Annotated in this window: 29 protein-coding genes (1 of these 29 cut by a window edge); 11 read left to right on the forward strand and 18 right to left on the reverse strand. The window is 70.5% G+C overall.

Annotation, left to right across the window (positions count from 1 at the left end):
* Positions 1 to 168: 168 nt before the first annotated feature.
* The 4 genes from ACIHAA_RS04160 to ACIHAA_RS04175 form a co-directional block, all read right to left on the reverse strand.
* Positions 169 to 1,620, reverse strand: a complete 1,452-nt coding sequence (locus tag ACIHAA_RS04160) for an amidase (protein ID WP_399812776.1) — start codon at positions 1,618 to 1,620, stop codon at positions 169 to 171.
* A gap of 160 nt (positions 1,621 to 1,780) precedes the next feature.
* Positions 1,781 to 3,421: a nitrous oxide reductase family maturation protein NosD gene (locus ACIHAA_RS04165; RefSeq protein WP_399812778.1), complete on the reverse strand. Its 1,641-nt coding sequence runs from the start codon at positions 3,419 to 3,421 to the stop codon at positions 1,781 to 1,783.
* Positions 3,422 to 3,562: 141 nt separating this feature from the next.
* Positions 3,563 to 4,120, reverse strand: coding sequence for a cysteine hydrolase family protein (locus tag ACIHAA_RS04170; protein ID WP_399812781.1), 558 nt, complete (start codon positions 4,118 to 4,120; stop codon positions 3,563 to 3,565).
* Positions 4,121 to 4,211: 91 nt separating this feature from the next.
* Positions 4,212 to 5,102, reverse strand: coding sequence for an LLM class F420-dependent oxidoreductase (locus tag ACIHAA_RS04175; protein ID WP_399813717.1), 891 nt, complete (start codon positions 5,100 to 5,102; stop codon positions 4,212 to 4,214).
* 354 nt (positions 5,103 to 5,456) lie between these two features.
* On the opposite strand from ACIHAA_RS04175, the gene kstD reads away from it, so the two are divergent.
* On the forward strand, positions 5,457 to 7,262 hold the full coding sequence (gene kstD / locus ACIHAA_RS04180; protein ID WP_399812786.1) for a 3-oxosteroid 1-dehydrogenase: 1,806 nt from the start codon (positions 5,457 to 5,459) through the stop codon (positions 7,260 to 7,262).
* Between the two features lie 237 nt (positions 7,263 to 7,499).
* Positions 7,500 to 8,762, forward strand: coding sequence for a hypothetical protein (locus tag ACIHAA_RS04185; RefSeq protein ID WP_399812789.1), 1,263 nt, complete (start codon positions 7,500 to 7,502; stop codon positions 8,760 to 8,762).
* Positions 8,763 to 8,795: 33 nt separating this feature from the next.
* Here ACIHAA_RS04185 and ACIHAA_RS04190 read toward each other — a convergent pair whose 3' ends face one another.
* Positions 8,796 to 13,214, reverse strand: coding sequence for an HAD-IC family P-type ATPase (locus tag ACIHAA_RS04190; protein ID WP_399812792.1), 4,419 nt, complete (start codon positions 13,212 to 13,214; stop codon positions 8,796 to 8,798).
* A gap of 152 nt (positions 13,215 to 13,366) precedes the next feature.
* Between ACIHAA_RS04190 and ACIHAA_RS04195 the strand changes: the two genes are divergently transcribed.
* Complete coding sequence (locus ACIHAA_RS04195; RefSeq protein ID WP_399812795.1) at positions 13,367 to 13,744, forward strand: hypothetical protein; 378 nt, start codon at positions 13,367 to 13,369, stop codon at positions 13,742 to 13,744.
* A 78-nt stretch (positions 13,745 to 13,822) separates the two neighbouring features.
* On the opposite strand, the gene ACIHAA_RS04200 is transcribed toward ACIHAA_RS04195, so the two are convergent.
* Complete coding sequence (locus ACIHAA_RS04200) at positions 13,823 to 14,797, reverse strand: aldo/keto reductase (RefSeq protein ID WP_399812798.1); 975 nt, start codon at positions 14,795 to 14,797, stop codon at positions 13,823 to 13,825.
* A gap of 386 nt (positions 14,798 to 15,183) precedes the next feature.
* Here ACIHAA_RS04200 and ACIHAA_RS04205 point away from each other — a divergent pair, with 386 nt between their 5' ends.
* The 4 genes from ACIHAA_RS04205 to ACIHAA_RS04220 all read left to right on the forward strand — a co-directional run bounded on the left by ACIHAA_RS04205 (position 15,184) and on the right by ACIHAA_RS04220 (position 23,183).
* Positions 15,184 to 15,879 carry a hypothetical protein gene (locus tag ACIHAA_RS04205; RefSeq protein ID WP_399812801.1) on the forward strand — a complete coding sequence of 232 codons (696 nt, stop codon included), beginning with the start codon at positions 15,184 to 15,186 and terminating at the stop codon, positions 15,877 to 15,879.
* Positions 15,880 to 16,299: 420 nt separating this feature from the next.
* Entirely contained in the window at positions 16,300 to 17,826 is a 1,527-nt protein-coding gene (locus ACIHAA_RS04210; protein WP_399812803.1) for a hypothetical protein, read from the forward strand.
* Positions 17,827 to 17,874: 48 nt separating this feature from the next.
* Entirely contained in the window at positions 17,875 to 20,382 is a 2,508-nt protein-coding gene (locus tag ACIHAA_RS04215; protein WP_399812806.1) for a glycosyltransferase, read from the forward strand.
* Positions 20,379 to 23,183, forward strand: coding sequence for a hypothetical protein (locus tag ACIHAA_RS04220; RefSeq protein ID WP_399812809.1), 2,805 nt, complete (start codon positions 20,379 to 20,381; stop codon positions 23,181 to 23,183). The genes ACIHAA_RS04215 and ACIHAA_RS04220 overlap by 4 nt, the downstream gene beginning before the upstream one ends.
* On the opposite strand, the gene ACIHAA_RS04225 is transcribed toward ACIHAA_RS04220, so the two are convergent.
* Both ACIHAA_RS04225 and ACIHAA_RS04230 read right to left on the reverse strand, forming a co-directional pair.
* Entirely contained in the window at positions 23,173 to 23,358 is a 186-nt protein-coding gene (locus ACIHAA_RS04225; RefSeq protein ID WP_399812812.1) for a hypothetical protein, read from the reverse strand. The genes ACIHAA_RS04220 and ACIHAA_RS04225 overlap by 11 nt on opposite strands.
* Positions 23,359 to 23,530: 172 nt before the next feature.
* Positions 23,531 to 23,725 carry a hypothetical protein gene (locus ACIHAA_RS04230; RefSeq protein WP_399812814.1) on the reverse strand — a complete coding sequence of 65 codons (195 nt, stop codon included), beginning with the start codon at positions 23,723 to 23,725 and terminating at the stop codon, positions 23,531 to 23,533.
* A 472-nt stretch (positions 23,726 to 24,197) separates the two neighbouring features.
* Here ACIHAA_RS04230 and ACIHAA_RS04235 point away from each other — a divergent pair, with 472 nt between their 5' ends.
* Positions 24,198 to 28,766: an HAD-IC family P-type ATPase gene (locus ACIHAA_RS04235; RefSeq protein ID WP_399812816.1), complete on the forward strand. Its 4,569-nt coding sequence runs from the start codon at positions 24,198 to 24,200 to the stop codon at positions 28,764 to 28,766.
* A gap of 7 nt (positions 28,767 to 28,773) precedes the next feature.
* On the opposite strand, the gene ACIHAA_RS04240 is transcribed toward ACIHAA_RS04235, so the two are convergent.
* Positions 28,774 to 29,364, reverse strand: coding sequence for a universal stress protein (locus ACIHAA_RS04240; RefSeq protein ID WP_399812818.1), 591 nt, complete (start codon positions 29,362 to 29,364; stop codon positions 28,774 to 28,776).
* 432 nt (positions 29,365 to 29,796) lie between these two features.
* On the opposite strand from ACIHAA_RS04240, the gene ACIHAA_RS04245 reads away from it, so the two are divergent.
* The gene (locus ACIHAA_RS04245) at positions 29,797 to 30,261 is read left to right on the forward strand and encodes an SAV_915 family protein (RefSeq protein ID WP_399812820.1); all 465 of its coding nucleotides are present in this window, start codon (positions 29,797 to 29,799) and stop codon (positions 30,259 to 30,261) included.
* Positions 30,245 to 31,582 carry a diaminopimelate decarboxylase gene (gene lysA, locus ACIHAA_RS04250; protein WP_399812823.1) on the forward strand — a complete coding sequence of 446 codons (1,338 nt, stop codon included), beginning with the start codon at positions 30,245 to 30,247 and terminating at the stop codon, positions 31,580 to 31,582. Before ACIHAA_RS04245 ends, lysA begins: the two co-directional genes overlap by 17 nt.
* A 15-nt stretch (positions 31,583 to 31,597) precedes the next feature.
* Here the strand turns inward: lysA and meaB are convergent, their stop codons facing one another.
* From meaB to ACIHAA_RS04290, 8 genes are all read right to left on the reverse strand, one after another.
* On the reverse strand, positions 31,598 to 32,584 hold the full coding sequence (meaB, locus tag ACIHAA_RS04255; RefSeq protein WP_399812826.1) for a methylmalonyl Co-A mutase-associated GTPase MeaB: 987 nt from the start codon (positions 32,582 to 32,584) through the stop codon (positions 31,598 to 31,600).
* Between the two features lie 12 nt (positions 32,585 to 32,596).
* Entirely contained in the window at positions 32,597 to 34,774 is a 2,178-nt protein-coding gene (gene scpA / locus ACIHAA_RS04260; RefSeq protein WP_399812829.1) for a methylmalonyl-CoA mutase, read from the reverse strand.
* Positions 34,774 to 36,582 (reverse strand): methylmalonyl-CoA mutase family protein, encoded by a 1,809-nt coding sequence (locus tag ACIHAA_RS04265; protein ID WP_399812831.1) that lies wholly within the window; start codon positions 36,580 to 36,582, stop codon positions 34,774 to 34,776. The genes scpA and ACIHAA_RS04265 overlap by 1 nt, the downstream gene beginning before the upstream one ends.
* A gap of 152 nt (positions 36,583 to 36,734) precedes the next feature.
* The gene (locus ACIHAA_RS04270) at positions 36,735 to 39,239 is read right to left on the reverse strand and encodes an acyl-CoA reductase (RefSeq protein ID WP_399812833.1); all 2,505 of its coding nucleotides are present in this window, start codon (positions 39,237 to 39,239) and stop codon (positions 36,735 to 36,737) included.
* A complete protein-coding gene (locus ACIHAA_RS04275) occupies positions 39,236 to 40,402 on the reverse strand; it encodes an acyl-protein synthase (protein WP_399812835.1) in 1,167 nt (388 codons plus the stop codon). Before ACIHAA_RS04275 ends, ACIHAA_RS04270 begins: the two co-directional genes overlap by 4 nt.
* Complete coding sequence (locus tag ACIHAA_RS04280; RefSeq protein ID WP_399812838.1) at positions 40,399 to 41,535, reverse strand: GNAT family N-acetyltransferase; 1,137 nt, start codon at positions 41,533 to 41,535, stop codon at positions 40,399 to 40,401. Before ACIHAA_RS04280 ends, ACIHAA_RS04275 begins: the two co-directional genes overlap by 4 nt.
* Positions 41,532 to 42,821 (reverse strand): MFS transporter, encoded by a 1,290-nt coding sequence (locus tag ACIHAA_RS04285; protein ID WP_399812842.1) that lies wholly within the window; start codon positions 42,819 to 42,821, stop codon positions 41,532 to 41,534. The genes ACIHAA_RS04280 and ACIHAA_RS04285 overlap by 4 nt, the downstream gene beginning before the upstream one ends.
* The gene (locus ACIHAA_RS04290; RefSeq protein ID WP_399812845.1) at positions 42,818 to 44,080 is read right to left on the reverse strand and encodes a phenylacetate--CoA ligase family protein; all 1,263 of its coding nucleotides are present in this window, start codon (positions 44,078 to 44,080) and stop codon (positions 42,818 to 42,820) included. The genes ACIHAA_RS04285 and ACIHAA_RS04290 overlap by 4 nt, the downstream gene beginning before the upstream one ends.
* Here ACIHAA_RS04290 and ACIHAA_RS04295 point away from each other — a divergent pair.
* On the forward strand, positions 43,982 to 44,197 hold the full coding sequence (locus ACIHAA_RS04295; protein ID WP_399813749.1) for a hypothetical protein: 216 nt from the start codon (positions 43,982 to 43,984) through the stop codon (positions 44,195 to 44,197). The two genes, ACIHAA_RS04290 and ACIHAA_RS04295, sit on opposite strands and share 99 nt — an antisense overlap.
* Positions 44,198 to 44,536: 339 nt before the next feature.
* On the opposite strand, the gene ACIHAA_RS04300 is transcribed toward ACIHAA_RS04295, so the two are convergent.
* On the reverse strand, positions 44,537 to 57,671 hold the 3' portion of the coding sequence (locus ACIHAA_RS04300; protein ID WP_399812848.1) for a hypothetical protein. The gene runs 5,813 nt beyond the window's last position; 13,135 of the gene's 18,948 nt are visible here — the last part of the coding sequence; its start codon lies off the right edge, out of view — the gene reads right to left on this strand; its stop codon occupies positions 44,537 to 44,539.

Below are 57,671 nucleotides of genomic sequence, written 5' to 3' on the forward strand. Positions count from 1 at the left end.
CCGCCGCGCCCCCCCCGCGCGGCGGGGGCCGGGGGGGGCCCGCCCCCCCCCCCCCCGGCGGCGCCCCGGGGGGGGGGGGGGGCCCCCCCCCCCGGGGGCCCCCCACCCCCCCCCCCCCCCCCCACGGGGGTGTTCACGGAGACCGGTCAGAGCGCCGGGTGGTACGCCCTACGCCGGTGGCTGGAAGCCGCCGATTTCCTGTTCGAGCAGCTCCGCCAGCCGCAGCGGGGTGCGGTCCTCGAACGCCGGGCCGATGAGCTGTACGCCCACCGGTAGGCCCTCGGGGGAACGGCCCGTCGGTACGGCGGTGGCGGGCAGGCCGGGCAGGGTGGCCAGACCGGCCCAGACGAGCGCGTCGAAGTACGGGTGTCCGACGCCGTCGATGTCGAGCCTGCGGTGCAGCGGATCGGGATGATGGTCGTGCGGGAACGCGGGAGTGGGTGTGATGGGACAGACCACCGCGTCGAATTCGGCGAAGAGCTGCCGCCATGCGTGGGTGTGGAGCGCGCGACGTTGGCTCGCCTCCATCCAGTCGCTGTGGCGGAACACCATGGCGCGCAGCCGCGCCGCATCGAGACTCCGGTCGTCCGCGCTCAGTTCGGCGGCGCGGGCCTGCAACTGCTCGTACGCTTCGACGGGGAAACGCGCGACGGAGCCCGAGAACAGGAACTGCGTGTAGAGCAGCCCGGCTTCGGTCAGATCGGGAAGCAGCGGACTGTTCCGCTCGACGCGGGCGCCGCTGCCGATGAGCGCGTCGGCCACCCGGTTCACACCCGCCCGTACGGCGGACCCGGTCGGAATGAGCGGATGTTCGTCGAGGACCAGGACCCGGAAGTCGCCGAGCCGTTCATGGCGCGCGGGCGGCAGCGCCAGGCGGTATGCCACACCGAGTGTCAGCGGGTCCGGTCCGGCCATGACGTCGAGCAGGAGCGCGAGGTCGCGAGCGGTGCGCGCCATCGGACCGACGACGGCGAGGTCGTGCTCGACCGGCAGGGCCGGACCGGGCGGCGGGACCATGCCGCGGCTCGCCGTCAGCCCGAGGGTCGGCTTGTGCGCGTAAATGCCGCAGAAATGTGCGGGGGTGCGCAAGGAACCGGCGAGGTCGGAGCCGATGGACAGCGCGCCGAACCCGGAGGCCAGAGCGGCCGCCGAGCCGCCGGAGGAGCCGCCCGGGGTACGCCGGTGGTCCCACGGGTTGTTGGTGGTGCCGTAGATCTCGTTGAAGGTCTGCACGTCTTGCAGCCCCACGGGAACATTGGTCTTGCCGAGGACCACCGCGCCCGCGGCCTTGAGCCGCGACACCTGCACCGCGTCCTCGGCCGGCATGTAGTCCCGGTGCGGCGGCAGGCCCCAGGTCGTCGGCATTCCCACGACGTCGAAGGACTCTTTGACCGTCACCGGAATGCCCAGCAGCGGCCGGTCCTCACCGCGGGCGCGGGCCCGGTCGGCCTCGTGTGCGGCGGTCCGCGCACGGTCGAAGTCCGGTACGCAGATCGCGTTGACCGCCTTGTCGTCCCGCTCGATACGGGCTATCGCCTCTTCGGTCAGTTCCGCCGAGGTGACTTCACCGGCGCGCAAAGCAGCCGCGATATTTTCGGCTGTCTGAAAGTTCCATTCCATGAATGCGAACGTACCGGCCCCTGGAACAAGCCATAGAATCCCGTTGCGCGCAAGGGGAAAGAAGTCCGAGAGCGTGTCGTGGATCCGGGGTGCGGTTCCAGCCCTTATCCGGAACCGCACTCCGGTCATGGGTGGGGAATGGCCGGGTGGTCGGTTTTGCTCACCAGCCGTGGCTGTGGGGGACGCAGGTGCACACGCCGGGCTTGATGGTGGTGGGGTCCAGTGCCGTGTGGGAGGTGGGGTCGCCTCCGCCGCTGGTGGTCGCCGAGTTGACGACGTGGCGGGGGGCCTTGCGGGCGACCTTGACGGTGAGGTGGATGGGGGGGTAGGCGGTTCCGGCGGCCAGGGCATCGCTGCGGGTGCAGGTGAGTGTGGAGAGGGTGCAGGTCCAGCCGGATCCGGAGATGGCCCTGGCGGTCAGGCCGCGGGGGAGGGTGTCCGTGACGGTGACTGCCGTGCCGTTGGTGGATCCCGCGCCGGTGGTGTTGGCCACCGTGAGGGTGTAGCGGGCCTTGGGGTCTCCCTGGTGGAAGTCCGCACGGTGGGTCTTGGTGATCGTCAGGGCGGGGGCCGCCGCGCAGATGCCCATGGGCTGATTCGTGGCGCCGATATTGCCCGTCCAGGTGTTCGCCGTGCCTGCCGTTCCCGACCCGGTGCTCTGGTCCTGGCAGTCGAACACGGCGCTGCCGCTCACTGTGTTGCGGGTGACCTGGAGGCCGCTGTTCCCCGCGGCGATCAGAATTCCGTCATGGCTGCTGCCGGTGACCGAGTTGGTGTCGATGGTGCCGGAGGTCTCGCCGCCGCTGATGCGTACGCCGTTGAGACGCGAGGCAATGGTGTTTCCGGTAATGCTCAGATGGGTGCTCGGTGCGCCGAACAGGCTGGTCACCCGGACACCGCTCGCGGCACCGCCGGTGATGGTGTTCCCGTCGATGTGCAGACCGTCGGTGTTGCCGCCGACGAAAATGCCGCTTCCGGCGGTCGGATCGACGAGGTTCGTGTGGATGGCGGTATTTCCCTCGACCCGGGAGGAATTCGCATTGACCAGCACCGCGAACGAGGCGTCATCGGTGCTCGTATTGTCGGTGATGGCCAGGTTCTGGGAGAAGTTCGCCGAATCCCCGGTGGTGTTGACCGCGGCGCTGGTGTGGCCGGAGAAGCTGTTCTCGGTGATGGTGGTGTTGTTGGCGGGCCCGTTCGAGACGAAGACGCCTGCGCCGCCGGCGGCACCCGTCTGGTTGTTGCTCACGAAGCGGTTGTGCTCCACCAGCGTCGGAAGCGTTCCATTGGACTGGAAGTTGATGCCGTAGGTGTTGTTGGTGATGATGTTGTCGAGGAACGAGAAGCCGCTGCCACCCCCCAGGAGGGCATCGATTCCATCGGCGTTCTGGGTGGCCGTCCCGGCGTCCTGGATGGTGAAGCCGTCGATGGTCACACTGCCGACCCCGCCCTGGACGAGGAAACCGCCGGTGCTGGAATCGACGATGGATTCGTCGCTCGCCACCGTACGGCCGGTGCGGGCGTCGACCCCCGCCTGCGCTCCGAGGAACGTCAGCGGCTTGTCCACGATGACGGTCTCCGCGTAGACACCGGCGCAGACGCGGATGGTCGCGCCTGATGCGGCGGCGGCCACGGCGGCCTGGATCGTCGCGTACTGCGGATTTGTACACGTCGGACTCGCGGTGCCCACCACAAGGTCGCCCTGTGCGGCGGCGGGGGCGGGAACAGCGGCTGCGGAAACCCAGAGGGCGGCCGCCATGGCGATGCCAAAGGCCGATCTGGCGCAAGAATTCACGGTCATTTTCCTCCCTTTGGGAGCGATCAGACCATGGATCCTTTTCTTGTCGGCCGAGGGAGCATCCAGGTCGCCCAGATCCGCTCCTTCGGAGCAGAGCGGCGGGAGAACGGGAAGTCCCGGTGCGGCCGCCGGTCCCTCGTCCGCTCAGACCGCGGCGAAGCTCAGGTCCGCTGCGGTCGCCGTGCCGCCGCGGCGGCCGGGGGCGTGCTGGTGCTCCCAGTACAGATTGGTGTGCGTGATCACCTGTTCCGGGGCCGGGGCACCGTAGGCGGTGTGGTCCTCCGTGGTGTGCGCGTCGGACACCAGTGTCGTGTCGTAGCCGCGGACCAGGGCGCCGTGCAGGGTGGAACGGATGCAGGCGTCGGTCTGGGCGCCCGTGACCACCACACGGCCGACCCCGCGCTCGGCGAGCAGCGCCTCCAGCTCCGTGTCCTCGAAGGAGTCGCCGTACTGCTTGTGGACGAGCGGCTCCCCGTCCCGGCGCTCCAGCTCCGGTACATAACCCCAGCTCTCGCTGCCCCGCACCAGGTCCTCGTCATGGTGCTGCACCCAGATCACGGGCACGTCCTCCGCGCGGGCCCTGTCGAGCACGGTGTTGATGTTGGCGATCACGCTGTCGCGGTTGTGGGAGCCGTCCACCACCCCGTTCTGGACGTCGATGACGAGCAGCGCGGTGTGCGGCCGGCCGGGCAGGGTTGTCATGGGGGCTCCTCTGTCGTTGTTGGGGCCGGTTCCAGGGCCCGTTCGGCACCCAACATAGAGGCCCCCACCGACAACCGGGCCGGGACAGGCCTCAGCGCAGGAGCGCGGCCAGGCGGCGCCAGCCGGGGCGGGGGAGGGCGTCACGCGGTCCGGCATCGATCACCTGGAGGGCCAGATGGTCCGCGCCCGCCGCGTGGAAGGCGTCGAGGCGTGCCCGTACCCGGTCGTCGTCGCCCCAGGCGAACAGCGCGTCCACCAGCCGGTCGCTGCCCCCACCCGCGAAGTCGTCCTCGGTGAAGCCCAGTTGCCCCAGGGCTTTGGTGTAGTTCGGCAGGGCGAGATAGGTGGCCAGGGTGGCGCGGGCCGTCGCGCGGGCGCGGTCCGGGTCCGTGTCCAGCACCACCTTCGCCTCCGGGGCGAGCAGCGGGGCGTCCCCGAGGATCTCCCGGGCCCGGGCGGTGTGTTCGGGTGTCACCAGGTACGGGTGCGTGCCGGCCGCGCGGTCGCGGGACAGCTCCAGCATCTTCGGACCGAGCGCGGCGAGGACCCTGCGCCCGACGAGGACGCCCGCCTCGTCGAGGGCGTCCAGATAGGACACCATGGCCGAGTAGGGGCGGCGGTATCCCTCCGTCAGTCTGGCGTGGCTCACGCCGAGTCCGAGCAGGAAGCGCCCCGGACGGGCCTTCTCCAGAGCGGCGAGGTCCACCGCGGTCTCGGCCGCCCCGTACTGCCAGATGCTCTGGATCCCGGTCGCCACGACGATCCGCGAGGTCGCCTCGATCAGCGGCACCGCATGGCGCACCGCGCTGCTGCCGCCCAGCCACAGGGCTCCAAAGCCCAGCTGCTCCAACTCGGCTGCCGAATCGGCGACTTCGCCGCTCATCGCCGGGTCCTCGGAACGCAGTCCGACACTCCAGATGCCGTAGCGGCCGACCGCCTGCTTCAGGGAGCCTGCGGCGCTGCCGTCCGTGATCTCGCCCATGGAATCCGATCCCTCCGTGCCCGGCACCCGGTGCCGTGTGCCGTTGTCGACCACCCGGTTCTTGATCACCCGGACTACAGGAGAGATCACCCGGACTACAGGAGAGCCCAACGGCCCGCTTCTCCCGTGTATTCCACGCCGGGGAGGAGTCCGCGGGCCGGGCCGTGGGCGGGTGCGAAGACCCGTCCACGGGGCGGCCCATGGCGTGCGTCGGCGGCCCGCCAGTGGTGCGCCCCTTGACTTCGGCAGGCACCGGCGTCACATTTCCTGACGGTACGTCAGTCAGCCCGTACGGTGTGCACCACGGCGCCGCGGAGACGTGCCCCCACCGTCCTACGCCCCTGGAGCGCCCCCATGCCCACCAGCGCGGACCCCCCGAGATCCACCGCATCCCCCGTGGCGGACGGACCCTCGCGCCGCCAACTGCTCGGCACGGCCGCCGTCACCGGGCTCGCCCTCGCGGCCGGGCTGCCGGGGGCCGTGGGTGCCGCCCGGGCGGCCGACCTGCCCTCCCTCGGCACCTATGACGTCGTGGTGGTCGGATCCGGCGCCGCGGGCATGACCGCTGCGCTGACCGCCGTACACCAGGGTCTGAGCTGCGTGGTCGTGGAGAAGGCGGCCACCTTCGGCGGCTCGGCCGCGCGCTCCGGTGCCGGTGTCTGGATCCCCAACAACCCCGTGCTGCTGGCGGCGGGTGTCCCCGACACCCCGGCCAAGGCGGCCGCCTATCTCGCGGCAGTCGTCGGCCCGGACGTCCCCGTCGAGCGGCAGCGGGCCTTCCTGGCACACGGCCCGGCGATGATCTCCTTCGTCATGGCCCACAGTCCCCTGCGCTTCCGCTGGATGGAGGGGTACAGCGACTACTACCCCGAGTTGCCCGGCGGGCTGCCGAACGGCCGCTCCATCGAACCCGACCAGCTCGACGGGAACGTCCTCGGCGCCGAACTGGCCCGTCTCAACCCGCCGTACATGGCGACACCGGCCGGCATGGTCGTCTTCAGCGCCGACTACAAGTGGCTCACGCTCGCCGCCGTCAGCGTCAAGGGGGCCGCCGTCGCCGCCGAATGCCTCGCCCGGGGCACCGCGGCGGCACTGCTCGGGCAGAAGCCCCTCACCATGGGCCAGTCCCTGGCCGCGGGACTCCGGGCGGGCCTGCTCGCCGCGGAAGTGCCGCTGTGGCTGAACACCCCGCTCACCGATCTCCTGGTCGAGGACGGCACGGTCACGGGCGCCCTGGTCGCACAGGACGGCACACCGGGGCTGATCCGGGCCCGGCGCGGGGTGATCGTCGGCTCCGGCGGCTTCGAGCACAACGCAGCCATGCGTGCCCAGTACCAGCGCGGGCCCATCGGCACCGACTGGACCGTGGGCGCCCGGGAGAACACCGGTGACGGCATCCGCGCCGGGGAGCGGGCCGGGGCCGCGCTGGACCTGATGGACGACGCCTGGTGGGGCCCGGCGATACCGCTCCCCGGCGACCCCTACTTCTGCCTCGCCGAACGCACCCTGCCCGGCGGTCTGCTGGTGAACGCCGCCGGGGCCCGCTTCGTCAACGAGGCCGCGCCCTACAGCGATGTGGTGCACACGATGTACGACCGCAACCCGACCGACCCGGACATCCCGGCCTGGCTGATCGTCGACCAGAACTACCGCAACCGCTACCTCTTCCGGGACGTCGCACCGCTGCTGCCCCTCCCCGGTGCCTGGTACGACTCGGGTGCCGTCCACCGGGCCTGGACCCTGGATGCGCTTGCCGGGCAGATCGGCGTACCCGGCGCGGCGCTGCGGAGCACCGTGAACCGCTTCAACTCCCTTGCCAGGAGCGGCAGGGACACCGACTTCCACCGCGGGGACAGTGTCTACGACCACTACTACACCGACCCCGCAGTTCTCCCGGACTCCTGTCTGGCGCCGCTGTGGCTGCCCCCGTACTACGCCTTCCGGATCGTCCCGGGCGATCTCGGCACCAAGGGCGGTATGCGCACGGACGCGCGGGCGCGGGTGCTGCGTGCGGACGGCTCGGTCGTCCCCGGCCTCTACGCGGCGGGCAACGCCAGCGCCGCCGTCATGGGGCACAGCTACGCGGGCGCGGGCTCGACCATCGGTCCGGCCATGACCTTCGGATACGTCGCCGCACTCGACCTCGCGGGAGCGCTGTGACGGCGGGCGGGGGGTGCGGGGTGCCGGGGGAGTGGGAGACCCTCGGGGAGCGGTGGCGCCGGGGGAGCGGGAGTCCCCGGGGGAGCGGGAGGTGCCGGGGGAGCGGGAGTTCCCGGGGGAGCGGGAGGTGCCGGGGGCGGGAGACCCCGGGCGAGCGGGAGGCGCAAAACCGCGGCAAGGGGTTCATATAGGCTGCTCGCTTCGGCCCCACCGACCGCGAGCGCCCGGAGATTCCCAGTGACCGTAGCGATCCCCCCGTCCGGCACGGCCCCCTCGTCCGACGGTCTCCCCGCCGCCCCGGCGCCTTCGGACGACGGCTTCTGGGTGGAGCCCGGCGCGGCCGGTGAGACGGCCCAGGGACCGGCGGAGACGGCTCCGGAACCGGTGGCGGCGGAGGCGGCCCAGGGGCCCGCGGAAGCGACGGCCCCGGACCCGGTGGCGGACGAGAGCGAGCAGGGGCCGACGGAGGCCGAAGCGTCCTCGGAACCGGCGGAGGCCGAGGTCGCCGAGGTGGTCCTCCGTGACGCACATGAGTTCGGGGTCTACGCCCGCACCGGCGGTTGGGCCTTCGCCCTGAAGGTGGCGCGCAGCGTGCGGCCCGGCGGTCAGGCGCAGGGCGAGACGGTCAAGGTCTCCGCCAAGCGGTTCGCCGAACTGGCGGGGTGCTCGGCGGAGCGGATCATGCGCTACTACAAGGCGTGGGACAAGGCCGCCGACGACGGTCTGGTGCCGCACTTCGAGATCCTGGTGCCCGGCCAGGAGATCGACCTGCCGGACTCCGACGCATGGCTGTCGTACTACAGCGCCCGCTCCAGCGCGTCCAGCGAACGCGGCACCGCGATCACCGCGGCGGCCGAGGCCGAGGGCATCCGGCCGACCAAGGCGCTGGAGGTCGCCGAGAACCCCACCGCGCTGCGGGCCGCCATCCTCGCCGACCCCGCGACCGCCCGCACCGCACGGGCCGCGCTGCTCGACCGGCTCAGGGAGGACCCGGCCCTCGGGACCGAACTGGCCCGCGACGTCGCCCGTACCGACGAGCTGAAGAAGGCGGTCGCCGCCGAGAGCCGGGTCGCGGACCGTATCGGATATGTGCGCGGGATCGTGGAGGGCGGGCAGGTCAGGACGCCTGCCGGGCAGACCATCGACGCGCCCGCGGAACTGCGCGCGGAGGCCGAACGCCGGCTGTCCCTCATCGATGAGCTGGACGACGACGAGGAGGCCGGCACCTGGGCCGCGGAGGCGTACGACACGGTCAAGGAACTCGTGGTCCAGGCGGTCGAGGCCGACCCGGAACTGCGCCGCGAGGAGCGCCGTACGAAGTTCTACAGCAGCCTCCAGCGGGCGACGAAGGTCTTCGAGGACCTCACCCTGGACGACGCGGACGACCTCGACGATCTCTACGAGGACGACATGCTGCACCAGCTGGAGGAGCTCCAGAAGGCCATCGGCACCTGCATCACGGCGCTTCGCCAGGCGGCTCCGGCTCCGGAACAGGCCTGATCACCCGGGGTTTCCCGGGGCTGCCGGTGCCGGTCACGCGGGCACGGGGGACGGCTGCGTCTCGGGTTCCGGGTGCGGGTGCGGGTGCGGTGCCGCCGGGTGCAGGCGGTGGACCAGGCCCGGCAGGAGCGGGGAGACGGCCGTCGCCGCGGCCGCGGCGGACAGGGCGATGGCCCAGGCCCCCGGGCCCAGCGGCGTACAGCCGAAGAACTGGCTGACCACCGGGGTCTGGACGATGGCCGTCAGCGCCGCCAGGGAGACCACCGAGGAGACGACGATCGATCTGCTGCGGCCACCCGCCAGCAGCGTCTGGCCGAGCTGGGAGCCCACCAGCGCCACCAGGGCGACCGTACGGGCGCGGGCCGCGCGCCCGGTGAACCGCCCGGCCACCCACCCGGCCGTCGCGCCGAGGGTGGTGGCCACGGCGCGGCACACGGTCTCCTCGGTGAGCGCCGAACCGAGCGAGACCTCGGGGCCCTCGTGGAGCATCCGGTCGGCCGCCTCGGGAGGGGGCGGCCGCAGGGCCACGGCCATGGCCGGTGCGAGGTCCGTGAACAGGTTCACCAGCAGCAGTTGACGGGCCGTCAGTGGTGAGGAGCCGGTGGCGGCCGCCCCGAGCAGGGTGAAGGCGATCTCCCCGAGATTGCCGCCGACCAGGATCGCCAGGGCCTGGCGCACCGAGGCCCACATGGCGCGCCCCTCCACCAGTGCGGCGAGCACGGTCTCCAGCCGGTCGTCGGTGACCACCAGGTCGGCCGCCGCCCGGGCGGCCGGGGTGGCCCGGGTGCCGAAGGCGATCCCGATGTCGGCGAGCCGGATGGCGGGCGCGTCGTTGGCGCCGTCCCCGGTCATCGCCACCGTACGGCCGAGGCGCTGGAAGGCCTGCACCACGCGGACCTTGTGCACCGGGGTCCCCCGCGCGACGACGCCGACGTCGGGCAGCAGCGCGTCCAGCGACTCGTCGTCGAGGCCGTCGAGTTCGGCTCCCGTCACCACGCGTCTGCCGTCCAGGACGCCCAGTTCGGCGGCGGTCGAACCGGCGGTGCCCGGATGGTCGCCGGTGATCATCACGATGTGCACCCCCGCGTCGGCGAGTTGGCGCACCGCCTCGGCGGCGGTTCTGCGCACCCGGTCCGCGAACGCCAGGAACCCGGCGAAGTCCAGGCCCGCCACGGCCTCGTCGGTGAGGTCGCCGCCGGGTGCGTCCCGGAGTTCGGCGACCGCGAGGACACGGTGGCCCTCGGCCGCCAGCCGCTCCCCGGCGGCGAGGACGGCGGCGCGGGCCCCGGCGTCCAGCGGCCGCCCGCCGCGGGTGGCGCAGCGCCCCACGACCTCCTCCGGGGCACCCTTCACCGACAGGATGCGGCGGCCCTCGGACTCGCACAGGGTGGCGTGGAAGCCGCGGCTCGGTTCGAACGGCAGGGCGGCCAGACGCTGCCAGCCCGGCGCCCCCGTCGTCCGGTGCACCCCCGCCTCCTCGGCCCCGGCGGTCACCGCGCCGTCGGTGGCGTGTTCGAGTCCGGCCGGGCCGTGCGGGCGCGGGGTGGCCCGCAGCGCGGCGGCGAGGACGGAGCGCTGCGCCTCGCCGAGCGACTCCACGGGGCGGCTGTCGCCGTCCGCGGCCACGGAGACCAGAGAGATGTGTCCGTGCGTCAGGGTGCCGGTCTTGTCGAAGCAGAGCACATCGGTGCGTCCGGCAGCCTCGATGGTGCGCGGGTCGCGGACCAGGGCGCCCCGCGCGGAAAGCCTTCTGGCGGAGGCCAGTTGGGCCGCCGACACCAGGAACGGCAGCCCCTCGGGGACGCTCGCCACGGCGAGCCCCACACCGGCGCCGACGGAGTCCCGGGGCGGGCGTCCGCGCAGCGCTCCGGCCGCCATCACTGCCGCCGCCGAACCGAGCGCCACCGGCAGTGTCCCGCGGGTGATCCGGGCCAGCCGGCGTTCCACCCCTACGGCGGGGGCGGCACCCCGGCCGACCGCCGCGGCCCGGCTCGCCTCGGTCGCCGGGCCGGTCGCGACCACCACCGCCCGGCACCGGCCCGCCGCGACCGTGGTGCCCTCGTAGACCATCGACGCCCGGTCCGCGAGGTCCGAGGCCAGCACCGGTGCGACGTCCTTGGCCACCGGCAGCGACTCCCCGGTGAGGGCCGACTCGTCGGTCTCCAGGTTGTGCGCCTCCAGCAGGCGCGCGTCCGCGGGCACCACATCACCGGCGTTCAGCCGCACCACATCGCCCACGGTCAGGTGCCGTGCGGGCACGGTGGTGTCCCTGCCGCTGCGCCGCACCTTCGCCATGACGGCCGACTCGCGGCGCAGCCGGGCCACGGCCCGGTCGGTCCGGTGCCGTTCGAATCCGCCGAACAGCCCGGACAGCGCGGTGACCGCCACGATGACCACCGCGTCCAGCACCGCGCCCACCGAGGCGGACATGGCGGCACCCGCGCCCAGGACGGGGGTGAGCGGATTGGCCATCTCGGTCAGATAGGCCCGGCCGAGCGACGACGTACCGGACTCCTCGGCGGGGGCGGTGCCCCGCGCGCGCACCTCCTCCGAGGTCAGCCCCTCGTCCCTGCTCCCGGTGCGGGCGAGCACGGTGGCCGGGTCCATCGCGTGCCAGGGGTGCCGGGAGGCGGCCGTCAGGGGCAGCGGGCGGCGCAGCAGCCGCAGCGCCGACCAGACACCCGCGGCGGTGCCGAGGGCGGCCGCCGCGTTGAAGGCGGTCGTGCTGTGCGCGGCGGCCCGCCGCGGCTGCCCGGCCACCGCAGCCGTCGCGCCGACCGCGGCGGACGCCTCCGCGAGCCGTACGCCCCGGTGGGCGCTGTCGCGCGCGCCGCGACAGGCGTGCACCAGGACGACGGCCGCCCCCGGGTCGCCGTCCACATACAGATCCGCGCCCCAGGCCGGCCCGCTGCCGGGGCCCGCCACACCCACGCCCACATCGGCGGCGCGCAGCGCGGTCCGGTCCCGGGAGACCAGCAGCACCCCGGTGCCGTCCCGCTGGAGTTCCCGTACGGCGTCGAGGAGCGGCTCGCCCGCGGGCCGTACCGCGTCGGCCTCCCGTACGGCCGGATCGCGGGTGTACCCGCCGGTGACCACCACGGTGAGCCCGGCGTCGTGCGCGGCGGGCACAAAGGCCCCGGCGGCGTCGTGCATCCGCGGGACCACGCTGACCACGGCCTGCAACCGCCGTCCGCGGGCCAGGCCGAGCACCAGAGCCGCGCCCTCGCGCTCCAGCCGCTGCCGGGCCTCGGCACCGGCGGGCCGCTCCAGCGGCAGATCCGCCAGGGGCCCGAGCGTCCACTCCTCCTCCCGGGACGGCCGCCCGGGCGCGGAACCGTCGAAGAGGCGGTGGGCCCGCGCGGCGAGTTCTCCCGCGGGCGCGTCGTCGACGGGCACCAGATCGGCCAGCGCATGGTCGCCCGTGGCCAGCATGTCCGTGTCCAGGAGCAGCACGCCGATCCGGTCCAGCCGCCGCAGCGCCCGGGGTTCGGCAACCAGGACCCCCTTGCGTGCCAGTCCGCGGCCCAGGGCGCAGGCGAAACTCTCGCGTGCCAGCACCGGGGCCTTGGGAATGGCGGCCAGGGCGCCGCCCGCGGCGGTCAGCGGGCGCCGGGTGGCCAGCAGCGATCCGGCGAAGGTCGCCGCCGCCACCAGGGGCACCCGATCGGCGTAGTGCTCGACGGGGCCGTGGGCGAGCGGAGTCTCGCGGGGCAGCGGGGGCGGCGCGCGGTGGGCTCCGGCCGTGGCGCTGCCGGTCAGCCGGGGCTCGGCGGCGGCCCAGGCCGCGCACTCGGCGTTCGCCTCCAGCACCCGCAGGGCGTGCCGCAGGCTGTCCACGCTGCTGCCGAGGAGGCCGCCGGACCCGGCCTGCCCCAGCGCGGTGAGCCCGGCGATCAGCAGTCCGGCGGGTTCGGTGCCGAGCGCCCGCTCCGCCAGGGTCCGCAGCCGGGGGAGGGCGTCGACGAGCGGGACCAGGGCCGCGACCGAGGAGGGCAGGGGCGCCTTGAGCGCCAGGCCCGTGGCGGCGGCCAGCGGCGCGGCCGCGAGATGCAGCGCCATGGCCGAACCGGCCCGCCGGGCGGCCCAGCCGGACAGCGGGTGGTCGGGCAGGGGCGCCTCGACCCCGTGGGCCTCCTCGATCGTCTCGGCGGCTTCGGTGAGGCCCCCGACGAGGTCCCCGAGGTCGGTACCGCCGTCGGTGGCGACGAGGACATGTCCGAGCACCGTGTTGGCCACCGCCCAGGCCACCCCCGGCAGCGCGCCGAGCCGCCGCTCCGCCTCCTCGGCGAGCCGCTCGGTCCTGCCCGGGGGCAGATCGCCCTCCCGCAGCCCCCGCACGGCCACATGGGCACGCCCGTCGAAATGCCGTACGCGCTGCTCCGTACCGCCCCGCAGTGCGGCGACGGCACCGGACGCGACGGTCCGCAGCAGCGTGCCTCCCGGCAGTGCCACCACGCATCACCCGCTCCCGTGCCCAGGGGTTGACTCCCGGTTGCAGGAGTAGCCACTCAGCGTAGGTTTCAATCCGAACGAAAGTCTCAGAGTGCCCAAAGCGGGTCAAAATGAAATAAAGGGATGAAGTGTTCCGAGAGGAGGGCCGCGGGATGGCCAAGTCAGCAGGCATGGCGCCACAGCAGGACCAGTCCCAGAAGCACCCCGTGGAAACCCGGGCGCACGAGGGCGCCGGTGTCCATCTCCATACGCTCACGCTGCACCCGTCGCTGAAGCTTCCCTACATCACCAGGGACGATGTGACGAGTACGGCGAGGGCGGCGACCTCACGGGTCCCCGGCATACCGACGACCAAGGACGTCGTGTTCTACGGAGGACTCGGCGCGATGGCCGTGGCGGGAGCCCTGGAGTGGCCGATCGCCCTGGCCGTGGGCGGGGCCACCTGGCTGCTGCGCGGCGGCAGGAGGCGGGGCGAACGGAACGACCTGGGCGACCGGCACGACCGGCACGAGCCGGGGATCGGGCACTGAGGGTCCGTTGCGAAAGTGCTGGTCACAATCGCTCGGTGACGACTGCGGCCAGCACGTTCGACGCGTGCCGGACAGCGCTCATGTGCAGGTCGTCGCGTCCGAGACCGACAGGCCCGTGGATGCGGGATTCGGGCAGCACACGTCGAGAGCGGCCAGCTCTTCTGCGGTGAAGTCGGTGCGGTGGACCGCTTCACAGACCCCGGCGAGATGTAACTCGTCCGTGGTCGTCAGGAGCGTCGAGGCCATGCACTGATCCCGTAGAACCCAGCTGATGGCCAGCTGCTCCAGTGTCTGTCCGCGCGCCGCCGCCAGCTGTGCGAGTGTTTCCATGGCCCATGCCCTGCTGCCCGGCGCAGAACGTCCTTGCCCTCTTCCGGTGACGAGCTGGCCGTGGGCCAGAGGCGCACAGGCGACACCACCGATTCCTTCGCGGGTGAGGACATCCAGCAGTCCTTCCTCGGCCCAGCGGTCCATCAACGAGTAGGACACCTGAAGAGCCGCGGCGGGCGTTCCGTACGCGGACAGCATCGCGTGGGCCTCGATGAGACCACGGCTGGCCAAGGCGGAAAGGCCCGGGTACAAGGCCTTGTTGAGCCGAATCGCATCGGCGAGTGCAGTCATGGCCTCTGCCAGCGGAGTCTGGGGATCGAGCCGGTGAAGATACAGGACGTCGACATAGTCCAGCCCGGTATCACGGAGAAGACCGTCGATTCCCGCCAGCAGTTGCCGACGGGAGCTGAAGCCGGCGAATGGCAGAGGTCCCGTGCCCAGACCGATGCGGACGGAGACGAAGAACTCTTCCCTTCCCATCCGGCATGAGGAGAAAGCGGATCGGACTTCAGCGTAGAACTCTCGTGATATGCGGTAGGGCGCCGTGATGTCGAAGGAGTTGATCCCGAGATCAAGTGCCTTGTGCACCAGCGAGGTCAAGGAGACAGGCGCTCGTTGCGGGCCTCGGCCCAGGGCCAGGGAGAGCATGGGAAGATGCAGCCCGGTATGGCCACTGCGGCGATACAACATGCTGTTGGAGGGCTGAACCCAGGCGGGCGACATGTCTGTCCCTTCCCCGTCGGGCGCGGCCCGACTTTCTCAGGCTTTTGCCGGAACCGCCGTCAGATCGTCACTGCGGTCGCAGGATGCGCCTGCTCCGATGCGCCGGGCAGCGTGATTTTCCCGGAGGCGCAGCCCGTGAACCCCGGAGCGGCGGCGGTTTCCACTCCATTGAATGCTGGCCACTGAGGAGTGTCAACTCTGTGTCACTGACGGTGAACAAGGCAGTCGATGAGATGTGTTGGAGTCGGCAGACGCGGAACGACGAGGTCCGAACGTCTCTACGCACATGGCGATTTGGGACCTTGGGCCCCTGCGCGTACGTGATCACTCCCTCGTAGCGTTCGGCGCAGCCCAGTTGGGCCGAGTCGGATCTGAGGAGAAACACGATGCACATGAACAGCCGCATATGGACTGCCGGGTTGGCGCTGGGAGCCGTGGTCAGCCTGGGCATGGCGACGCCTGCCGAGGCTGCTTCCACGATGGGTGAAGCGCCGACGGGTACCACTGTCTCTCCCGCTGGACACCAGTTCGCCGCAGCGTCCGCCGGGACGGTGACCTTCGACGCCGGGCCGGTGACGGTCACCTGTATCCGCTCTGCGACCGTGCCGACCTCGGACTCTTCCAACCTGATTCCACAACGGCCGGACAACACGAACGCCCATGGTCCTGTGACGGTGAATATCAGTGCACCCGAATTCGACCTCTGCACCACCAACGCCCCCGGTCTGAAGGCCACGATCAGTACCAATGACGACCTTGGTCCGTGGAAGGTGGCCCTTCAGCACGGAATCCGATCCACCGCACATCTGATCATTCCCGCAGATGGATTCGTCCTGAAGACGAGCGGCCTCCTGAGCTGTACCGTCACTGCCGCACCCGGCGCAGCGGCAGAAGCAGAAGCCACCTGGGTCAATGGAGCACCGTCGACTCTCCGTTTGAACGGTGCAACGGTGCCGGTGGAGATCGCAGGTGGCTTCTTCTGCCCAACGGCCATCACCACAGCGACCATCACGGCCACTTACCAGATTGCGGACTCCACGGATCCGACACAGCGCATCACTGTGTCCCAGGCGACCCGATAAGCCATCGTCGCCCATCCGATGGACAACTTGCCTTAGTCTGTAAGTCATTGCGCCATGGAGATGACCTTGGCGCGTTCGGTGTGATCAAGGCGCTAAAGCGGTCCTGGACAGCTCCGTTCGCCGGCTGAGCCCTCGTCAGCTTCCCCGGACAACCTGGCGGCAAACTCAAAATCGAGCCTTGTTTCGGCGTCACCTATTGACCGCTTCAACCCCCGGTGCCACGGTTGCATGGGACTCATAGTCCCGCTAGTCCCGCGGTCGAGGGTTCGTATGTCTCCTGCCTCACCCCACTGCGGGGAATGAGCCTTGGCTCGCTGACTGCCGGACAGCGGTGTCCGCTCTCCTGGAATTTTTCTCCACGCTCTCCGGACATGCCCGCCTCGGAATCCATTCTGCCCACGATCCACGTGAGGTCTCAAAATGGCACAGCAATCCATCACTGATCTGGTATCGAAAATGAACGGGGTGCGTTCGACGAACAAGTGGGATGTCGTCGTGTCCTACTCGGTGAAGGAGCTCAACGATTTCCTGAAGGCTGCCTATGCAGAAGACAAGCTTGTGAGCAACGTGACGCTTGCCTCCGAAAATGCCGTGTACGACATCCGCACCAAGAAGTACTGGGTCGACACTTACAAGATCAACTTCAAGACGCCAACCCTTGACTTCGTTCTGGGTCAGCGCGGCATGGCCCGCTTGGTGATGCCCATCGGAGACGGCTCGTCGCTCGTATCGCAGCCGTACGCGGACAAGGAATTGAAGAATCCGGGAGAGGCCGTTGAATCAGACCTGCCAGGAGGCGGGAAGTACTCTGTTGTGGCCATGGTTCCCCTGGCAGTCATCTCCGGAAACAAGAAGGTCGCCGACCAGGGCAACGTGGTCAAGTTCGAGGGCACCACTCCCAGCGATTATCACATCGCCTTGCATTTCAAAAACATCGATGGCGCAGCGTTCCAGGTCACGCCTGAGCCCACGGACGACGACCCGGACATGAGTTCCGTGATCCCCATGCTCGTGAAGCACTTCCAGACGAAGGTCAGCGAAGTCTCCTATGTGCTCACCGGCGTGAACAACAGGAAGCCGGCCGAGGGCAATGTGCTGCTCACGCCGAAGTCCTTCGCTTTCGCCTCGACGGGCGACAAGGATGCCGGATGCCTGAGTCTGTTCATCAACGTTGACCAGAGTGGAAACGATCCGGGGAATCCGGCGCCATCCTTCCAGCCCGGCGACCAGCAGGTCTCACCAATTCCATCGGGCTACACGGCCAGCATTATCCTCTCGGACGACCTCATGGCCAAGACGTTCATCAAGAAGCGGCTTGAGCAGGCCGGGTTCGATGTCACTGTCAAAGACCAGACGACCGGGAGCCTCTTCGCTCTGAAGAGGAATGTCTCGGTCATCGCCCAAGGAAAAGAGACCGGCGGCACGTTCAAGCTCTCAAACGTCAGTTACGGAGGGCTCACCGTCAGTATGCAGACCTATCCGCTGGAACTGAGCATCGCCGACGGAAAGGTATCCACCCAATGGTCCGGTTCGACTCAGTCGAGCTGGGACCTGGACATCGTATCCGGAGATGTCGAAGTGTATCAGTGGGGAAAGGTCAACATTGATCTCGTCATGAAGAAAGGCCCACTTGCCATCCAGGTCGACGACGACAGCATCAATTTTCCGGAGTTCAAGTTCGAACAGAGCGACTTCAGTCGCACCGTCAGCGGCGTCGGGTGCAGCGGAACGGACAGGATGACTGGCTGTGTGTCAAATCCACCGGCCTTCTATACAAACACGATGAAGCTTGAGATTCCACAGATCAGCTTCGCCCTCAAAGGCCTGGACTACTTCCTGACGACCAACCTTCTGGAGCCGTCCAAGAAGATGATCGAAGTCAACGCCGCCGCCGGCGTCAGGACGCCGCGCGACTATCTGATCGTTGGCAAGGTCGCGGCGCACTGACCTTCCTGGATGTGACGGGCGCACAGCAGATGATGACACTGTGCGCCCGTGTTCGGATTCGTAATCCGCCTGATCAACGAGGTCGATGTCATGGCGAATGAAAAAAAGGTACTGCTGGTCCTACCGTTCAGCGGGCGCGGAGTCGGCGGCGGTCTGGCCGTCGTGAACCAGGAATTTGCACGGGGATTCATAGAGGCCGGCAACGACGTCATCGTCCTGGCCATGGAAGTACCAGAGGCTTTTGCGCCGAAACCGGCAGATCATGGTGGCGCCAAGATAGTCCTGATCAAGAATGCCAGGACCAGCCAGGTGAAAAACCCGGGCGGCAGCGATGCCGAACGACAGCTTCTCTATGACGAGATGCGAAAGGCCGTCGAAGACCCGGCCATCACCTCGGCGGAGCAGCTCGGTCTGCCGAAGGGCTGGGTACCCGATGAGATCATTGGCCACTCACGCTTCTCCGGACCGGCGAGCATCATCCTTCAGAACCGATTCTTCACCGGCGCGGAGACAAAGACCACATATGTCTTGCATTCCGACCCGATCGGTACCTCGGCAGTGGAGGGAATGGAAAGCCTCGGCATAGTCAAGTCAATCCAGGAGATGTATTGGATGAACCGGGCGGATCAGGTCGCCGCCAATGGGCCGCATCTCCGGGACGTGGCATTCAGGTTGGCGTTCACCGGTGCCCTCTGGCTGGGCAGGAACGCTCCTCCTCCGGTGATCGAGTTCATACCTGGACACACGCTTGCCGACCCGGTGCGCACCACAAAGCCAGAGAAGAGTCCGTCTCCCCTCAAGATAGCCATTCTCGGTCGACTCGAAGCTCCGCTCAAAGGTTTTGACGACCTGCTCCGAGCGATCAGATATGCATCGTTCCTCCCGGACTGTCCACATGTTGAAGTAAAGGCGCTGGGGTTCTCGATGCCGGAGGGCATGGAGGTAGAAGAATACCCGGCGCACATCGAGGAAATGCAAGCCGCCATCAACAAGCTTCTTTCCGAGCAGGGCTACCGGAAAACCGGATCGGCCGGCGGCGTCGACCAATGGGAGGGGCCGGCTCCCACCAATGCCCAGGTGAGGGTGGAGGTCCTCGCCTCCACGAAGGAAAAATCAAAGGTGGTCGAGGTCCTGCGGTCCGCCGACCTACTCGTCATGCCATCCCATCAAGAGGGGATGGGAGTCGTCGCAAGTGAGGCGTTCGAGAACGGTGTACCTCCTGTAGTGAATGAGGACAGCGGCATTTCGCGGTTCCTCCAGGAGCGTTTCAGTGACTTCTCCAAGAACTTGGTCGTCCTGGATATGAACCGCGCAGGCGTACGGCCGCAGTTGTACGCCGAAGCCATTGTAAAGCTGTACAAGAACTATCAGACGGTCTGGGATCAGACGCGTCAGATCCGCGAATACCTGGGCGATTTCAAGTGGGCGGACACAGCGGCCTTCATCCACAATGCACACGCACACGGCACCGGTGGTGCTCTCCTCCAGCAGGAGCCCAAGGGGACTGTCAAGGTATTGCCGTCGAGCGGGATCATGAAAGATCTCGGTGAAGAGTTGGCCTACGAACTCGCCCACATACTGGCCGACCCTTCGAACGGGAAACTCTCCGCCGAGCTGGACAGGGTTGCGCAGGCTCAGCCGGACATGAAAATCGATGCCATCGACGCCCTGAAGAAACTGATTGACGACAGGAGTTCCACGACAGAAAGGAGGGCGGAACTCGACAAGGTGGTCGGAACTCTTCAAGAGGTGATAGCAAGTCGACTCGTGGAACGAGTCCACGAACAATTCAAAATCGACGTCGCCAAGCTGGTGGAGCAGGAAAAGTCTGTTCTGGACTTCCGGAAGTCCTTGACGAAGCAGGTCTCCGACATCGCTACAAGGGTCGACTGGCAGAACATGAAGGCGAGTATTGACACCGCAGTGAGAGAAGCGGTGCAGGAAATACTGAAGACAGAGCCATCACTGTTCTATGGACCGAGTAGTTCAGCCTTGGAGATCGTCGTGAGGTCGGGGCTTTTCGACCGGGTCGCCGGAATCCTGGGAAGTGAGACCCTGGCCGGCATCGCGGGGAGCTCCGTCAAGGCAGACCAAGACCTGGCGACGCTTGCCGACAAACTGGATTCAGAGCGGCTCGACGCCGCGACGGCAGATATTCTGTGGAAGGCGTGGAGCACGCGGATCACACCTTACGTCGAGGCGACGGCCACTCAGACGATCCTGGAGGAATTCGCCCACAATGTAGCGGGGCGAAAGAAGGAACTGCTTCAGACGATCGCGGAGGCAAGCAGCGCCGGAAGCACAGTTTCGACCGAACTGGAGGCCAAGAAATATGAGCTGGCAAAGGTCGAGGAGCAGGTGAAGCAATCGCCGACCGATGCGAACACGGCACTCAGGGATCGTCTCAAGGATGAGGTGGAACGGCTCAAGGACGCCGATCCGGTGAACCGAGAAAGTCTCGACAGGGAGGAGAATAAGGTCAGAGAAGAGCTCGCAGACACCAAGAAGGAGCGCGAGAAGGCCGAGGGCGTCCTCAAGAAGGGAGTGGGGGCATGACCGACAGCGGCGCATCGCTTCTCACGAATTCATTGGAACGTTTCCAAGCTGTCAAGATCGGTGATATTCAGGTCGTCGTGAGCGTCGAAGACACACTCCCACTGGGCGAGGGGAGTGACTTCGGGAAGGATCACACAAGCGAAGACGTCCGCCTGTTCGCCGAATCGGTTGTCCTTCAGGGAGCCCTGGCCTGCAAGAGCGCCGTGGTCTCGGTGAACTCCCTCACCGCGAAGGGCGATTCGGCAGAACTGTCGACGTCCGGAGCTGCGGGCAATCCGCTGACCACGCAGAACCATGATGTGCAGAGCAATGGAAAGCGGGGGGACGACGGCAAGTCGGCGGGCGCGCTCTCGGTATACATCGAGAACGCCTTGGGCGATGCACCCGGTTTCACGCTTTCGGCAAAGGGCGGAGCCGGCGGAGCCGGAGAGGAAGGAGTCCGCGCTCCTGGGGGAAATGGCGGAGACGGTGGAAAAGGCGGGAGCGTCACACTGATTGCCGGCACCCCCTTGGAAAGGTATCTGAACGAGCTTGCGCAAGTATCTGAGCTGAAGACGCTGCGCGAGAAGCAGCAGGCAGTCGGAAAGCTGCGTGCAAGGATAAAGAATGACGGCGACATCCCGCAGGGCCGGAAGAGTACGATCGACAAGGCCCTGCAACAGATCGAAGAGACGTCGGAAAGCCAGATGGGCAACAAGATCGCCACGGTGCTTCGGACACTCGGGAATATGGATGCCACCTACAGCGCCAATGCGTTGGCAGCCATTCATGTCGGAGGAGGTGCGTACGGCGCCTACGGTACGGGCACCCCGTCGGGCAAGAACGGGGCCAAAGGAAGCGACGGCACCCGGGACGTCATTCTCATTGGTTTGTCGGATGATCTCGAAGATCCGCATCTCAATTTTTCGCCCTTTATTTTGACTCATCCCAGTCAGTGTGCGCGTCTACTTGAGGTCATCCGCCTTCGCTATGTGACGCTCGACCCGGTTCAGGACAAGCAGGGCGTCAGCGATTTGGCCAACCTGCTGACCCGTCTGGAGGCCCGTACCAGGCTGTTTTCCAAGCTCGACGAGAACAGTTCCCTCGCTCGCCACTATGCTGCGCAGGAAAGGTCTGTGGGGGCGGTCGGCGCGGTGGCACAGCTCCGTGCCGTCAACACTCAGTGCAAAGCCCTTTTGTCGCAGCTGAAGAGCGGACTCGATGTCTATGGGTACGACCCCCAATGGACTCCGCTGGGATCGTTCGACTTCTACAATTCTCTGCTCAGCCAGCTGATCACCAACTTCTCTGCGATCGAGAAGAGCAACCAGAGCTACTTCGATGACCTCAAGCAGAACAAGGCATCGATGGAAAGCATCAAGGCGGCACGGCAGCAGAGCGAGACTGCGCAGAAGAGAGCAGAGAACGAGGTCAAGCTCATCACGCGCTCACTCGACGTGATCGATCACAATATCGCCGTATGCGAAACCGACCTGCCTGCCCTGAAGAGTGACCTCGTGAACAAGCTCAAGCAGTTCGCGGAGGATGTCAGGACGCAGCACGGTATTGATGTCGATCAACTCCTGTCTGCGTTGTCGATGGTAGCTTTCGCGCCGCAGTCGAAATTCATGATGCTGACGCAGCTCGCTGACGTCGTCTACCACAATGCTTCGTCGCTGGCCACGGATGCCGGGGTGAATGTCAATCGGGCATATTTGGTCAGCGAGATCAAGACTATTGGTCCTCGCATCGAAGACCTGAAGGAGGGATACAAGTCGCTCGACAATGGAGTGCTTCAGGCCGATGACCCCCAGGCCGGGAAACTCGTCGTCGAAGAGAGCAAGTTCCGTGCCACCTTCGATGCGCTCAAGAACACGTTCAGCCGGGTGAAAGATGTCGAAGATGCTTTCACTGCCTACATAGAGAAGATCCTGGATCGAAACACGCAGATTTTGCTCTACAATGCAAATGTTCTTGTCGCTGCGCGTGACTTCGAAGAAATCAAGAGTGCGCAGAAGCGCATCTCCGAGCTCAATGACAATGCGCTGAACACTGTGATGAAGCCGGACCTCCCCGACCTGGTCAGCTTTGTGTCGCAGCTCTACTACAGGAGTCGCGAGCAGATCATGCGGACCCTTGACCTGACCGCGCGGGCCTACCGAATGTGGGCACTGTCGGACCGTGATCTCATCGCCGAAACCTTTGCAGGGACACAGGTGTCCACTATCGGTGAAGCGGCGCTGCGGGTGGCCAGCAATACGGTCCTGAGTGCCTACAGGGACGCCGTACAGAACTTCGGCACCGATGCGTCCCGCTTCCCGGCTGCCGTCAGCAGTCAGGGGATCACCGTGAAGGCGACGGGTCTCCAGGTCAACCTGTTCAAGAAGAGTCGGATCATTACATTCCGCCCGATGACCGTGGATGCCAGGACAGAACACTCGGCCAGTCCGTTTGCGGGGATGGCAAACGTTCGAGTCGGCAAAGTCAGGGTCTGGATGAAGGGAGCCAAGACCAAGGACAACCGGCTCCAGGTCCGGATCAGGCACGCAGGAGACGAGGAAATCGTCAGTGCCGGCAACCAGGTCTTCAGGTTCATTCATGAACCCATCGACAAGAATTTCACCTATTATCTCGATTCTGAGAAAATCTTTGAGGAGGCCGACTTCGAGCCCGAACGGGGGAGCGATAAATACGCGGCGGTTGGTCCGTTCACATCCTGGCACATCGAGGTACGGCCCAGTGACAACGATGGTCTGGATATGTCAGGGGTGACCGAGGTGTCCCTCGAGTTCCACGGTACGAACTACAGCTTCAGGAGCTGAGTGGACATTGCTCCTCACCCGGAAGGAATGAGAGGGGCTCGGTGGAGAGGTGAACGGGGGCGAGCTCCCTGGTCGTTGTGCCGGTGTGCTGGTGCCGGGTGTATGCGGTCCACAGCTGCCAGGCGAGGCGCAGGACGATCGTCTCGGCCACCGCGATGCCGATCTTCGCGGCCACGGCTACAAGGATGGCTTTTCGGTGAACGGGCTTGGTGCCCGTACGTGATCGGCTGTGCCGTGGCAGCCTACGCCGTCCGGACAGCGAGCCGCCGGAGCCGTATCTGTGGTCTGTGGGCGACCGGCTCCGGCGGTGGGGGAGAAGGGGGAGGCGTGGTGCCGAGCAGTTGAACTCAGGGGCTGAGCTGGGGAGTTGTTGACTGCTCAGGCTCTCCCTTGGTGCGCAGTACGGCGTGGCCGACGCCGAGGCCCACGGCCAGCGGCCACTCCAGGACGCCCACCACCGCCAGCGCGCCGAGACCGGCGTACAGGGGCAGGCCGTGCCGTGCCGTCAGTGCGCGGCGGGCGGCGGCCAGGGAGGCTGCCACGGCATCGGCAGCCCGGTCGGCCGTCCCGCCGAGACCGGGAAGGGGGAGAGCGTGACCGGTCGGCCCGGCGGGGGCCTCGCCCCTCGGCGGCTCGGGGGTCACGGAGCCCTCGGGGCCGGGCGACGTCTGCGGAGGCGTAGAGCGCTTCGTCCTCGGCGGCCGCCGGGCCCGCGGCTTGCTCTTCTCCGACGGCGGTTTCGGGTCCGGTCCCCTCTTCGTTGCCGATGGCTTCGCTGCCGACGGCTTCGGTGCCGGCTTCGGTCGGTTCCCGGCGGTCCTCGGCGTGCTCACGGCTCACATCCCATCAGTGGCTCCGCAACGTCGCCCCCGGCCAGGCACAAGCTACCTCCCGGCCCGGACGCCTGCGACCCGAGCAGCCGTTCGGACCAGCTCGTCGGGCGGCCGGTCGCGGGCTGGCCCAAGCTGATCGCAAAGGGACGAGGGACCGGCCTGCTGCGGAGGTGGCGCACGGATGTCGCTGTTGTCCGAGGTGGTTTCGCCGCTGTCGGCACCGCTGACCCGCAGCGTGAAGCACGGCGTGGCCGCCGGGGCCGACCTGCTGCTCCGCATGGACAAGCGGGACGTCTGGTCCCGCCCCGGACGCTGCCACATCGACGTACGAGGGGTGCGGGGTCCCGGCGGAACCCGGGTGAGCCGGGTGGTGGAGCACGCCCTCGAAGAGCACCCCGGGGTCCTGTGGGCGCGGGTGAACGCGCCCGCGGAACGGGTGGTCGTGGAACTGGCCTCGCCGCCACCGCCCCGGCGGGAACTCATCCGGATCATCGCCCGCGCGGAGGCCCGTGCCGCCGCCGGTGGCGCGGAGCAGGGCGGCCCCGACGGGTGGCGTCCCGAGCCGCACCACCCGGGCGAGGCGCCCCGCACCCGGCCCGCGCTTCCGGTCCTCGCGGCGGACGTCGCGGGGCTGCTGCTCACCGTGGTCACCCGGCTGTCCCCGTGGACCCCGCTGCCCGCCGAGGTGGGGGCGCTCGCCACGGCCGTACAGTGCCATCCCCTGCTGCGCAGGCTGGTGGGATCGGTGCTCGGCGAAGGCGAATCCCCGGACCTGGTGGTTCCGGCACTCAACGCCATCGTCCAGGGTGTGGCCACCCGCGGCGGCGGCCTCGTCCTCGACGCGGCGCAGCGCCTGGCCCAGTGGCGGGAGGGCAACGCGGCCCTCCAGGCGTGGGGGGAGGCCGAACCCCGGCTCGTACGGGGACCGGAGGACGCGTCCGCCGAGCCCACCCTCACCCAACGGCCCCAGGCCCACCGCGATGTGACCGAACGCTATGCCACCCGGGCCATGGGGGCGGGCGCGGCCGTCGGTGCCCTCACCGCGCCCGGCGTCGGCCCGAGGCGCGCCCTCGCGGTGGCACTGGCCAGCATGCCGAAGGCGCCGGAGGCCGGGCGGGAGGGCTTCGCCACCAGCCTGGGCCGGGTGCTCGCGCTGCGGGGCGTGGTGGCCATGGACCGGGGCGCGCTCCGCCGCCTGGGCCAGGTGGACACCGTGCTCCTGGACGTCGACGCGCTGCGCGGCGGCCGCCGTGAACTGACCGATCTGGAACTGCTCGACGGCGCCGGACCCGGAGAGGTCTCCGACCGGCTGTTCGCCCTGTTCGACCCGGCCGCCCCCGCCCGGGTGCGCCACGACGGCGACGGCTGGACGCTCGGCCCCCTGGACGGTCTCGACCTGGAGGGCCCCACCGGCCGGGGAGCCGAGGACCGGCTGCGGCACCGGGGCAGCGAACAGGTGCTCGGCCTCGCCCAAGGCAGCCGTCTGATGGCCGTCGCGGGCGTGGCGACCCGCACCCTGCCCGGCGCCCAGGCCCTGGCGGCCGCCGCGCGCCGTTCCGGGATCCGGGTGGTCCTCGCGGGTGACCAGCCCTATCCCGAACTCGGCTTCGTCGACGCCATGGTGCCGACCGGGAGCCGACTGGTGGCGTCCGTGCGCGGACTCCAGGCGGACGGCGCGGTGGTACTGGTCGTCTCGGGGAACCGGCGCGCACTGGGAGCCTCGGACTGCGGCCTCGGAGTCCACCGGGAGGGCGAACCGCCCGCCTGGGGTGCCCATCTGCTGGTCGGCACCGACCTGGACTCGGTCGCCCTCGTCCTGAGCGCGGTCGGGGTGGCCCGCCAGGTCGACCGGGACAGCGCGGTGCTCGCCGCCGGAGGAAGCGGCATCGGCGCCGTGGCCGCGCTGCGCGCCCCGGCCGCCGAGGCCTGCTCGCGGGGCCAGGCGGCCTGTAACACCGCCGGAGGAATCGCCTTCGCCATGGGTGTCTGGCGTGCCCGGCAGCTGTGCTCCCGCCCGGTCACCCCGTCCGTGGAGACCGTGCCCTGGCATCTGATGCCCGCCGAACGGGCCCTGGAGCGGCTGGGCACCACCGCGGCCGGGCTGTCCGCGGAGGAGGCGGAGGCCCGCGCCAAGGGACCGTCGCGGTCGGGCGTGGCACCGCGGACCACCCTGCCGTCAGCCTTCGTCGAGGAACTGGCCAACCCGCTGACCCCCGTACTGGCGGGTGGGGCCGCCCTGGCCGCCTCCGTGGGGTCCCGGGCGGACGCCCTGCTGGTCGGCCTGATCACCGGGACCTCGGCACTGGTGGGCGGCGTCCAGCGGGTACGCACCGAACGGGCCCTGGCCGAGCTGACCGCGCGCTCCGCCGTGGGCGCCCGGGTGCGGCGCGGGGGCGTCGAACGGCTGGTCAGCGCGGAGGAACTGGTGCCGGGCGATGTCGTACTGCTGCGGCCGGAGGACGTGGTGCCCGCCGACTGCCGTCTGCTCACGGCCCAGGGCCTGGAGGTCGACGAGTCGTCGCTGACCGGGGAGTCCCTGCCGGTGGCCAAGGACCCCACCCCGGTGGTCGCCGCCCATCTCACCGACCGGCTGTCGATGCTCTACGAGGGCACCACCGTCTCCGCCGGTGAGGCGCTGGCCGTGGTCGTGGCCACCGGGGCGGCCACCGAGGTCGGGCGCACCATGGCCACCGCCCGCGAGGCCGCGCCGGTCACCGGGGTCGAGGCCCGGCTGTCCTCGCTGACCAAGGCGAGCCTGCCGGTGGCGACGATCTCCGCGGCGGCGGTCGCCGGGGCTGGACTGCTGCACGGCCGCCCGCTCGCCGAAAGCCTGGCCTCGGCGGTGAACCTCGCGGTTGCCTCGGTGCCCGAGGGGCTGCCGTTCCTCGTCAACGCGGCCCAGCTGGCCTCCGCCCGCCGCCTGGCCGAACACGGGGCGCTGGTCCGCAACCCCCGCACCATCGAGGCGCTCGGCCGGGCCGATGTGCTGTGCTTCGACAAGACGGGCACCCTCACCGAGGGCAATCTCCAGCTCGCCGCCGTCGGCGACGGCGACCGTACGCTTCCCGTCGACCGGCTCGGCCCGCGCCACCGGTCCGTCCTCGCCGCCGCGCTCCGCGCCACCCCCGCCGCCCGCCAGTCCGAGCCGATGGCTCATCAGACCGACCGGGCCGTGGCCGCGGGGGCCCGTCGGCTGCGGGTGTCCGTCGGCCACGGCGCACCCCGCTGGCGGCGCACCGGCACCCTGCCCTTCGACCCGTCCCGCGCCTATCACGCCACCACCGGCAGCACCGCCGGACGCACCCTGCTCAGCGTCAAGGGCGCCCCCGAGGTCGTCCTCGACCGCTGCCGCCACCGGCGGCTGAACGGAGTGCAGAGCACCCTCGACGACGCCGGGTACAAGGCGCTCACCCGGGCCACCGAGGACCTGGCCGGGGCGGGCCGCCGGGTGCTCGCCGTCGCCGAACGCACCATGAAAACAGGGGAGCAGCTCACCGACGACGCGGTGCAGGACCTGGTCTTCGTGGGTTTCGTGGTGCTGGCCGACCCGGTACGCCCCGGGGCCGCCCCGGCCACCAGCCGACTGCGGGCGGCCGGGGTGCACACGGTCCTGCTCACCGGGGACCACGCCGCCACCGCCGAGGCCATCGCGGCCTCCGTCACCGGCGACCCGAACCAGACGGTGTGCACCGGGCCGGAGCTGGACCAGCTCGACGACGAGGCGCTGGAAGCGCTGCTGCCCACGGTGGATGTGATCGCCCGGTGCACCCCGCACCACAAGGTCCGTGTCGTCGAGGCCTTCCAGCGCCTGGGCCGGGTGGTGGCGATGACCGGCGACGGGGCCAACGACGCCCCCGCCATCCGGCTCGCCGACGTGGGCATCGCCCTCGGGCGGCGCGGCACCCCCGCGGCCACGGCCGCCGCCGACCTGGTCATCGGCGACGACCGGCTGGAGACGATCGTCACCGCGCTGACCGAGGGCCGGGCGATGTGGACCTCGGTCAGGACCGCCCTGGCCATCCTGATCGGCGGCAACCTCGGCGAGGTCACCTTCAGTGTGCTCGCCTCCGCGCTCTCCGGCAGCTCACCGCTGAGCGCCCGTCAGATCATGCTGGTCAACCTGCTCACCGACCTCGCGCCCGCCCTCGCCATCGCGGTGCGCACCCCGGCCGAGAGCACCGGGGAACAGCTGCTCCAGGAAGGCCCCCACCAGTCGCTGGGCACCTCGCTCACCCGGGAGATGCTGCAACGCGGGCTGACCACCGCGCTCGGCTCCGGGCTGGCCTGGACGGCGGCCCGCTTCACCGGCACCCAGCGCCGCGCCGGTACGGTGGCGCTGGCCGCGGTGGTCGGCACCCAGCTCGCCCAGACCCTCATCAGCGGCGGCGCCGACCGTCAGGTGCTCATCGCCACCTTCGGCTCCGCTGCGGTGCTGGTCGGCATCATCCAGACCCCCGGCATCAGCCAGTTCTTCGGATCCACCCCGCTGGGCCCCGCCGGCTGGGGCATCGCCCTCGCCGCCATCACCGCGGCCACCCTGCTGCACGGGCGACTGGAGCCCCTGACCCGCCGCCTGGCCGGTACAAGCCTGCTGCCCTCCTTGGGGGAGCAGACCGACGTCCCGGGCGGGGCGCCGCTGCCGTCGTCGGCCGCGGCCGTCCTGGCCGCGGCCCCACTGGCCTGGCTGAGCGGCCTGCTGTCCCGCTGCGGCCTGCCCGCCCCCTGGGCCGGTCGGGCCGCCGCCTCCTGAGAAGCCGTCACCGGCCGCCGGAGTTCCCGCCCCGGTCCGCGGGCGGCACGGTCTCCCACTCCCGGGCGACCCGGCCCGGGTCCAGGCGCAGCCGCCAGACGTTGCGGCGGTGGGCGGCCGTGAGCGCGGCCTGAAGCGGCGACGGCGGCACCGCCAGCACCGGGCAGACGGCGTGGGCGAGGCAGTAGCGGCCCACCGAGGGCCACAGCGCGCGGTGCGGCCGGGAGCGGCGTCCGGCCCCGACGACCAGGACGTCGTCCTCCCGGGCGGCGATCCCCACCAGCGCCGGGCCGGGCGCTCCGCGCGCGGTCAGCGCCCGCATCGGCAGCCCCGGCCCCAGGGCGCCGAACACACCGCGGAGCGACTCCAGCAGCCGCTCCCGCGCCAGCCGCTCCCACTCCCCGGTCATCCCGCACGCCGCGGGCGACCGGCGGGCGGCCGGGTCCCCGCCGGGCGGCTCCCAGGCCAGCACCGGCCACAGCTCCGCACCACGGAGGCGGGCCTCGTCGGCCGCCCGGCGCAGGGCGGCCACGCTGCCCGGCGACCCGCTCACGCCCACCACCACACGGAGGGCCGGGGAGGCGTCGGACTCGGACATCACACACCGTTCCTCACACCCCGAAAGAGTGTCCGGGCGGATCCCGGAGGCTCCCTCCTGTCGGGGACGTTCGTCGATACCGTCTCCATCCCACGCTCCGGACCGGGCCCCGAACAGGCCCCGCGTCCATTCCTGACACCCCTCTGACGGGCCCGCCCGCGCCCCGGGCCGCGCGTGTCAGCAACGCGTCAGCGTCGACCCGCCCGCCGTCAGCGTCCCGTCAGGAGTGGTCCGGCGCCCGGGCCGTACGGGCATAGCGTCAACGGCGAGCCCCGGTCCGCCGCACCGCGCAGCGGGTACGACCCCGGCGCCGCCGCCCGGCTCACCCCTGAAGAAGCACACCACTGCAAGCAGCACACCCCGGCAAGCAGCACACCCCTGAAGCACCAACCGCTCGTCCTGAACGACCGCGGATCCTCCGGGAGGCATCCCATGGCAGAACCCCGCTACGACGAAGACCCCGAACCCGCCGATCGGTTCCCGGCCGGACCCCTGTACGTCCCGGTCCGGCCGGGACCGGCACGGTGCGCCGCCCGGCTCTTCCGTACTCCGCTCGGCGAGCGGACGGCGGTCGGCTTCACCTCCGAGCGCAGGCTGACCGCGTCGCTCGGACCGTCCCAGGCGTGGATCAGGATCGCCGAACCTGCGCTGCGGGCGCTGACCGCACCGCTCGGCGTCAGCACCGTCACGGTCGACCCCCGGTCCACCGCTCCCGTACCGGCCCGCGACGGGCAGCCGCCCCGCACCCGGAAGCAGCCCGGCACGCGCCGCCGGACCGTCGGCACCCGGGACCCGCAGGCCGTCGCAGTACTCCCGGCGACCGGTGCCCCCGTGGCCGTCCCCGCCCTGTCGCTCCGGGCCGGCCGACAGGGAGGACCCGATGACCACCGTTCATGAACCCGCCGTGACCACCACCGCCGCGCCCGACCTGTCGGTGTGGCCCGCCTCGACCGCCGAGCCCCGCCCCGGCGACCTCGCCGTGGGAGGCGTGGCACTCTCCGAACTGGCGGACCGCTTCGGCACCCCCGTCTACGTTCTCGACGAGGCCGAGGTCCGCGGGCGCTGCCGTACCTACCGGCAGGTCTTTCCCGATGCCGAAGTGCTCTACGCGGCCAAGGCGTTCCTGTGCCGGGCCATGGTCCACTGGATGGACGAGGAGGGCCTCGGCCTCGACGTCTGCTCCGCCGGAGAACTGGAACTCGCGGTCACCACCGGCTTCCCGCCCGAGCGGATCGTGCTCCACGGCAACGCCAAGTCCCCGCACGACCTGGAGTGCGCGCTGCGGCTCGGCGTCGGCCGGATCGTCATCGACAGCCCCTCGGAGATCGCGCGGCTGGCCGCCGCGGTCGGGCCCGGGGGCCATCAGAAGGTCATGGTCCGGGTCGTGCCCGGGATCCACGCGGGCGGCCACCAGAAGATCCGCACCGGCACCGAGGACCAGAAGTTCGGCCTGTCCGTCTCCGACGGCTACGCCCAGCACGCCATCGCCCGGATCCTGGACCAGCCGCAGCTGGAACTGACCGGACTGCACTGCCACTTGGGCTCGCAGATCACCAGTGTGAAGCCCTATCTGGGGGCCGTGCGCAGACTGGTGGGCCTGATGGCCCGGCTGCACCGGCAGCACGGCCTGGTGCTGCCCGAACTGGATCTGGGCGGCGGCCACGGCATCGCCTACCGCCCCGGCGAGCAGGCCCTCGACCTCACCACGCTGGCTCGCAAGGTCCGGGCGGAGCTGACCGAGGCCTGTGCCTCGGCGGGACTGCCCGTACCCCGGCTGATCATCGAACCCGGCAGGGCCGTCGCGGGCCCGGCCGGTGTCGCCCTCTACCGCGTCCTCGCCGTCAAACGCACCGGCGGCCGCACCTTCGTGGCCGTCGACGGCGGGATGAGCGACAACCCGCGGCCCGCCCTCTACGGGGTGCGGTACGCGCCCCGCCTGGTGGGCCGGGACAGCGGCGCCCCCCTGCTCCCGGCGACCGTGGTGGGCCGCCACTGCGAGGCCGGGGACGTCCTCGCGGCCGGGGTCCCCCTCCCGGAGGACGTACGGCCCGGAGACCTGCTCGCCGTGCCCGTCGCCGGTGCCTACCAGCTGTCGATGGCCTCCGGCTACAACCTGGTCGGCCGCCCGCCGGTGGCCGCGGTGCGGGACGGGCACGCCCGGCTGCTGGTCCGCCGCGAGTCCTTGGACGACATCCGCAGCCGCGACGTGGGGCTGTAGTGCCACGGCCCCTCTTCAGTCCTCCTGGCCCCCGAAGGCGTCCAGCAGGCGTTCCGCGGCCCGGGTGGCCGTCAACTCGCCGTTTCTGACCTGCTGTTCCAGGGCCGGTGCCAGGGAGCGGACTGCCGGGTCGGCATACAGCCGGCCCAGCAGTTCGTCGCGGACCATGGTCCAGGTCCAGTCGACCTGCTGGTCCCTGCGCCGCTCGGCCAGGCGCCCCGAGGAGTCCAGCAGCGCGCGGTGCTGCTCCAGCCGCTCCCACACGATGTCGAGGCCCGTCGACTCCCTGGCACTGCAACTGAGCACCGGCGGCGTCCAGAAGGCGTCCCTGCCGTGCATCAGCCTGAGTGCGCCAGCCAGTTCACGCGCCGCGGCCCGGGCGTCCCGCTCGTGCGGGCCGTCCGCCTTGTTGACCGCGATCACATCGGCCAGCTCCAGGACACCCTTCTTGATGCCCTGCAACTGGTCCCCGGTGCGGGCCAGGGTCAGCAGCAGAAAGGAGTCGACCATGTTGGCCACGGCCGTCTCCGACTGGCCCACACCGACCGTCTCCACCAGGACCACGTCGTAGCCCGCGGCCTCCATCACCACGATCGACTCCCGGGTCGCCTTGGCGACCCCGCCCAGCGTCCCGGCGGTGGGGGAGGGGCGGACGAAGGCCGCCGGGTCGACGGCCAGCCGCTCCATCCGCGTCTTGTCGCCGAGGATCGAGCCCCCGGTCCGGCTGGACGACGGATCCACGGCCAGTACGGCCACCCGGTGCCCCAGACCGGTCAGCATGGTGCCGAAGGCGTCGATGAAGGTCGACTTGCCCACCCCCGGCACCCCGCTGACGCCGATCCGCCGGGCCCGGCCGCTGTGCGGCAGCAGCTCGGTCAGCAACTCCTGCGCCAGCGCCCGGTGCTGGGGGCGGGTGGACTCGACGAGGGTGATCGCCCGGGCGACCACCGCCCGTCTCCCGTCGAGCACGCCCTTGACGTATGTGTCGAGGTCGAAGGCCATGGGATCACGGTCTCACAGGTCGCCGTGGCCGAGGGCTTCCGCCAGCCGCGTCACCAGGTCATGGGCCGCGTCCGGGATCACCGTGCCGGGCGGGAAGACCGCCGCCGCGCCCATCTCCAGCAGGGTCGGCACGTCCTGCGGCGGGATCACCCCGCCGACCACGATCATGATGTCGTCGCGGCCCTCCTCGGCGAGCGCCTCCCGCAGCGCGGGCACCAGGGTGAGATGCCCCGCGGCCAGTGATGACACCCCGACGATGTGCACATCCGCCTCGACGGCCTGCCGCGCCACCTCCCCGGGGGTCTGGAAGAGCGGGCCGACGTCCACGTCGAAGCCCAGGTCGGCGAAGGCGGTCGCGATCACCTTCTGCCCGCGGTCGTGGCCGTCCTGGCCCATCTTGGCCACCAGGATGCGCGGCCTGCGCCCCTCGGCCTCGGCGAAGGCGTCGACCAGGGCCCGGGTACGGTCCACGTTCGGCGACTCGCCTGCTTCGTTGCGGTACACACCGGAGATCGTACGGATCTGGCTCGCGTGCCGTCCGTACACCTTCTCCAGGGCGTACGAGATCTCCCCGACGGTCGCCTTCGCCCGGGCCGCGCGCACCGCCAGTTCCAGCAGATTGCCCTCGCCGCCCGCCGCGCGGGTGAGCGCCTCCAGCGCGTCCTGGCAGACGGTCTCGTCCCGCTCCTCACGCAGCCGCCGCAGCTTGGCGATCTGCTGGCTGCGCACCGAGGAGTTGTCGACCTTCAGCACCTCGATCTGCTCGTCGGAGTCCACCCGGTACTTGTTCACCCCGATCACCGGCTGCCGCCCGGAGTCGATCCGGGCCTGGGTGCGGGCCGCGGCCTCCTCCACACGCAGCTTCGGGATGCCCGCGTCGATGGCCTGCGCCATGCCGCCCGCCCCCTCGACCTCCTGGATGTGCTGCCAGGCCTGGCGGGCGAGGTCGTAGGTCAGCCGCTCCACATAGGCGCTGCCGCCCCAGGGGTCGATGACCCGGGTGGTGCCGGACTCCTGCTGGATCAGCAGCTGGGTGTTGCGGGCGATCCGGGCCGAGAAGTCGGTGGGCAGCGCGAGCGCCTCGTCGAGGGCGTTGGTGTGCAGGGACTGGGTGTGGCCCTGGGTCGCCGCCATCGCCTCCACACAGGTGCGCGTCACATTGTTGAAGACGTCCTGCGCGGTCAGGGACCAGCCGGAGGTCTGTGAATGGGTGCGCAGCGAGAGGGACTTGGTGTTCTTGGGGTCGAACTGCCGCACCAGCTTGGCCCACAGCAGCCGGGCCGCGCGCAGCTTGGCGATCTCCATGAAGAAGTTCATGCCGATCGCCCAGAAGAAGGAGAGCCGGGGGGCGAAGGCGTCCACGTCCAGGCCCGCGTCCCGGCCCGCCCGGATGTACTCCACACCGTCGGCGAGGGTGTACGCCAGCTCCAGGTCGGCCGTGGCGCCCGCCTCCTGGATGTGGTAGCCGGAGATGGAGATGGAGTTGTAGCGGGGCATCCGCTGGGAGGTGAAGGCGAAGATGTCGGAGATGATCCGCATCGACGGCTTCGGCGGATAGATATAGGTGTTGCGGACCATGAACTCCTTGAGGATGTCGTTCTGGATGGTCCCGGCCAGCTTCTCCGGCGGCACACCCTGCTCCTCCGCCGCCACGATGTACAGCGCCAGCACCGGCAGCACGGCGCCGTTCATCGTCATCGACACCGTCATCCGGTCCAGCGGGATGCCGTCGAAGAGCTGCCGCATGTCGTAGATCGAGTCGATCGCCACGCCCGCCATGCCGACATCACCGGTCACCCGCGGGTGGTCGCTGTCGTAGCCGCGGTGCGTGGGCAGGTCGAAGGCGACGGACAGGCCCTTCTGACCGGCCGCCAGATTGCGGCGGTAGAAGGCGTTGGACTCCTCGGCCGTGGAGAAACCCGCGTACTGCCGGATCGTCCACGGCTGGTTGACGTACATCGTCGGATACGGGCCCCGCAGATAGGGGGCGATCCCCGGGAAGGTGTCCAGGAAGTCCAGACCCTCCGTGTCCTGCCCGGTGTAGAGGGGTTTGACCGTGATGCCCTCGGGCGTCTCCCAGAGCAGGTCGGCGCCGTCGGCGGCCTTCTTGACGGCGGTGCGCCACTCGTCGGGGCCGTGGCTCTCGGCCGGTGTCCCCAGCTCGATCGCCGAGAAGTCGGGGATGGACATCAGGACACTCCCATGCGGTCGAGCGTGGCGGAGAGCACGGCCACCGCGTCGCAGCCGGCGAAGACATAGGTGTCGACACCCGCGTACGGGCCCGGCCGTCCGGCGAGGAACACCTGCTCGGCGCCCGCCGCCCGGAGCTCCTGTGCGGTGGTCTCGGCCTGCTCCTGGTACAGCGGGTCGCTGGAGCACAGGCATGCCTCCCGCGCCCCGCTCTCCTCGAAGGTGCCCTGGGTGACGGGCTCGATGCCGCCCGCCTGGAAGAGGTTGGCGGCGAAGGTGAGCCGGGCGGTGTGGGCGGCGGCCGGGCCGAGCGCGGCGAGGTAGACCCGGGGCCGGGCACCGGTCGCGGCGAGGTGGGCGTCGGAGCGGGCCCGCAGCGCCTCGTACGCCTCGTCCCGGCGCACCCGGGGCAGGCCCCCGGACGGCGGTACCGGCGCGGGGGCGCGGACCACCGGCTTCTCGTCCAGGTGCGGGAACTCGCTGACGCCCGTCACCGGCTCGCGCCGCTTGGCGAGCCGCGCGCTGCGCGCGGACCAGGTCCCGGCCAGCCGGTCGCGGACCAGACCGGAGCGCAGGGCGGCCCCCTGGCCCCCGGCCCGCTCGATCTCCTGGAAGAACTCCCAGGCCGCGTGCGCCAGTTCGTCCGTCAGCCGCTCCACGTACCAGGAGCCGCCCGCCGGATCGATCACCCGGCCGAGGTGCGACTCCTCGATGAGGATGGTGGAGGTGTTGCGGGCGATCCGCCGTGCGAAGGCGTCCGGCAGGCCCAGCGCCTGGTCGAAGGGGAGCACGGTCACGGCGTCGGCGCCCCCGACCCCGGCGGCCAGGGTCGCCACCGTGGTGCGCAGCATGTTCACCCAGGGGTCGCGGCGCGTCATCATCACCGGCGAGGTCACCGCGTGCTGGAGCTGTGCGCCCGCCTGCGGTGCCCCGCAGGCCTCGGCGACCCGGGCGAACAGGCGGCGCGCCGCGCGCAGCTTGGCCACGGTGAGGAACTGGTCGGCGGTCGCCGCGTACCGGAACTCCAGCTGCGCACAGGCCTGTTCGACGCTCAGGCCCGCCGCGGTCAGCTCGCGCAGACAGGCGACGGCGGTCGCGAGCGAGCAGCCCAGCTCCTGCGCGGCGGAGCCGCCCGCCTCGTGGTACGGCAGGGCGTCCACGGTCAGCGCCCGCAGCCCCGGATACCGGTCGGCGCACAGCCGGGCCAGCTCGGCCACCGGAGCGAAGTCGTACGGCTGTCCGGTGCGGGCCTGGTGGCCCAGCGGGTCGGCGCCCAGGTTGCCGCGGGCCGCGTCCGCGGCGACGCCCCGCTCCTCGTAGAGCGCCAGCAGCCGCCGTGCGGCGGGCCCGGTCTCGGCGCCCGCGTCCAGGACGACGGGCGCCAGGTCCAGATAGACGCCCTCCAGGGCGCGGTCCAGGGCGGCGACGGGGATGCCCGCGTCGCCGACGCCCAGCCACAGGGAGGTGACGCCGTTCTCCAGGTCGCCGAGGACCGCGCCGGAGTCCGCGACGGTGTGCTGCTGGCGCACGTCCCAGCCGCCCGCCGTGTTCCCCTCCGGCCGCCCCCCGCGCACAAAGGGCGCGAAACCGGGCAGCCCGGGATCGGGCGCGTGGTCGCGCGCGGTGTACAGCGGCCGGGTGCGCAGCCCGTCCTCCAGAGCGGTGGACAGGGCGTCCTCTGCCTCGGCGACGGGGACTTCCTTGCCCGACTTGTGCAGCACACCCGCTACCAGGTGCTGCCACTGTTCCAGGGTCGCGTCAGGGAACTCCGCCGCCAGGGAGAGTCCTTCGTCAGGCAGGACGGTCATGCTCGGATGCTAGGGCAGGTGGGCACCTGAGCAGCAGAGGGCGCGGTTGTGACCTTGTTCTCTTTGGGTGAGCGGGTGGGCACCGGGGTGGGACGCGGTCCGCCCCGGTGCCCGGCGTGCGGGCGGTCCGCCGCCCGCACGCCGCCCGCCGGTCAGCGGAGGTCGATCACCGTACGCAGCTTGCCGCTGGTCGGGGTGCGCTCGAACGCCTCCCTCGCCACGGTCTCCACCGCGAACGTCAGCAGCCCCTCCTCCTCCGCGGAGGCCAGCTCCGCCACCTCGGCGGCGAGGGCGTCCCGCGCGGCGGCGCGATCGGAGGCGTAGCTCTCGTCGAGGCGGACCGTGAGCAGCTCCCGGCCGGTGCCGGGGGTCACGAGCATCTGCACCTCGCCGTGGTAGCCGAGCCGTTCCTGCGCCGCTCGCAGGATGCGCCGGTAGTTGACGAAGTAGGTGCCGACGCGGACCACGTCGCCGTAGCGGCCGAGCAGTTCCAGCCGCTGCACATGGCTGCCGCAGGGGCAGGGGCCCTCGACCGCGCGGCCCAGGTCGCCTATCTCGTAGCGGTGCAGCCGCTGCCCGGTCCGCGCCCGGGAGGTGAAGACCAGACGCCCCGGCTCGCCCGGCGTCACGGGCCGGTCCTCGTGCGGGTCGAGGATCTCCAGGGTGTGCAGATCGGTCAGCACATGGTGGACCGAGCCCTCGGACGCGGCGCACTGGTAGCCGAGCGGACCCAGATCGGTGCTGCCGTACGCGGCCGAGTGGATCACCTCGACGCCGAACTCCTCGGTCAGCACCCGGCGCTGCTCGGCGGTGAAGTGCTCACCGCCGTAGAACACCGTGCGGATGCCGCCGTAGGCGCGCAGCCGGTCCCGCTCGGCGTGGAACAGCTGCCACAGATAGGACGGCATGCCGAAGACGGTGTCCACCCGGTGGGTGACCAGCGCCTCGGCGACCACGGCGTGGTCGGGACCCGCGGCCATCGGGATCTGGGTGGCGTTCAGCCGCTCCAGGATGGAGAAGAAGCTGATGAAGCTGCCGTACATGCCGCCGCAGTAGAAGAGGTTGGCGGCGCGGTCGCGGGCCGGGTCGAAGCCCGCGGCCAGCAGCCCGTCGGCCGCGGCGCGCATCTGGTGGTCGTAGTCCTCGCAGGTGAACACCGACAGCGCGGGCGTGCCCGTGGAGCCGCCGCTGCGGAAGTACAGCTGGGCGTGCTCGGGGGCCAGCGAGGCCAGTGCCTGCTGGACGCCCTCCTTGCCCAGCAGCCCTCCGCCGGGGGCCGGGGGCAGCACCGGCGGCGCCACCAGGTCGTCCAGGCAGGCCACGGTGCGGAACGCCTCGTCCGAGGTGCGGACGCCGACCCGGCGGCTGTAGCGCTGGAGGGCGTACACCCCGTCGTGCGGCTCGCCCTCGTAGCCCTCCAGCATGGAGCCGACCGGGGTGACGCGGGTGACGCCCGCGGCGAACGCGGCCCGTGCCACCTCGGCCACGTCTGCCGTGCCGCCGCCGACCGCCATGGTCTGGAGGTAGCGGCGCATCGGCCGCAGGGTGGCCGTGACGGCGTGCCGGGGCAGCGGCTTCACCCGGACACTGCGGTGCAGCGGGGAGGCGTCCAGCGCGGGGCGGGTGTCGGCCAGCACCCGCCAGGAGCCGTCCTCGGCGGCGATCACCCGGGTCAGACCGAGGTGCTGTTCGAGCCGGGCGAGCCGTTCCACGGTGGTGATCTCGGCTTGCTCGGCGGTGTCCGGCAGCGGGGCGGGCCGGGTGTCGGAGACCTTGGCGAGGTGCTCGGCGAAGAGCTCGGCGAAGGCGAACGTCTCGGCGGTGTCCTCGGTGTCGAGATAGACCACCTGCGGGCTGGAGCACGCCTGCTGTTCGAACCGGCAGACGTCCTCGGCGAGCGCGTCGAGCACGGCGGTGTCGGCGGCCGCCTCCCGGGTCAGATACGCGAAGGAGATCCGGTGCCCCCACTCCACGATCCGGCAGTCGGGCGGTGCCAGGTCGCGCACCGCGGCGACGGCGTCCTCGCCGCCCCACACGGCGATCGCGTCGGCCTGCCCGCACAGTGCCGTGAGCCACTCCCGGCGCGAGGACGGGAAGCGCAGGGCGACGACGCGTTCGGCGATCAGACCGCTCGGGTCGGCGGCGCCGAGCGCGGCCAGCAGATCGAGGGCGAGCGCGGTGTCGGTGCTGCTCGTCTTGAGGACGTTGAGGTTTCCGGCGAGCAGTCCCTCGATCACGCTCAGCGGTGCCACGGTGGCGGCGTTCCCGGGCGCGATGTGCACCAGCAGGCCGACCGGGGCCCAGGCCTCGAACACCGTCTGCCGGGCGTCCGGGCGGGTCAGCTGCTGGGGCCGCAGCCCGCCCAGCTCCCGGCGGAGCTTGCGCTCCAGGGCGGGCCCGGTGAGCGCCGCGCCCAGCTCGGCGAGGGTCGCTCCGGCCTCCTCGGCAGGCAGGTGCGCCGCAAGCCGGGTGTGCAGGTCCGAGGCGGGATCGGCCAGTTGGGCGCTCACCGCGGCGCAGGCGGCGACCACCACATCGGCGGGCAGCGGACGGCCCAGGATCCGGCCGGTCAGCTCGGGCAGCCCGGCAAGGCGGCGCGCCGCCTCGGCGTCATCGACGAACTCGCCCTGCCAGAGGTGGAGTGCGGAAGTGGTCACGACATTCCCTTCAGGAGTTCGGCGGCGGCGACCGCACAGCTGCGGTTGCGGCTCACCCCGGCGCGGCCGTGCACGGTGAACCAGTCGGTGGACAGCGGGCAGCCGCACTCCTCGCCGGGGTGCAGCGACGCCATGTCGCCCATCAGGACGCTGTGCGCCGGTACGGAGGTGATGTACGGGCTGACCAGGTGGAGAAAGCCGCGCTCCCCGTACGGCAGCGGGCGCAGGGTTGCCGTGTCGCGGATCGCGGCGCGCGACCACACGGGCACATGCAGCCGGTGCTCGGCGCACTCGATGTAGGGCACGCAGTGCTCGACGGACCCGAAGGTGTCGCGCACCCGCTCACCGGGGATGCCCAGGCGCTCGGAGATCCGGGCGTAGAACTCCTCCTTGCCGATCTGCCGGTCGGTGTGGCCCTTCCAGCCGCCGCCCAGCACCACCAGCGAGCCTTCGGGCAGCCGCAGCGGCGGCAGCCCCATGGCCTCCATCCGCTCCAGGGTGAAGTGCAGGAACGCGGGGAAGCCCAGGATGCGGACCGGCACGTCGTCCTCGGCGTAGCGGTGGAGCGCCGCGATACAGCCGTGGACGTCGAACTCATGGCCGGAACCGGTGTGCCGCAGGGCGTGCGTGGTGTGCCGGGCCGGTGCGAAGTCGCACAGGTAGTTGTCGGTGAAGGAGGTGCCCAGCTTCAGCGAGGGCGCGGGCTCGTAGCTGTAGAGCAGGTAGTTGACGGGCTGGTCGGGGGTGATCCAGCCGTAGTGGTCGAAGATGCGGGCCACCATGCGCTGGGCCGAGCGGATGGTCCACTCGTCGAAGAACATCTGCGACTTCTGGCCCGTGGTGCCCGAGGAGGTCAGATGGAGGAAGACGTCCTCGCGGGGGATCGAGAGCACCTCGTGCCGCTTGAAGAACGCGGCGGGCACCAGCGGGGTGCGCACCTCCTCGCCCACGGTCGGCGCGGGCGCCTCCGGCGGGTCCTGGAGCAGGGCGCCGAAGAACGGGGAACGCCGGGCGTGCCAGGCGTTGGCCTCGGCCATGGCGGCCGCGAACAGGGCATCGGCGTCGGGCCCGGTGGCGTAGGGCGACTCCAGGTCGCACAGCTGTTGGACCCGGCCGAGTTCCGCCGGGTCGGGGACCTCGACGGGAGCGAGATGGGGGTTCATCGGGACACCTCGTGAAGGGGCAGATAGGTGGCGGTCCAGGCGCTCAGATAGGCGCTCAGATAGGGCTGGAGCAGCGCGCTGACCGCCGTGGTCCGGAAGTCGATCTGACGGCTGGTCCGGGACAGCACGACATAGTCGTGGAAGCGGTCGCCGACCCGGCGCATCGCCGGATAGACCGCGCTCGGCACGAACCCCGAGGCGAGGAAGACCTCCAGCGCCTCGGTGTCGGCGAGCGGCAGCAGCGTCTCGGTGTAGTCCGCGCCGGCCCGGGTGACCACGGAGATCAGTGCCTCCAGCGCGCCGGACACGGCCGCGGGACGCGGATGTACGGCGATCAGGGCGCAGCTGTTCGCGACGGGGTCGAGATCGGCGTACGCCTCGAACCGGCCGTCGGCGGCGACCAGTACCGCGTTCGGTGTGTGCAGGGGGAAGAAGCGGTCACCGGCATCGGGGACGCGCTCCAGGAAGCGGCGGCGCACGAAGGACGAGGCGGCGATCAGCTCGATCGGTTCGGCACCGGCGGCGGACGGCAGCGCGGGGCGGGTGGCGATCGGCTCCGGGGTGCCGAAGCCGATGCCGACCCCCGAGGACGCCGCGGACAGCAGCGCGGCGAGGCGCTCCGGTACGCGCTCGACCGGGGCGCGGCGCTCCAGCACCCCGTCGGCGTAGCGGGCGAACAGCGCGAGGCTCTCGCAGCCCTCCACTTCGACGGCGTTGGGCATCAGGCCGAGCGGCCGGAAGCCGTTGCGCAGCACCACGTGCTGGGGGCCCTCGGTGACCACCCGGACGGTGGCGTAGACCGAGTCGAGGCGGCCGCTGCCGAAGGCCTCCTCGCACACCGCGCCGGTCAGCACGGAGGCCAGGCCGCCGCCGCGGTGTCCGGGGTGCACGGCGAGACCCACGAGTTTGCCGACCCGGCTGCCCGGGTCGGTCTGCACCACGGCGGAGCCGACCAGGCCGCCGCGGTCCGTGCGGGCGGTGAGCCAGTGCGCGCTGCCGTCGGTGATCAGCCGGCGCATCACGGCCGGGTCGCTGCCGAGCGGCACCGGGTAGCCGTGCCCGTACACATCGAAGTACAACTGCCGCAGTTCCGCGATGTCCTGGACCGCGGCGGGGGCGAGGACGGTGTTCATGAGGCGTCTCCCGCCAGTGCGACCGGACGCCCGGATCCGGCGGACGGTTCGGGTTCGGAGTCGTCCGCGCGGCCGCCCAGCCACCACAGCGCCACGGCGACCGGGACCAGGCCCGCGCCCTGGACCAGGCACAGGGCGCGGGCGCTCAGATGGTCGCCGAGCGCGCCGAAGACCAGCGAGGTCACAGGGAAGGTGGCGCCGAGCAGGGCCTGCATCGCCGCGAAGAAGCCCGCCTTGTCCCCGGCGGGCACCAGCCGCTGGAACAGGGCGACGAATCGGACGCCGATCACGCCGACGCACCATCCGGCCACCACCAGCGCACCGGCCGCGGGCAGATGCCCGGTGAAAATACCTGGCAGCGCCAGGGCGCCTGCCATCACGGCCAGGCAGATGCTGCCCAGGACGGTCGGACGCCCGGGCAGCCGTCCGCCGGTGAAGGAACCGAGGAGCGTGCCTGCCCCCAGGGCCACTTCCAGCGAGGCGACGGTCGAGCCGGTGGAGTGCAGCACACCCCGCGTGTACAGCGGCATCACGACATAGACGGCCGTGGTGAAGACATTGGCCGCGGCGAAGCACACCAGCACCCGGCGGACGAACGGCAGTCCGCCCAGGATGCTCCGCAGCGTCCGCCGCTCCGGTGCCGCCTCGGCCACCGGGCCTTGCGGGGCGGTGGCGTGCGGGAACCGGACGGAGGCGATCAGCAGGGCCGCCAGCAGATAGGCGCCCGCGCATCCGGCGACGACGCCCGCGAGTCCGCCCGCGTCGACCACCAGGGGGCCCAGCAGGCCCCCGACGAGTCCGGCGATGGACTGGGTGGCCAGCTCGAAGCCGGTGGCCGCCTCGATGTCCGCGTCCTCCACCAGCTCGGGCACCGAGGTGGTCAGACATGGGTCGAACAGCGCCTGACAGGCCGCCAGTGCCAGTCCGGCCGCGTAGGCGGCGGGCACCGGCAGCGTCCCGGTGTACGCCCAGACCGCCGCGGCCCCGGCGCAGACACCCGCCGTCGCCGCCGCCACGGCCAGCACCGTGCGGTGGGCGTACCGGGCCACGACACGGGCCACCACCGGGGCGAGGGCGACCGCGGGCAGGGTGCTCACCATCAGGAACAGACCGGAGGCCAGCCCGCGGCGCTCGCCGCCCGCGAAGCCGACCAGCCACCAGACCGCACCGACCTGGAACATCCGGCTCGCCATCTGGGTCAGCAGCTGGCCGACCCAGACGGTGCCGAACGACGGATTGCGCAGCACCACGGGCAGCCGCCGCGCGGGGGACACGGGGGTACTCATGCGTGCGGCCGTTCGTCGACCACGCGGATCAGCTTCCCGGAGCGGTTGTTGACCGCCAGGTCCCGGTGGCGTGCCCACTCCACGGCGAGCGGGTTCACATGTCCGGCGGCCGTCGCGCTCGCATAGGCGGGGCGCTGGGCCAGCACCTCGCGGGCGACGGACTCGGCCAACGGGGCGTGCCGGTCGGAGACTTCACTTGTCGCCAGGCGCAGGACCAGGCCGTCCCGGCCGTCCTGACGGCGCACCACCAGTTGCAGCCCGCTCACCTCACCGGCCGCGTCGGCGGCCGTGACGATGTCGTGCACGTCCTGGGTGTAGAGCGAGACGGGGCCGACGCGCACCCCTTCCTCGGCGCGGCCGAGGATGCGGAACAGGCCCTCGTCCGGTGCCACCCATTCGGCCCGGTCGCCCGCCGGGTAGCGCAGGATCGGCATCAGCCGTCGGCGCAGATCGGTGACGACCAGTCGGCCGGGCACGCCCTCCTTCTCGATGGGCAGTCCCGTCTCGTCGTCGAGGATCTCGACCACCGTGTGCGGGGTGAACGCCCGGTGCACCCGCGGATCGCCGCCGGGCACGGCCTCGCCGAGCAGTCCCGCGTCCACGCTTGCGTATCCCAGGGAGCGGGCCTCGGCGTGCGGGAACGCGGCCTTCAGCAGCGGGAGCTGGTCGCCGAAGAGGCACTCGCCGCCGAACAGCAGCAGTTCCACGTCGGGCAGGGTGCGGCCCGCCGAGGACAGCCGCTCGGCCAGCGAGCACAGGGTGGTCGGCGTTCCGGCGACGACCTCGACCCGGAACTCCTCCAGGGTGTCCGCGGTGGACTCCCAGGGCGCGGCACCGCCGAGGGGCAGCCGCACATTGGCCACCGGGGAGCGGTGCAGCGAGTCGAGAACGAAGTTGAAACTGGCGTACAGATCACCCGCGTAGAACAGGTCGGCCACGCGATGACCGGGACGCAGTCCGGCCGTGAGGAGTCCGGCACCGAAAGCGGTGGTGAACTCCCGCCATTCCGTACGGGTGTAGTACGAGAACTTCGGGGACCCGGTGGTGCCTCCGCTGCGGAAGACGACCGCCTCGTTCAGCGGCGCGGTGAGCAGCGTGTTGTCGCGCGGTGAGTTGGCCCGCCAGAATTCCGTCTGCGGTACCACCGGGAGATCCGTGAGGTGAGCCACATCCTCGGGAAGATGGGCGTAAAGCTCCCGGTAGAAAGGCGAGTTGTGGCGCGCGAAGCGTATGAGTTCCGCAAAAGGTTGAACTGGCATCGATTCCTGCTCGAAGGCATGCTCGGTGAACCGTCGGCAAAGGGAAAGGCCGACGGTGGTGCGACGGACGGGGTTCGCTACGAAACAGCGAAGAAGCGTGTGTCACTGACGATGTGATGCATCGGCGCACCCGGAATTGCCGGTGCGTCCACCCCCGAAGGATATCTCATCATTCGGAACACTCTTGCGCCAACCGTCCTACTGTGCATACCAATTCGGAGTTTTGCATGGGCGCACGGTGGCCTAATCCGGTTCCCTCTTCATGGGGAGACGGTCGTCACAAAGAGGCCGGGTTCTGTTCCATAAGCAATAGTTGAGGCTTCTTCAAGAGCCTTTTATGGAAAGGGCGTAGGGATTGTTTTCGGCCACGATGGCCGCGACGGCCGTGCGGGACGGCCGTCGACCACGGCCGGTCCGCGCGCGCCCGGCAGGGGCGGCACGGACCGGCCGACGGCCTCACTCCCCGGCGTTCTCGGGGCGGGGCAGGTCGATCACCACGAACGCGCGGCGGCGCGCGCCCGCCGCGTCCCCGTCCTCGCTCCCGCCGCCCGGCAGCGCATTGCCCTCGGAGCGTGTCGCGATGTCGATGTCCTCGGGGGACAGGACACTCTCTGCACCGCTCTGAAGCTGCGTGAGGTGGACCGCGAGCGCCGAGCGGAACATCTCCGCCACACCGTCCGCACGGGCCTGCCCGCGCCGCAGCGCCTCACCGAAGTGCGGCAGCCCGTTGCGCATCCCGTTGGCGTGTCCGACCACCTCCACCCGGGGCGGCGGGAAACCCGCCCGCACATTCGCCAGCGACGCCCACGCCACCTCGGCGGCCAGCCGGTGCACCGTCTCCCGCTGTCCCCCCGTCAACTCGGCCGAGCCGTCCGGGAAGTCCACGCCCCCGATGGCCAGCCGCTCGCTGCGGTACGGCAGCTGCGGGGTGCCCTGGTGCGGGACGGGCCCGGGTGCCACGGGGGCGTCATGGGATCCGGTTCCGGCGCCGTGTGCGTGCGGGTGCGGTGCCGGCCGCGGCGGAGCCATGTGCTGCTGCTCCTGGTGGGGCCGGGGCGCGCGGGGCGCCACGTCCTCCGGGCCGCCCGGCCCCCCGCGGGGGCGGGCCGGCGGAACCGCGGGGGCGACGCTCCGGCTGGGATCGTGCACCGTCACCGTGGTGGTACGGCCGTGCGTCCGGTCACCGGACGACGGGGTGTGCTCGGTGGCGGTCCTGAGCGGGAAGTCGGCCGCGGTCAGATGCGGCTGGGCCGAACCGTGCTGGTAGTTGATGAGATAGCGGTCCAGCCGGTCACGGAACTCCCCCCGGACCGTCTCGGCCCGGGACTGCGCGCCGTCGGGGAAGACCCCGCCCAGCGTCGGACGCCGGGTGTTGCCGCGCCCGGTCACCGTGACCTCGGGCAGCGGCAGCCCGTTGCGGTGGTTCCACAGACCGGCCCGCACCACATGCTCGGCCACATAGTTCAGTTTGCGGGCCTCGATCTTGTCGATCTGCCGGGAGCCCTCCGTGAACCCGATGTCCACCTTCGGCAGCTTGTGGCCGTGCACGATCACCGACGTCAGCGGGTTGGCCTCGGCCGACGGATTGGAGCTGAGCAGATCCGCGCTGACCTCGTGCATGGTCTCGCCGGGGCGCTGGGAGAACATCCGGAAGTGCCACAGGTCGCTGCCCTTGGGCAGTTCGGCTGCCTGCTTCATCCGTGCCTCGGCGACCTTGACGGCGCGTTCGTACTCCTCCACGGCCGTACGGCGCTCCGGGCTCCCCTCGGGGGCCCCGGCGGCCGTGCGCCGCGCATCCGCCGCCTTGGTGAGCGAGTCGGTCAGCGCCAGATGGCGGTCCAGCCGCTTGATCGCGGCCTCGTCCGCGCCCGCCGCCCGCTGGTGGTCCCGCTCGTCGCTGATCGCGGCATGCAGCCGCCGGAAGCCGTTCGGCGAGGTGCTCTTGAGGTTCTCCGCCACCGTCGACTTCATGATGCCGGCGATCTGGGCACGGCGCGCGAAGTTCTCCAGCGTGATCTGGTGCTTGCCGTCCTCACTGGAGAGCACCACGGCGGCGAAGTGGTAGCCGAAGTGGCGGCCCTCCGGCGCGCTCGGCTTGGCGTAGTTGCGCGCCAGGCTGGCGTGGCCCTCGTCGTCCAGCGCGTTGATCGAGTGCACGAGATAGGTCTCGCCGACCTTCGCCCAGGCGTGCTCATTGATACCGATCATGCGCGCCGCGTCGGACAGCGCCTCGCGCCGCGGGTTGTCCAGCGGGTCGAAGCTCAGCGCGCTGCCGTAGGACTTGCCCGGTGTGGGACCGTCGCTCTCGGCGATCAGCCGGTCGTCCCGCAGCACCTGCCGCGAGGCCCACGACGGATCCGTGCCTCCCGTCGGCTCCCGGCCGTCGGCCACCTGGGACAGGGACTCCGCCAGGTGATGGATGCCGGTGACCTCGGTGCGGCCGAGCGCGTTGATCGGGCCCGTGGCCACCCCGGAGCCGTCCTCCTGCCGGAACACCACGTGCGAGGCGGGCACACCGCCCGACACCATCTGCGCGAAGTCACGGCAGACCTCCTCCTCCGACTTGCCGGAGCGGGTGAGGAACTGCGGGGTGACACGCACCAGTTCGCGATGGCCGCCCTTGCCGTCGTCGACATGCAGCGCGAGGTCGTCGGTCTTCAGCCGCACCAGGCTGCCCGCGAGCGCCAACTGGCGGTTGGCCGCCTCCATGGCCTTCTTGGTCGCGAACACCTGCTGGCCGTAACCGTACTGACGGTGCGCCAGTGACAGGTCGGACGAGACATGCAGCGGCGGATGCTGGTCCACCGTGGTCTCCCGCATGCCCTGGGCGGGCACCCGCAGCAGGGGCACATTGTCGGACTCGGACGCCCGGTAGTCGATCCCGGCCTGGTGCATGCCGGTCGGTTCCTTGAACAGCACGGTGTCGGGGGTGGTCCCGATCACCCGGTAGTCCGTGGTCGTCAACGGGCGGGCCCGCAGGCGGTCCACCACATCGCCGGGGGACAGCGGCGGCTCGTCCTCCCGCCGCGGCGGGTTCAGCTTGTCCGCGTAGTCCGGGCCGCCGGGGTCGTGGTGCTCCGGCACCGGGGACCCATGGCCGCTCCCGGTGGAGTCATGAGCGGAACCCAGCCCGTCGAACAGGTCCAGCAGACCGCCCTCGCCGCCCAGATGCAGCGCCCAGGCGCCGCTTCCCCCGACCAGGTCGAGATGTTCGGTGCCGGTCTGCCAGTCGACCACGGTGCGCACGGTCGAGTCGGTCGACCACACCCCGGTCCCGGCCCGGCTCGCGATCAGCTGGGCCAGCCCGTGGTCCTGCCCCTGGGAGACCACCAGCAGGATGTCCTGCCCGTCGCCGCGCAGTGGGTCGCGGGCGACGAGCGCGGCGAACTCCTCCGGGTCGGTCACATGGATCGTACGGCCGCCCGCCATCAGGACCAGATGGTCCGGGGTCCCCTGGGCGGTGACCACATACGGGTCGTTCCACGGCGGGGTGTGCTCCGTCGGCTGCCCGTCCGGGCCGCTCGCCGTGTACCTGCTCAGATCGGGCAGGCCCGCCCTGGAACCCGTCCAGTCGCGCCCCGCCGCGTAGCCCGAGTGGTCGGCCAGTGCGGTGTGGTCGTCCAGCGCGCCGTGTGCGGTCTCCAGGTAGTGCGCGCCGAGCGCGGAGGCGTCCGCGGTCGACTCGGGCCCGGCGTGCGCGGTGAGCGACAGCAGATACCGGTAGTCGTCCTCGCTCGGCGCGGTATCGAGATGCAGCACATGACGGGCCAGCATCTCCAGATGCGAACGGTCGGGGGCGTCCGGCGCGGTGCGCGGCAGATCCATCGCACGCAGGGTGAGCAGCGCGCCGTGCGCCTGCTCATAGGCCTCATGGCCGAGCGAGTTGCCGTACAGCCGGTCCAGCCACTCGTACTCGCGGTTCCTCTCGTCCGTGTACTCGTCCAGGATCCGTGACCAGTCGTCTTCCTCCTCCCGGTCCGTCCCGGTGGTGTCGTCCTGGCGCCGCGGCATGTGCGGGTCGTGGGCCGGGGTGTCGTGCGGCGGGGCTTCACCGCGGTACGGGTCGGTGACCGGGTCGACCCAGGTGTGGCGCCGGGTCACCGGCTCGGCGGCCGTACGGGCGTCGTGCCAGCGCGGGTCCCGCGACAGCGGCTCGGAGTCCGTACGGTGCGGGGCCCGCGGTGCGGAGGTCTCGCCGGGGGAGTCCGACGACGTCCGCGGCTGCTGAGCCCCCGAGTGCTCCGCACCGTGGTCGGCGGTCCGGTCCGGAACGTCCCCGACGAGCGCGCCCAGCAACTGGAGATGGCGGCCGCGCAGCCCGCCCTGGGCGAGACCGTACGGCGCCTGCTGATGGAAGTCGCCGAGGAGGCTGCCGGGCACCTGCGCCCGGCCCGAGTCCTCGCCGTCCTCGCGGTACTCGTCCCGCAGACCCAGCTGGTGGCTCAGCTCATGGGCGTAGGCGACGGGATCCGCGTCCGGCCACCAGGTGCGCTGGTCCATGGGCCGGTCGCGGTCCGCGAGGTCGACCACGAGATGGGGTTCGGCGTCCTCGGGCACCCGCTCCACCGTCACATGCAGCACATGGCCGTTGGGGAGGCGGTGCTCCGGCCGGTTGAAGTACTCCTCGGCCCCCTGTTGCAGCCGCTGCCACGGCGTCTCCGCGTCATGGCCCGAGCCGCTCCGGAAGGCGACACGCACGGTCAGATCGGTGACGGGCGTGTCCCCGACCCGGAAGGTGCGTGCGTCGAAGGCGGATCGTACGACGAAACGGGGCGCGTGGTTGAGGGCGCGGCGGGGGGTGGTGGTGTGGCCGGTGGAAGTGGGGGTGTGGGGGCGGTTGGTGGGTGTGTTCCCGGTGGTGAGGTGCGGGGTGCTGGTGGTGTGTGCGGTGGTGGTTTCCGGGCGGCCGGTGGTGGTGTGTGCGGTGGTGGTTTCCGGATGGCTGGTGTTGGCTTCCGGACGGCCGGTGGTGGGGGTGGTGGCGGCGGGCCGGGGTGCCGTGGGGGCCTTGGGCGCCTTGGGTGCGACCTCGTCGGGGGCGCCGCCGTGCGACGGCTGCCGCGTGGGTGCGGAGCTGGCGTCGTAGTGGTTGGTGCCGTTGTAGTACACGTCCGTCGTACGGCCGGTGTTCCGCGGTCCGACCGTCCGCAGATGCGCCGTGCCGCCGTTGACCGGCTGGAACGTACGCAACTGCACCCCGAGGGTGTGGGCGACCAGGGCGGGGAACATCTCGCCCTCGTTGGTGTTCCAGGCGCCGTTGCCCGGGACCCAGTTCCCCAGGGCCCGGATGAGGGCCTGGTGCTCTCCCTGCGTCAGCGGCTGGTGCAGCGACGTGTCGACGACGGCGCTGACCAGATGGTCGTGGCTGTCGATGTAGTCGAGGGTCAGCGGGCCATAACGGTCGGTCACATACGCGAACTGGGCGCGGGGAGCCAGGGCGGCGTCCCCGAGGGTCCACTGGCCCTGGTGGTCCGTGCTCTCCGGCACCTCATTGGCGGCGCGCTCGGCCGCGTCCTGCCGGGAGAGGCGGTGCGGAGGGCTCATCAACTCCTGGATGCGCGCGTCCACGTAGAGATGGCGCAGGAGCTCGGGGCGGAGCCAGTCCGGAGACATGACCTCGTCGACGCCGAAGGCCTCCAGCCGGGCGTTCAGTGCGTTGAAGTCCTCCGTCTCCAACTGCTGCCGGAGCCGGTTCTCCTGGCTGCGGCGGTACAACTCCGTGACGTCGAAGGGGAGATGCTCCCGCGGTGTCGTCCGTACGTTGTGCAGCACCATCTGGCGCAGGCTCTCCGCCGCGCGGCCCAGCGGTGTCCCGGAGCCGACGGGGCCGTGCTGGGTGGCGATCTGACGCACCACGGCCTGGTGCTGGTCCCGCGCACTGCCGGACGAACCCTGGTGCAGGGCGGCGGGCCAGTGCTCGGGCGGGGTGCTCGCCAGCACGGAGTACAGCAGGCACCGGCCGTCACCGGGCACCCGCACCCGGGCCCCGGGCTGCGGGACGTTGACCGTGTCGTTGTCCGTGTCGTTGTGGGTGGCGTGTTGCGTGGTGGAGTTGTGTGAGGTCGACCCGTGTGCGGTCGACCCGTGCGGGACGACGGGAGCGGGGGCTGCCGGGGTCTTGACGGGCGGCTTGACCTCCGTGTCGGTCTTCGGCGGGGGCGTGACGTCGGTGTCCGTCTTCACGGTCGGCTTGACCGTGGTGTCCGTCGGCGCGTCGTTCTTCACGGGGTACTCGACCGTCGTGTCGGTCTTCACCGGAGGCTTGACCGGGGCGTCGGTCTTCACCGGCGGCTTGGCGGAATCCAACGGCTCCGCGGGGGGCTTGACCGTCTCCTTCGCCTCCGGGGGCAGCTTGACGGCTGCCGGAGGCTCCTCGGCGGGCTTGTCCTGCTGCTTGGTGTCCTGCGCGTCCTTCACCTGCTGGGCGGCGTCGTCCGCGGGCTTCGCCTTCGTGGCGTCCTCGTCGGCGGGCTTCAGCGGGTCGGGGGTCTTGGCGGAGTCGTCGGTCACCGCGGGCGGAGTGGCCGTGTCCTCGGTCTTCTTCGCCGTCCAGTAGTAGACATGCCCGTCCGTGTGCTCCGTGTTCCCGTAGGTGCCGTTCTCGTCGTACTTCTGCGTGGACAGCCGCACCGGCTGACGCATCAGCACCTGGGGGCCCTTGAGGGTGGCCTTGCCGGGCTCGGACTCCGTCTTGCCGTGGGGTACGGACGGCGGGGTCAGGGTGCGGGTCGGGACGCCGGGCTTGCGGGTCACCGGTGAGTCGCTGTCGAAGGTCTGGTCGCGGTCCACCTTCACCGCGCCCGTCGGGAGCGGGACGACGACCGCCGGATTCTTGGTGATCACCGGGACGGTCAGCGGCGTCAGGTTCGCATTGGCGCTGGTGGTCGCGGTGGTGGCCGACTCGTGTTCCGTGGAGACGGTGATCTCGTCGCTGCCGCTGTCCCGGGTGGAGATCTCCTCGGCCTCCCCGGTGGGCCGGAGATGGACCTCGAGACCGGTCTTTCCGTCCGCGCCGAGCGGCACCGTGCGGTACCCGGTGCCGGAGTCCTTCAGATGGTGGAAGACCGTGGGCAGCGTCCCCGGGGACAGCGCCTGGCGCAGCGAGACCTGCTGCTCCAGCGGCAGACGCTGCTCCCGGACAAGCGGGTTGGTGCTGCCGTCCAGCCGCGGGTCCGAGATGAAGGAGCTGACCAGCCTGTGCGCGGCCTCCGGTGTCATGGCACCGGCCCAGTGGCCGAGGGTCGAGGCGGCGGAGCCCAGCCCCCACGAGATGGCCGACCCCGCCCTGCCGAGCACGCCGTCGCCCCAGGGCCGGGGCGCGCTGAGCACGGTCTGCGCGTGGTCGAGCAGTGCGTCGGGATGGTCGAAGCCCACCAGGTCGTGGGCGGAGTCCAGCGATGCCTGCCAGCGGTCCCGGTCCGCCTGGGAGCCGCCTGTCGGCTGCATGCCGATGGTGTTGCCGCCGTCGTGCACCTGGGGCGGTTGCGGGGGCTGGTGGGAGGGCTGCTGCTGGTGTGCCGCGGCCTGTTCGGCGGTCTCGGTCAGTGACGTGGGTACGTAGACATGGACCGGCCACTTCGGGTCCACGGGCCTGGGCTTGACCAGGTTGACGAAGCGCCCGTACTCGGTGCGCTGGGTCACGGTGACCTCGAAGCGCATCCGGTTGCCGAACTTCACGGTGTCGCCGAACTTCGACGTCTTGTGCTCCACCTTGGTGGTGACGCCGGTCTCGGCGCTCTTGCTCCGGGTGCCCTCGCCACCGGCCGAAGGGGCCCATCCGATGCTGCCCAGGCCGGTCTTCTTCTCCTCGGCCTTGACGGCGGCCGCGTCCTGGCCGGGCTTGGGCTTGACCACCGGGGCGTAGGAGATACGGAAGTTGCCGTCCGCGCCCAGCGACCAGTTGTGCCCCGCGCTGCCCTTGACGGTCTGGGAGAAGCCGACCTTGCGGGTGGTGTCCCCGGTGGAGTGGTCCCCCTGGTCGGTCCACTTGTCCTGGGGGATGCCGCGCACCAGGACCTCGGTGACCACACGCTGGGTGCGGGACTCGTGGACGTGGTAGTCGAGGATGCCCCGGCCCACCAGATCCTCGTAGTTGGCCGACAGGTTGTCCGGCGAGAAGGTGTCGGCGAACGGCAGCGCCGTCTCAGGCACGTCGGCGGCCGTGTCCAGACCCCTGATCTGCCGGTCGATCTCGCTGAGGATCTCGTCGGACTTCGGGATGTCGGCGGTGGCGCCACCCAGCAGCCCGGAGCTGAGCAGCGGCGCCTGCCGCGTCCCGGCGGGGGCCGGATCGGTGGTGTCGGTGGTCGCGTCGGTGCCGAGCTTGCGGACGTCGTCGTCGGAGAGCAGCACCACCACACGGTGCCTGCTGGTTCCCGGATCCCCGAGGGTGACCTTGCCCTTCGCGTCCGTGACCCTGCCCTGCACGGTCACGTCCGCGTCCGCCTCGTAGACGTGCCAGGTGCCCTGGTAGGCGGCCTTGCGCGAGGTCGTCATCTTCTGCTTGACGTTCTCGCCGCTGCTGACGCCGACGCCGCCCTTGCCCTTGACGCCGCCGCGCACCTGGAGGGAGGCGTCGGGGCTGTTCTTGGTCGGGAAGCGGCCCGCGTCGAAGCCGACACCGCCCTTGATGCCGCGGGAGCTCTTGTCCGCCACGGCGGTGGACACGCTGGACTTGGTCTCGATCTCCAGCTTGCCCTCGCCGGGCAGTGTCTCGCGGAACCTGAAGTTGCTGAGCCGGGTCCGCGTGGACAGACCGACGGTGTCGCGGTTGCGGCCCGAACCGACCTGTTCGTCACCGCTGTTGGCCCAGCCGCCGTGGGAGGCGGTGACCAGGGACTTCAGATGGTCCTGGTCGGTGATCCCGTCCAGGGCGTCCTTCAGGTCGGGCACCCCGGTGTGCTTGTCGCCGGTCTGGTCGTCGGTCCGCCCGGTCACCTTCTGGACCGCGGCCGAGCCGGACTCCGTCGCCTTGGCCTGGAGTGACGCCGTCGGCGAGGCCTGGATCTTCTTCTGGAAGGCGCTGGTCAGTGACTGCTTCGCGGTGTCCCGGAAGTCGTCGGAGTCGGTGATGTGACCGATCGCGTGGCGCTGCGGCAGCACGTCCATCGTGGGAATGTCGGGCGGCGGCGTGCTCTCCGGCATGCTGTCCGGGGTGCGGGCGACCTCGACGGTGAGATGGCCGTCGGGCTTCACCTGCTGGATGTGCTGGAAGTGCGCCGAGGGCGCGTGTGTGGACAGCTGGGTGGTGGGACTCTTCGGGTTCTCGGTCCCGATCATGACGTGGTACGTCACCGGGTGTTCGTAGGTGTCGGTGTCCGCCTCCAGGGAGAACTGCCGCTTCACTTCTGTCTCGGCGCCCATGGTGAGCCCGTGTGAGGGGTTGTGAGCGGTGATGTCGGCGTTGCCGATGACGAAACCGCGCGTCACATCCGGGTGATCCAGCGAACGGCGCAGGTTACCGGCGAGGTTGACGACATGCTTGGTACTGCGGGCGACGGACTTGTCGGCGCCGGTCGTCCGGGTGCTCACCGCCTTCGTCGTCGACTTGCCGGAGTGCACATGGTCGCCCTTGCCGGGCTCGGCCTTGATCAGGATCTCGTGGGTCGTTCCCTCGCGCAGCGGCAGATGGGAACTCTTCAGCGTGATCCGGTAGGTGCCGTCCAGCAGCTTCTGCCCGGAGTCGCGCAGCTGCGAGGGGGTGAGCTGCTGGCGCAGCGAACGAAGGTTCTCCCATGCCTCGGGGGTGATCCGGGGCGGCTGCGCGGTGCTCTTGCCGTCGTGGGCGCCGGGGGTGCCGTGGTGGACCGCCTCGGGCGGCGGCAGGATGCCGGGCGAACTCTTCCACATCTCCCGCACGATGTGGTTCTCCAGCTCCGACGAGCCGGGGAAGTCCAGGAACGTCGTGCGCTGGGCGGCGACCGGATCGGTGAGCCGGTGGGCGTCTAGCTGCGGGTGATCGCCGGGTGCGGGTGCGGGCTCGTGGTGCGGGACGGCGCGCAGGACCTCGCCGTCCTGCGGGTCGATGCTGAGGGCCAGATGGTCGGCCGTGTGCGCCAAGTGCGATGCGGAGGGCGCCGGGGAGTGGTCACCGATCTTGGTGGTCGTGGTGTGGTGCAGTCCGTCGAGCCCCGGCCGGAACTGATGCCGTATCAGCTCAACGCGCAGCCGCACCTTGGTGGCGACCAGGTCGGCCTTGCCGGTGTGCTCATGGCTGGACTCGGTGCCGATGGCGTTCTTGCCCTTGGCGCCGTGGGTGAGGTTGCTCGAACCCGTGTAACCGGCGGTGCCGGTCAGCCAGGTGGACTCGGAGGTGTTCGCCGACTTCCACACCTCGCCGGTGGCGCCGCCGCTGAGCCCCAGCGACCAGGAGCTGTTCTCGGTGCGGTTCTGGCCGTGCTCGCCAGAGGACTTCGAGCCGAGGGTGGCCTTGTCGTCCACGGTGTGCAGGGCCCGGGAGTCGTCCGGCTCCACCGTCAGATGCAGATGGGCCTTGCTGCCGTCACTGAGGGTCAGCGGCTTCGACAGCAGACCCCAGCCGGAGGCGTGCTCGAACTCGTTGATGACGTTGGAGGGCTGGAAGAAGTCCTCGATGTCCTGGTGTGCCGTGCCGTCCGGGCGCGCCTCCCGCGGCAGCGCCTCGTAGACCGCGTTCCGTGCCGTGTCCAGGCCGGTGATCGACACCGGGTGACCCGAGGCGGCCCTCGGCGGACGGGGGGCCTGCACGGCGGAGCTGTTCGACTGGTCCGTAGGGGAGTGGTCCCAGCCCTGCCAGGCGCGCGGCCTGCCCTCGGCCAGATCCTCCGGCCGGGGCACATCCGCGCGGATGGTGCCGGTGATGTCCGGACGGGTGCCCTTGCCGCCGAGCGCGTTGCCCTGGTGGTCGGTGACCTTCACCTGGTAGGTGAAGTCGGAGGTGTAGCTGTCGGTCTTGCCGGTGAAGGCGATCTGGTTCGCCTTCTGGGTCGACGACTTGACCGTGGTCTCGCGGCCGTGGGTGGCGCCGCCCAGCTTTCCCGAGGGCGTGACGAGGACGGACAGCTTGTCGTTGACGGGATGGATGATGGTCGGACCGATCTCCAGGCCCGCCTCGGAGGAGGTCATCTCCGTCTTGCGGGGGTCGGAGTCCCGGGTCGACTCCGACGGTACGTCGAAGCCCTCGCCGTCGTTGTCCTTGGCCACGTCGGTGGAGGTGTCCAGGCGCCAGGGGGCCGCGGTGGCCCTCACCTCGACCTCGTAGGGCCTGCCGTCCACATGCACGGTGAAGCGCCAGCCGCCGTTGACCATCGGGTCGTGCTGCTTGCGGAAGTTGGCCGGGTCGAGGGCCGCGTCCAGGCGCTGGGCGACGGAGGTGTCCTTGCCGTGGTCGCCGAGCAGGGTCTCGATACGCGTACGGACACCGTCCGGGCCCGGGTCCTCGGTGATCTTCTTTCCGGCGAGGGACTCGGTGTGCCGGCCGTTCAGGACCGGGGCCGGGTCCTTGGCCGGGGGCGCGGGCGGCTTCTGCTCCTGCTCGTCGCCGGGCTTGAGGCCGACCGTCTCGGGGGTGTCGTCCTTGGGCGGGGTGTGGTGCTTCTCCGGCTCGTCCTTGGACTCGTGCTCGCGGGTGTGCTGGGACTTGACCTCGGTCTCGTTCTTGGTGTCGTCCCGGTCGGTGTGCTTGGTCTCGTCCTCGGAGACGTCCTTCACCGTGTGCTTGGTCTTGTCCTCGGACGCGTCCTTGACGGGGGCCTCGGGCTCCTCCGGGGTGTGCGTCTTCGGCGGTTCCTGGACGACCGGCTGCTGCTGCGGCTTCTCCTGGGGCGCCTCCTGGGTCACGGGGTGCTCGGCCGACTCGCGCGGGACGTCCTGGAGGGTGTGGCCCTTGTGGCCCTCGGCCCCGTCGTCCTTCGTAGTCTCCTCGCGACGGTCGGAGGACTCGTCGTCGCCGTGGTCCCGGTGCCCCTGGTCCCCCTCCTTGCGGTCGTCCCCCCGGTCCTGATGGTCCTGGGTGTGGTCCTGATGGTCTTCGCTGTGGTCCTGGTGGTCGCGGTCGCCGCCGGTGTCCTTGCCCTTGTCCGTGTCGCCGCCGCCCGCGTGGTCGTCGCCGCCACGGGTCTCCTCCGGACGCTGGGTCCAGGTGAGTTCGGCGTTCTCGTTCTCGGGGCGGAAGCGGAGCAGCGGTTCGCCGTCGGGGCCCTGGTGGGAGTCGACGATCTTGTCGAAAATGGACTTGCTGAAGGGGGAGGGCGGGTTCCAGAACATGTGCGCGCCGTGCATCACGGCGATGTCCTTGGCCTGCATCTCCCGGATCAGCGCGTCGTGCTCCTCCAGCGGGATACGGGTGCCGCCCGGGGTGGAGATGTCGTACAGATCGTGGTCACCGGTGATCGGCCGCGAGGTGCCGTCCTCACCGATGCCGTGCACCACCCCGTCCACCACGGTGAACTTCTTCTTCTGGTCCAGCAGCGCCATCTTGGCGGCGAGTTCGTGGTACTCGGTGGAGCGCTGGTTGTGGCGGGAGACGACCTTGTCCCAGTCTCCCTCGGGCACGCTGGACCGGTCGGGCAGGGTGGGCTTGAAGTAGCCGACGAGCCCGATGTTCTTGGCGTCCGCACCGAGATGGACATCGGCCGCGTTGATGGTCTTGGCCTTGATGTCCTGCGGCTTGGCCATGGCTCCTTGGTCGAGCCACTTCGGTGCGGTGGGGTTGGTGGGGCGGACGTCGATGACGAGGTTCTTCTCCCGCGCGATCTGGCGGAAGTTCTTGAAGTTCTTCTCCGGGATCCCGTAGTCGTGGCGTGCGGTGTACGAGTTCACCTCGCCGGGCTTCAGCGGCTTCGTCCAGGTGAGTTCGGCGTTCTCGTTCTCCGGACGGAAGCGGAGCAGCGGTTCGCCGTCGGGGCCCTGGTGGGAGTCGACGATCTTGTCGAAGACGGACTTGCTGAAGGGGGAGGGCGGGTTCCAGAACATGTGCGCGCCGTGCATCACGGCGATGTCCTTGGCCTGCATCTCCCTGATCAGCTCGTCGTGCTGGGGGTGCGGGATGCGGGTGCCGCCCGGGGTGGAGATGTCGTACAGGTCGTGGTCGCCGGTGATGGGGCGCTGGGTGCCCTCCTCGTCGAACCCGTAGACCACGCCGTCCTTGACGGTGAACTTGTTCTCCGCCTCGTACGTCGCCATCTTGGCGGCGAGTTCGCGGTACTCGGTGGAGCGCTGGTTGTGGCGGGAGACGACCTCGTCCCAGTCTCCCTCGGGCACGCTGGACCGGTCGGGCAGGGTGGGCTTGAAGTAGCCGACGAGCCCGATTTTCTTGTGGTCGGCACCGAGATGGACATCGGCCGCGTTGATGGTCTTGGCCTTGATGTCCTGCGGCTTGGCCATGGCTCCTTCGTCGAGCCACTTCGGTGCGGTGGGGTTGGTGGGGCGGACGTCGACGACGAGGTTCTTCTCCCGCGCGATCTCCCGGAAACCCTTGAAGTTCTTCTCCGGCATGCCGTAGGTCCCGCGCGCCGTAGGGATGTCGACCTCACCCGGCTTGGGCGGGTGGGCCGCCATCTGCTCCTCGTACGACGGCGCGACCGGCGCGTGCTGCCGGGTGGGGTCGGAGACC

This window comes from Streptomyces sp. NPDC052040 (assembly GCF_044548405.1).
Taxonomy (GTDB): Bacteria; Actinomycetota; Actinomycetes; order Streptomycetales; family Streptomycetaceae; genus Streptomyces.

Excerpts from the sequence above, each read along its gene's own strand:
- ACIHAA_RS04160 (WP_399812776.1), bottom strand. The coding sequence starts at position 1,620 with ATGGAATGGAACTTTCAGACAGCCGAAAATATCGCGGCTGCTTTGCGC.
- ACIHAA_RS04165 (WP_399812778.1), bottom strand. The coding sequence starts at position 3,421 with ATGACCGTGAATTCTTGCGCCAGATCGGCCTTTGGCATCGCCATGGCG.
- ACIHAA_RS04170 (WP_399812781.1), bottom strand. The coding sequence starts at position 4,120 with ATGACAACCCTGCCCGGCCGGCCGCACACCGCGCTGCTCGTCATCGAC.
- ACIHAA_RS04175 (WP_399813717.1), bottom strand. The coding sequence starts at position 5,102 with ATGGGCGAGATCACGGACGGCAGCGCCGCAGGCTCCCTGAAGCAGGCG.
- kstD (WP_399812786.1), top strand. The coding sequence starts at position 5,457 with ATGCCCACCAGCGCGGACCCCCCGAGATCCACCGCATCCCCCGTGGCG.
- ACIHAA_RS04195 (WP_399812795.1), top strand. The coding sequence starts at position 13,367 with ATGGCCAAGTCAGCAGGCATGGCGCCACAGCAGGACCAGTCCCAGAAG.
- ACIHAA_RS04200 (WP_399812798.1), bottom strand. The coding sequence starts at position 14,797 with ATGTCGCCCGCCTGGGTTCAGCCCTCCAACAGCATGTTGTATCGCCGC.
- ACIHAA_RS04205 (WP_399812801.1), top strand. The coding sequence starts at position 15,184 with ATGCACATGAACAGCCGCATATGGACTGCCGGGTTGGCGCTGGGAGCC.
- ACIHAA_RS04210 (WP_399812803.1), top strand. The coding sequence starts at position 16,300 with ATGGCACAGCAATCCATCACTGATCTGGTATCGAAAATGAACGGGGTG.
- ACIHAA_RS04220 (WP_399812809.1), top strand. The coding sequence starts at position 20,379 with ATGACCGACAGCGGCGCATCGCTTCTCACGAATTCATTGGAACGTTTC.
- ACIHAA_RS04235 (WP_399812816.1), top strand. The coding sequence starts at position 24,198 with ATGTCGCTGTTGTCCGAGGTGGTTTCGCCGCTGTCGGCACCGCTGACC.
- ACIHAA_RS04240 (WP_399812818.1), bottom strand. The coding sequence starts at position 29,364 with ATGTCCGAGTCCGACGCCTCCCCGGCCCTCCGTGTGGTGGTGGGCGTG.
- ACIHAA_RS04245 (WP_399812820.1), top strand. The coding sequence starts at position 29,797 with ATGGCAGAACCCCGCTACGACGAAGACCCCGAACCCGCCGATCGGTTC.
- lysA (WP_399812823.1), top strand. The coding sequence starts at position 30,245 with ATGACCACCGTTCATGAACCCGCCGTGACCACCACCGCCGCGCCCGAC.
- meaB (WP_399812826.1), bottom strand. The coding sequence starts at position 32,584 with ATGGCCTTCGACCTCGACACATACGTCAAGGGCGTGCTCGACGGGAGA.
- scpA (WP_399812829.1), bottom strand. The coding sequence starts at position 34,774 with ATGTCCATCCCCGACTTCTCGGCGATCGAGCTGGGGACACCGGCCGAG.
- ACIHAA_RS04265 (WP_399812831.1), bottom strand. The coding sequence starts at position 36,582 with ATGACCGTCCTGCCTGACGAAGGACTCTCCCTGGCGGCGGAGTTCCCT.
- ACIHAA_RS04275 (WP_399812835.1), bottom strand. The coding sequence starts at position 40,402 with ATGAACCCCCATCTCGCTCCCGTCGAGGTCCCCGACCCGGCGGAACTC.
- ACIHAA_RS04280 (WP_399812838.1), bottom strand. The coding sequence starts at position 41,535 with ATGAACACCGTCCTCGCCCCCGCCGCGGTCCAGGACATCGCGGAACTG.
- ACIHAA_RS04285 (WP_399812842.1), bottom strand. The coding sequence starts at position 42,821 with ATGAGTACCCCCGTGTCCCCCGCGCGGCGGCTGCCCGTGGTGCTGCGC.
- ACIHAA_RS04290 (WP_399812845.1), bottom strand. The coding sequence starts at position 44,080 with ATGCCAGTTCAACCTTTTGCGGAACTCATACGCTTCGCGCGCCACAAC.